The sequence below is a fragment of the Chryseobacterium sp. GW821-FHT04C04 genome (genome assembly GCF_059420365.1).
Map to the genome: position 1 here is coordinate 519045 of NZ_JBWKTO010000002.1, position 57671 is coordinate 576715.

The 57671-nt window shown below is 35.5% G+C and carries 45 protein-coding genes (2 of these 45 cut by a window edge); 29 read left to right on the forward strand and 16 right to left on the reverse strand.

Features of this window, described 5'->3' with window-relative positions:
• The 3 genes in view from AC07UM_RS08470 to AC07UM_RS08480 are tightly spaced (at most 1 nt apart) and all read left to right on the forward strand, a layout consistent with a single transcriptional unit that may run on beyond the window.
• On the forward strand, positions 1–2964 hold the 3' portion of the coding sequence (locus AC07UM_RS08470; protein ID WP_494682056.1) for a translocation/assembly module TamB domain-containing protein. The gene continues 2067 nt to the left of window position 1, outside the view; the window shows 2964 of its 5031 coding nt (coding positions 2068–5031); the start codon falls outside the window, past its left edge; it ends in the stop codon at positions 2962–2964.
• Positions 2964–5291 carry a translocation and assembly module lipoprotein TamL gene (tamL, locus tag AC07UM_RS08475; RefSeq protein WP_494682057.1) on the forward strand — a complete coding sequence of 776 codons (2328 nt, stop codon included), beginning with the start codon at positions 2964–2966 and terminating at the stop codon, positions 5289–5291. Before AC07UM_RS08470 ends, tamL begins: the two co-directional genes overlap by 1 nt.
• A gap of 1 nt (position 5292) precedes the next feature.
• The gene (locus AC07UM_RS08480) at positions 5293–6264 is read left to right on the forward strand and encodes a YihY/virulence factor BrkB family protein (RefSeq protein ID WP_494682058.1); all 972 of its coding nucleotides are present in this window, start codon (positions 5293–5295) and stop codon (positions 6262–6264) included.
• Positions 6265–6324: 60 nt separating this feature from the next.
• Here the strand turns inward: AC07UM_RS08480 and argS are convergent, their stop codons facing one another.
• The 6 genes from argS to AC07UM_RS08510 form a co-directional block, all read right to left on the reverse strand.
• Positions 6325–8085, reverse strand: a complete 1761-nt coding sequence (gene argS / locus AC07UM_RS08485; protein WP_494682059.1) for an arginine--tRNA ligase — start codon at positions 8083–8085, stop codon at positions 6325–6327.
• Positions 8086–8214: 129 nt separating this feature from the next.
• Positions 8215–8661 carry a lipocalin-like domain-containing protein gene (locus AC07UM_RS08490; protein WP_494682060.1) on the reverse strand — a complete coding sequence of 149 codons (447 nt, stop codon included), beginning with the start codon at positions 8659–8661 and terminating at the stop codon, positions 8215–8217.
• Between the two features lie 57 nt (positions 8662–8718).
• On the reverse strand, positions 8719–10179 hold the full coding sequence (locus AC07UM_RS08495) for a SusD/RagB family nutrient-binding outer membrane lipoprotein (RefSeq protein ID WP_494682061.1): 1461 nt from the start codon (positions 10177–10179) through the stop codon (positions 8719–8721).
• A 3-nt stretch (positions 10180–10182) separates the two neighbouring features.
• Positions 10183–13143: a SusC/RagA family TonB-linked outer membrane protein gene (locus AC07UM_RS08500; RefSeq protein ID WP_494682062.1), complete on the reverse strand. Its 2961-nt coding sequence runs from the start codon at positions 13141–13143 to the stop codon at positions 10183–10185.
• Positions 13144–13553: 410 nt separating this feature from the next.
• Positions 13554–15152: a SusD/RagB family nutrient-binding outer membrane lipoprotein gene (locus tag AC07UM_RS08505; RefSeq protein ID WP_494682063.1), complete on the reverse strand. Its 1599-nt coding sequence runs from the start codon at positions 15150–15152 to the stop codon at positions 13554–13556.
• Between the two features lie 15 nt (positions 15153–15167).
• Positions 15168–18203: a SusC/RagA family TonB-linked outer membrane protein gene (locus tag AC07UM_RS08510; protein WP_494682064.1), complete on the reverse strand. Its 3036-nt coding sequence runs from the start codon at positions 18201–18203 to the stop codon at positions 15168–15170.
• 506 nt (positions 18204–18709) lie between these two features.
• Here AC07UM_RS08510 and rnhB point away from each other — a divergent pair.
• Entirely contained in the window at positions 18710–19294 is a 585-nt protein-coding gene (gene rnhB, locus AC07UM_RS08515; protein ID WP_494682065.1) for a ribonuclease HII, read from the forward strand.
• A 132-nt stretch (positions 19295–19426) separates the two neighbouring features.
• Here rnhB and yidC read toward each other — a convergent pair whose 3' ends face one another.
• Both yidC and pyrG read right to left on the reverse strand, forming a co-directional pair.
• Positions 19427–21226 carry a membrane protein insertase YidC gene (gene yidC, locus AC07UM_RS08520; protein WP_124534955.1) on the reverse strand — a complete coding sequence of 600 codons (1800 nt, stop codon included), beginning with the start codon at positions 21224–21226 and terminating at the stop codon, positions 19427–19429.
• Between the two features lie 204 nt (positions 21227–21430).
• Positions 21431–23038 carry a CTP synthase gene (pyrG, locus tag AC07UM_RS08525; RefSeq protein ID WP_124534953.1) on the reverse strand — a complete coding sequence of 536 codons (1608 nt, stop codon included), beginning with the start codon at positions 23036–23038 and terminating at the stop codon, positions 21431–21433.
• Positions 23039–23191: 153 nt separating this feature from the next.
• Between pyrG and AC07UM_RS08530 the strand changes: the two genes are divergently transcribed.
• The 3 genes from AC07UM_RS08530 to AC07UM_RS08540 are packed head-to-tail and all read left to right on the forward strand — an operon-like array spanning position 23192 to position 25623.
• Positions 23192–23794: a CDP-alcohol phosphatidyltransferase family protein gene (locus AC07UM_RS08530; protein ID WP_494682066.1), complete on the forward strand. Its 603-nt coding sequence runs from the start codon at positions 23192–23194 to the stop codon at positions 23792–23794.
• The gene (locus tag AC07UM_RS08535) at positions 23784–24587 is read left to right on the forward strand and encodes a phosphatidate cytidylyltransferase (RefSeq protein ID WP_494682067.1); all 804 of its coding nucleotides are present in this window, start codon (positions 23784–23786) and stop codon (positions 24585–24587) included. The genes AC07UM_RS08530 and AC07UM_RS08535 overlap by 11 nt, the downstream gene beginning before the upstream one ends.
• Positions 24588–24591: 4 nt before the next feature.
• Positions 24592–25623, forward strand: coding sequence for a patatin-like phospholipase family protein (locus tag AC07UM_RS08540; RefSeq protein WP_494682068.1), 1032 nt, complete (start codon positions 24592–24594; stop codon positions 25621–25623).
• Between the two features lie 98 nt (positions 25624–25721).
• Here AC07UM_RS08540 and AC07UM_RS08545 read toward each other — a convergent pair whose 3' ends face one another.
• Positions 25722–27347 carry a right-handed parallel beta-helix repeat-containing protein gene (locus AC07UM_RS08545; RefSeq protein WP_494682069.1) on the reverse strand — a complete coding sequence of 542 codons (1626 nt, stop codon included), beginning with the start codon at positions 27345–27347 and terminating at the stop codon, positions 25722–25724.
• A gap of 273 nt (positions 27348–27620) precedes the next feature.
• Here AC07UM_RS08545 and AC07UM_RS08550 point away from each other — a divergent pair, with 273 nt between their 5' ends.
• From AC07UM_RS08550 to AC07UM_RS08560, 3 genes are read left to right on the forward strand one after another with little or no spacing between them, the layout of a single operon-like run.
• A complete protein-coding gene (locus tag AC07UM_RS08550) occupies positions 27621–28376 on the forward strand; it encodes an SDR family NAD(P)-dependent oxidoreductase (protein ID WP_494682070.1) in 756 nt (251 codons plus the stop codon).
• Positions 28289–29659 carry a phosphatase PAP2 family protein gene (locus AC07UM_RS08555; protein WP_494682071.1) on the forward strand — a complete coding sequence of 457 codons (1371 nt, stop codon included), beginning with the start codon at positions 28289–28291 and terminating at the stop codon, positions 29657–29659. The genes AC07UM_RS08550 and AC07UM_RS08555 overlap by 88 nt, the downstream gene beginning before the upstream one ends.
• A 3-nt stretch (positions 29660–29662) precedes the next feature.
• The gene (locus tag AC07UM_RS08560; protein WP_494682072.1) at positions 29663–31357 is read left to right on the forward strand and encodes a bifunctional alpha/beta hydrolase/class I SAM-dependent methyltransferase; all 1695 of its coding nucleotides are present in this window, start codon (positions 29663–29665) and stop codon (positions 31355–31357) included.
• Positions 31358–31456: 99 nt separating this feature from the next.
• Here AC07UM_RS08560 and AC07UM_RS08565 read toward each other — a convergent pair whose 3' ends face one another.
• Complete coding sequence (locus AC07UM_RS08565) at positions 31457–32026, reverse strand: YceI family protein (protein ID WP_494682073.1); 570 nt, start codon at positions 32024–32026, stop codon at positions 31457–31459.
• Positions 32027–32163: 137 nt separating this feature from the next.
• Between AC07UM_RS08565 and radA the strand changes: the two genes are divergently transcribed.
• Both radA and AC07UM_RS08575 read left to right on the forward strand, forming a co-directional pair.
• Positions 32164–33513, forward strand: a complete 1350-nt coding sequence (radA, locus tag AC07UM_RS08570) for a DNA repair protein RadA (RefSeq protein ID WP_124534937.1) — start codon at positions 32164–32166, stop codon at positions 33511–33513.
• Between the two features lie 142 nt (positions 33514–33655).
• Positions 33656–34249 (forward strand): acyl carrier protein phosphodiesterase, encoded by a 594-nt coding sequence (locus AC07UM_RS08575; protein WP_494682074.1) that lies wholly within the window; start codon positions 33656–33658, stop codon positions 34247–34249.
• Between the two features lie 5 nt (positions 34250–34254).
• On the opposite strand, the gene AC07UM_RS08580 is transcribed toward AC07UM_RS08575, so the two are convergent.
• Both AC07UM_RS08580 and AC07UM_RS08585 read right to left on the reverse strand, forming a co-directional pair.
• The gene (locus AC07UM_RS08580) at positions 34255–34770 is read right to left on the reverse strand and encodes a DUF6702 family protein (protein WP_494682075.1); all 516 of its coding nucleotides are present in this window, start codon (positions 34768–34770) and stop codon (positions 34255–34257) included.
• 82 nt (positions 34771–34852) lie between these two features.
• On the reverse strand, positions 34853–38068 hold the full coding sequence (locus AC07UM_RS08585; RefSeq protein ID WP_494682076.1) for a S8/S53 family peptidase: 3216 nt from the start codon (positions 38066–38068) through the stop codon (positions 34853–34855).
• A gap of 151 nt (positions 38069–38219) precedes the next feature.
• On the opposite strand from AC07UM_RS08585, the gene AC07UM_RS08590 reads away from it, so the two are divergent.
• The 4 genes from AC07UM_RS08590 (at position 38220) to AC07UM_RS08605 (ending at position 42225) form a co-directional block, all read left to right on the forward strand.
• Entirely contained in the window at positions 38220–38798 is a 579-nt protein-coding gene (locus AC07UM_RS08590) for a HupE/UreJ family protein (protein ID WP_494682077.1), read from the forward strand.
• 67 nt (positions 38799–38865) lie between these two features.
• On the forward strand, positions 38866–41256 hold the full coding sequence (locus tag AC07UM_RS08595) for a M1 family metallopeptidase (RefSeq protein ID WP_494682078.1): 2391 nt from the start codon (positions 38866–38868) through the stop codon (positions 41254–41256).
• Positions 41257–41413: 157 nt separating this feature from the next.
• Entirely contained in the window at positions 41414–41830 is a 417-nt protein-coding gene (locus tag AC07UM_RS08600) for an ester cyclase (protein WP_494682079.1), read from the forward strand.
• Positions 41831–42084: 254 nt separating this feature from the next.
• Positions 42085–42225 carry a hypothetical protein gene (locus tag AC07UM_RS08605; RefSeq protein WP_494682080.1) on the forward strand — a complete coding sequence of 47 codons (141 nt, stop codon included), beginning with the start codon at positions 42085–42087 and terminating at the stop codon, positions 42223–42225.
• A 55-nt stretch (positions 42226–42280) separates the two neighbouring features.
• On the opposite strand, the gene AC07UM_RS08610 is transcribed toward AC07UM_RS08605, so the two are convergent.
• Both AC07UM_RS08610 and AC07UM_RS08615 read right to left on the reverse strand, forming a co-directional pair.
• Positions 42281–42979 carry a LytR/AlgR family response regulator transcription factor gene (locus AC07UM_RS08610; RefSeq protein WP_494682081.1) on the reverse strand — a complete coding sequence of 233 codons (699 nt, stop codon included), beginning with the start codon at positions 42977–42979 and terminating at the stop codon, positions 42281–42283.
• Positions 42972–44084 carry a sensor histidine kinase gene (locus AC07UM_RS08615; protein WP_494682082.1) on the reverse strand — a complete coding sequence of 371 codons (1113 nt, stop codon included), beginning with the start codon at positions 44082–44084 and terminating at the stop codon, positions 42972–42974. The genes AC07UM_RS08610 and AC07UM_RS08615 overlap by 8 nt, the downstream gene beginning before the upstream one ends.
• A 151-nt stretch (positions 44085–44235) precedes the next feature.
• Between AC07UM_RS08615 and AC07UM_RS08620 the strand changes: the two genes are divergently transcribed.
• The 9 genes from AC07UM_RS08620 (at position 44236) to AC07UM_RS08660 (ending at position 53570) form a co-directional block, all read left to right on the forward strand.
• On the forward strand, positions 44236–44928 hold the full coding sequence (locus AC07UM_RS08620; RefSeq protein WP_494682083.1) for a DUF2490 domain-containing protein: 693 nt from the start codon (positions 44236–44238) through the stop codon (positions 44926–44928).
• A 25-nt stretch (positions 44929–44953) separates the two neighbouring features.
• Positions 44954–46240, forward strand: coding sequence for a CitMHS family transporter (locus tag AC07UM_RS08625; protein ID WP_494682084.1), 1287 nt, complete (start codon positions 44954–44956; stop codon positions 46238–46240).
• Positions 46241–46279: 39 nt separating this feature from the next.
• On the forward strand, positions 46280–47488 hold the full coding sequence (locus AC07UM_RS08630) for a dicarboxylate/amino acid:cation symporter (RefSeq protein WP_494682085.1): 1209 nt from the start codon (positions 46280–46282) through the stop codon (positions 47486–47488).
• A gap of 81 nt (positions 47489–47569) precedes the next feature.
• Positions 47570–48292 carry a DUF3108 domain-containing protein gene (locus AC07UM_RS08635; protein ID WP_494682086.1) on the forward strand — a complete coding sequence of 241 codons (723 nt, stop codon included), beginning with the start codon at positions 47570–47572 and terminating at the stop codon, positions 48290–48292.
• A gap of 177 nt (positions 48293–48469) precedes the next feature.
• A complete protein-coding gene (locus AC07UM_RS08640; protein WP_262484685.1) occupies positions 48470–48604 on the forward strand; it encodes a hypothetical protein in 135 nt (44 codons plus the stop codon).
• Between the two features lie 166 nt (positions 48605–48770).
• Positions 48771–49049: a co-chaperone GroES gene (locus AC07UM_RS08645; protein WP_034696138.1), complete on the forward strand. Its 279-nt coding sequence runs from the start codon at positions 48771–48773 to the stop codon at positions 49047–49049.
• Between the two features lie 104 nt (positions 49050–49153).
• Positions 49154–50779, forward strand: a complete 1626-nt coding sequence (groL, locus tag AC07UM_RS08650; RefSeq protein ID WP_103232534.1) for a chaperonin GroEL — start codon at positions 49154–49156, stop codon at positions 50777–50779.
• Positions 50780–52047: 1268 nt separating this feature from the next.
• On the forward strand, positions 52048–52821 hold the full coding sequence (locus AC07UM_RS08655; RefSeq protein ID WP_494682087.1) for a hypothetical protein: 774 nt from the start codon (positions 52048–52050) through the stop codon (positions 52819–52821).
• Between the two features lie 80 nt (positions 52822–52901).
• Positions 52902–53570 (forward strand): hypothetical protein, encoded by a 669-nt coding sequence (locus tag AC07UM_RS08660; protein ID WP_494682088.1) that lies wholly within the window; start codon positions 52902–52904, stop codon positions 53568–53570.
• Between the two features lie 136 nt (positions 53571–53706).
• On the opposite strand, the gene AC07UM_RS08665 is transcribed toward AC07UM_RS08660, so the two are convergent.
• Entirely contained in the window at positions 53707–53931 is a 225-nt protein-coding gene (locus tag AC07UM_RS08665; protein WP_068944690.1) for a helix-turn-helix domain-containing protein, read from the reverse strand.
• Positions 53932–54451: 520 nt separating this feature from the next.
• Here AC07UM_RS08665 and AC07UM_RS08670 point away from each other — a divergent pair.
• A complete protein-coding gene (locus AC07UM_RS08670) occupies positions 54452–54976 on the forward strand; it encodes a hypothetical protein (protein WP_494682089.1) in 525 nt (174 codons plus the stop codon).
• 108 nt (positions 54977–55084) lie between these two features.
• Positions 55085–55627 (forward strand): hypothetical protein, encoded by a 543-nt coding sequence (locus AC07UM_RS08675; RefSeq protein WP_494682090.1) that lies wholly within the window; start codon positions 55085–55087, stop codon positions 55625–55627.
• Between the two features lie 113 nt (positions 55628–55740).
• On the opposite strand, the gene AC07UM_RS08680 is transcribed toward AC07UM_RS08675, so the two are convergent.
• The gene (locus AC07UM_RS08680) at positions 55741–56088 is read right to left on the reverse strand and encodes a winged helix-turn-helix transcriptional regulator (protein WP_494682091.1); all 348 of its coding nucleotides are present in this window, start codon (positions 56086–56088) and stop codon (positions 55741–55743) included.
• An 81-nt stretch (positions 56089–56169) separates the two neighbouring features.
• Here AC07UM_RS08680 and AC07UM_RS08685 point away from each other — a divergent pair, with 81 nt between their 5' ends.
• Entirely contained in the window at positions 56170–56679 is a 510-nt protein-coding gene (locus AC07UM_RS08685) for a dihydrofolate reductase family protein (RefSeq protein WP_494682092.1), read from the forward strand.
• Positions 56680–56877: 198 nt separating this feature from the next.
• Positions 56878–57671 carry the 5' portion of a Kelch repeat-containing protein gene (locus AC07UM_RS08690; protein WP_494682093.1) on the forward strand. Its footprint extends 382 nt past the window's final position, so 794 of the gene's 1176 nt are visible here — the first part of the coding sequence; the start codon lies at positions 56878–56880; its stop codon lies beyond the right edge, outside the window.

Consider the following 57671-nt stretch of genomic DNA (forward strand, 5'->3'; position numbering starts at 1 on the left):
TATGATGAAAAAAATCCTACGGTAAAAGTGAATGGAGAAGTCATCAAGCTGGATGTCAATAAACTTGGCTTCTATGAAAAACCGATGATCATTGCCGGAAAAATTGATGGAGATTTCACCAGTCTGGATCCAAATAATCTTAATGGATATTTAAACCTTAAAGATTTTGCCTTCTCGGATACCAAAGAAGTGTATCCTGTACAGGAAGTTAATCTGAAAGCATCATCCACAAAGGATTCTACACAGATTATTTTCAATTCTCAGATCGCGGATGTAGAATTGAAAGGTAAATATAAACTGACTCAGATTTTTGGTGCTTTAACGAAAACCATAAATCAGTATTATCAATTCCAGAAACCGGATAAAAGCCAAAAAATTGATCCGGGGCAGCATTTTACTTTTACAGCGAAAATTAAAAATGATGACCTGATCAGAAAATTTGTTCCGGATCTGAAAGATTTTGAAACCATCAATCTTGTAGGAAATTATGATGCAGATTCTCAGAAAATTGAGATTGACGGACAGATTCCAAGATTATTATATGGTGAAAATACCATTGAAAAAGGAGCTTTAAAAGTTACTAATGAAAATCAGGCATTGCAGTACAGTCTGAATGTTGCTGCTTTAAAAAGCTCAAGTTTTTCTTTAAACAAAATAAACATTGACGGAGATGTTGCCGACAATACGATCCGATACAATGTTACTACAAAAGATGAGAAAGATGCTACCCAATTCCTGATTGCAGGAAATGCAAAATCGCTGAATGACATTACAGAAATATCTTTAAATCCAAACGGATTGAAGCTTAATTACACAGATTGGAATGTTGCGGAAAACAACAAAATACAGATCAGCAATAAAGGAATTTTGGCAGATAATTTCATTCTATCTAATGGAAACAGTGAAATTGCTGTTCAGTCTGAAAGCAGTAATCCAAGCAGTCCTTTAAACATTTCGTTGAAAGATTTTAAGATAGAAACCATTACAGAACTTATTAAAAAAGATACAGTTCTGGCAAGAGGAACCATTAACGGAACGGCACAGCTTAGAGATATCACCAAAAAATTGACATTCACTTCCGACCTTAATATTTCTGATTTGATCGTCTATGGAAGTCCTGTTGGAAATCTTGCCGTAAAAGTGAACAATGCTTCACCGAATGTTTTAAATGCTGATATTGCCCTTTCCGGAAATAACAATGATGTCAAAATACTGGGTGATTATAATACTTCTTCCAGTACCTTCGATCTGAATATGGCCATCAACCAGCTTCAGATGAAGAGTATTCAAGGGTTTTCCATGAATGCCATTACGAATACGGAAGGATATCTTTCTGGGAATTTAAAAATTACAGGAACTGCTGACAAACCGAATATTTTAGGAAAAGTAAAATTCAATGATGCAGGGTTAGAAATCGCAAAAACCGGAAGTGACTTCAGACATCTGAGTGATGAAATAGATTTTACGAGCCGAGGGATTGAGTTTGATAAATTCAAGATCAAAGACAAAGACGGCAATGCTCTTGTTGTGGACGGACAGGTTCTGACCCAGACTTACAGGGATTTTGCTTTTAATCTGAATGTGAATGCGAAAGATTTCAAAGTTGTCAATTCAGAAAAGTCTAATGATGCGATCATGTATGGTGTTCTGGCGATTGATGCCGGGCTTCATATCCGCGGAAACCTTGATCTTCCAAAAGTAGACGGAAAACTGAATGTAGCGGACAACACAGACTTTACATTTGTTCTTCCTCAATCTTCCCCATCTTTACAGGAAAGAGACGGTATTGTAGAGTTTATAGATCAGGATCAGGTAGTTTTAAATAAAACCATCAAAACAGATTCTCTCGACTCCAAAAGCCGTATCAAAGGAATGGATGTGAGTGTCAACATTGAAGTCAGCAAAGAAGCCAAACTCTCTATTATTATTGATAAAGTAAACGGTGATTTTGTAAAACTTCAGGGAGAAGCAGAATTGACAGGTGGAATTGACCCTTCCGGAAAAATGACATTAGTAGGAGTTTATGAAGTGGAAAAAGGAAGTTATGATCTTTCTGTGAGCTTGCTTAAACGTAAATTTGATATTCAGAAAGGCAGCACAATCACCTGGACAGGTGAACCTACAATGGCTCAAATGGATATTACGGCGGTCTATAAAACAGAAGCTGCCCCTATTGATCTTGTCGAACAACAGGTAAGTGGCGAAGGAAATGCTTCACTTATGAATCAGTTTAAACAAAGAATTCCTTTCAATGCATTATTGAAAATGAAGGGAGAATTATTAAAGCCTCTGCTTACTTTTGATATTACTACTGATGAAAAAAATAACTCTGTATCAACAAATGTAAAAGACATTGTTGATCAGAAACTTGCTCAGTTGAGAACTCAGGAATCTGAAATGAATAAACAGGTTTTTGCTTTATTGCTTCTGAACCGTTTCATCGGGGAAAATCCGTTTGAAAGCGGAGCTGGAATGTCTGCCGAAACCATGGCAAGACAGAGTGTGAGTAAAATTCTTTCTCAACAGCTAAACAATCTAGCATCCGGTCTGATCAAAGGTGTAGACCTTAATTTCGGGCTTGATTCTACAGAAGACTATTCCAGCGGACAAAAAAATACCAGAACCGACCTGAATGTAGACATCAGTAAAAAATTACTGAATGACCGACTGAAAGTAACGGTAGGAAGTAATTTCGGACTGGAAGGTCAGGCCCGTCAGAACGAAAATATGACCAATATTGCGGGTAACGTCTCCGTAGATTACAGCCTTTCTAAAGATGGAAGATATATGCTGCGTGCTTATCGTAAAGATGAATATCAGGTGGCTCTTCAAGGGCAGATTATAGAAACCGGAGTTGGATTCATTATTACATTGGATTATGACAAATTCCGCGAGATCTTCCAGAAATCTAAAGAGAAGAAGCCAAAAAAGAATCAAAATAACCAAGTGGTAGAATTTAAATAATGAGTAAAAAGTTCCATATATATTGTAAGTATCTGTTGGTTTCCGGAATGGCATCCACAGTATTCTCGTGCAGTAATACAAGGTTTTTGAAAGAAGGTCAGATGCTCTACACAGGAGCCAAGGTAAAGATTGAAAACGATACGATTTCAAAAAAAGAAAAAAAAGAACTTCAGGCTGCACTGGAAGCGAACCTTACCCCAAAACCTAATTCTACATTTTTGGGGATGCGTCCCAAGCTGTATTTTTATAATATCGCCAAAGAGCCGAAAAAGGATAAAGGGTTTAATTACTGGCTTAAATATAAAATAGGTGAAAAGCCTGTATTATTAGGTGATGTAGACCGTGAGTTCAATAAAGATATCATTGTCAATTATTCTGAAAACAAAGGATATTTCAATGCTAAAGCTTCTTATGACACGGTTTCAAAGAACAAAAAAGCTCAGGTTATTTATACGGTAAGACCGGGTTCAAGATACTTGATTGACGGGGTAAAGTTTCAGAAAGATTCTACTCTTGTTAATCAGGAGATTCAGAATTTAACAAAAAAAACATTTCTTAAAAACGGAAATCCATTTGACCTGGATGTTATCAAAGCGGAAAGGGAAAGAATTGATAATCGGTTAAAAGAAAGAGGTTTTTATTATTTCCATCCTGATAATATTATTGTACAGGCAGACAGTACTGTAAGCAAAAATCATAAGGTTGAGCTTAACGTAAAACTGAAAGACAATACGCCTGATTTAGCGACTCAGCAATTCAGTATTAATAATGTTATTGTATTCCCTAATTACAACATTCAGGATGTAAAAGAAGGGAAATACAGCATTCCAATGAATAAAGATTCTCTTTCCAAATATGCTTTTGATGATATTTACGTCATTGATCCTCAGCATAAATTCAAGCCGAAGATTTTTGACAGAGCACTGTATTTCAAAAAAGGAGATCTTTATAATCGCTCCAATCATAATCTTACGCTGAACCGTTTGATCAGTTTGGGCGTTTTCAAATTTGTAAAGAATGAGTTCGTGGTTTCGGATTCACTGAGTCATAAATTTGATGCTTATTATTTATTAACCCCAAGACAAATTCAATCGCTTCGTCTGGAAGCGTTAGGAAGAACCAATTCTGCCAACTATGCAGGTAGTGAACTCAACCTGAACTGGACCCACCGAAATTTCTTCAGAGGTGCAGAACAATTTAAAGCGGCGATCTTCGGAGCTTTTGATTTCCAGATGGGAGGAGCTCAGGATGCCAATAATATTTTCCGTGCAGGAGCCAATGCACAGCTTTCAATCCCTAGAATTGTGGCGCCATTCCGTTTTCATTCTTCCAGTGAATTTGTTCCGAGAACGAATATCACATTAGGATATGAATTCCAGAACAGAACAAAATATTATACCTTAAATAACTTCACCGGATCATTTGGGTATCTGTGGAAAGAAAATGCCAGAAAAGAACATGAACTGAAGGTGATTGACATTACATTGGTTTCACCAGCAAATGTTACGGATGAATATAATAGAATATCTGCAAAAAATCCTGCAATGCAAAGAATTGTAGATAAACAGTTAATTTTCGGACCTACCTACTCTTTCACGTACACCAATACCATGCTGCCGAGAACCAATACGGTTTATTATAAAGGTACCCTTGATCTGGCAGGAAATATTACAGGGTTAGCTACAGGAGCTGATGTGAAAAAAGATAAGGAAAAGAAAATATTCGGAATTCCTTTCAGTCAGTATGTAAAGATTGAAAATGACTTCAGATTCTATCACAAATTCACTGAAAAGTCTTCACTGGCAACGAGATTCATTGGAGGAATTGCCTATCCCTACGGAAACTCAGAATTTATTCCTTTCTCCAAACAGTTTTTCTCAGGAGGTAGCAACAGTATCAGAGCATTCCGAGCAAGAACATTAGGACCCGGAAGTTTTGATCCCAGAACTATTGATGAAGGGGCTTATTTTGATCAGTCTGGAGATATCAAACTGGAATTAAATGCGGAGTACCGCGCCAATCTTTATAAATTTTTAAATGCTGCCGTTTTTGTAGATGCCGGAAATATCTGGCTTCTTCATGACGACGATAAGAGACCTGGTGCTAAATTTTCAAAAGACTTTTTAAATGAAATTGCGGTGGGTGCCGGAGTGGGTCTAAGACTTGATTTTTCTATCCTGATTCTAAGACTAGACCTTGCCATGCCACTGAGAGTTCCTTACTATCAGAAAGGAGACAGATGGGCCTTCGATAAAATTAATTTCGGAGACTCAAGCTGGAGAAAAGATAATCTTGTTTTAAATATTGCTATCGGATATCCATTTTAATATGATCAATACTGCTAAATTTTTCTGGGAGGTTCTGAAAGACACGTTTACAGAGTGGAACAATTCTACTGCATCAAAAGATTCAGCAAGTTTGGCCTATTATGCCATATTTTCTATTCCTGGATTATTGATTATTATTATCTGGGTACTTGGAAATTTCTTTGGGGAAGAAGCAATCCGTGGCCAAATCAGTACGCAAATCAGCGGTATTATGGGACCCGATGTAGCCAAAAGTATTGAGAGTATGCTGGCAGGTGCCCTTATTGACAAAAAGAATATTTTCATGAAAGCTGTGGGAGTCGGATCATTGGTTTTCGGTTCTACCACCTTATTTTTTCAGCTTCAGCATTCATTGAATACACTTTGGGATGTAGAGGCAGCTCCTAAAAAAGCACTCATCAAATTTTTACTGGACAGAGCCAATTCATTGGGAATGATCCTGATTTTGGGATTTCTTCTGATGACCACCATGATTTTATCTTCTCTGATCAGTCTGTTTAATAAAATAATTACTCAGTATTTTGGTTTTGAAACCTATATGCTGGTTGAGTTTGTGAATTTTGCGGTAGGTTTTGGAATTGTCATGTTCTTATTTGCTTTGATGTTTAAAGTACTGCCTGATGTTCTGATCAGCTGGAAACCGGTGTGGAAAGGGGCATTTCTGACTACTGTTTTATTCACCCTTGGAAAGTTTTTATTAAGCCTTTATTTTAACCAGATAAAACCTACTTCAGCCTTTGGTGCTGCCGGAACTGTCATCCTGATTATGATGTGGATCAACTATTCCTGTATGCTGATTTTCTTTGGCGCAGAATTTACCAAAGTTTATACTTATAAAAAAGGATATAAAGTTGTTCTGTCCAAACATGCACGATGGACCCCTGCAAAATTATATGCAGATAGTCTGAAACAGATGAGTGCACCACAAGAAGAGAATATTCCCCCGGAAGCTTCAGAAGCAAAGCAATCTTAAAGTATCAACTTTATTTACATACAAAAAAAGCCTCCTGAAAATTCAGGAGGCTTTCTATTTTTACATTCTGTTTACTGTTCCGATTCCCAGCAATTCTAACGATTTTTTTATCGTTTTTGCTGTTAGATCTGAAATATTCAAACGGAATTGTTTTACATTTTCATCTTCCTGATTCAGAATTGGGTTATTCTGATAGAAAGAGTTGTATGCTTTTACAAGATCATAGACATAATTCGCCACTAATGCCGGGCTTAAAGTTTCCGCTGACTTGGCAACTACAGTTTTAAAGTTGGTCAGCTGCATAATCAATTCTTTTTCAGATTGATTTAATTCAATATCAGCAGTTTCTGTGTTCAAAGTACCTGCTTTAGACAGCAATGACTGAATACGCGCATACGTATATTGAATGAACGGACCTGTATTTCCGTTGAAATCGATACTTTCTGCCGGGTTGAAAAGCATTTTTTTCTTAGGATCTACTTTAAGCATAAAATACTTCAATGCTCCTAACCCTACCGTTTCATAAGAGGTTTCTTTATCCTCTTCAGAAAGGCTTTCGAGCTTTCCTAATTCCTGTGCCTTAGATTTTGCTGTCTCATACATTTCCTGCATCAGATCATCCGCATCTACAACAGTTCCTTCACGGGATTTCATTTTCCCTTCAGGCAATTCAACCATTCCGTAAGAAAGGTGGAACAATTGATCTGCCCATTCATATCCTAATTTTTTCAGGATTTTAAATAAAACCTGGAAGTGATAATCCTGCTCGTTTCCTACCGTATAGATGAGCTTCTGAATGTTATTTTGTTTAAAACGTTCAACTGCTGTTCCAAGATCCTGAGTCATGTATACGGATGTACCATCTGAACGTAACAACAGCTTCTGATCAAGTCCTTCATCTGTAAGGTCACACCAAACAGAACCATCTTCTTTCTGATAGAGTACTCCATTATCCAGACCTGCCTGAATAAGATCTTTTCCTAAAATATAAGTGTTGCTTTCATATTGAACCTGATCAAAGTCTACCCCTAATCTTTTATAAGTCTCATTGAATCCTTTGTAAACCCATGAATTCATCTCAGCCCAAAGTGCTCTTACTTTCTCATCTCCATTTTCCCAATCCAAAAGCATTTTCTGTGCTTCTTTCATCAATGGAGCTTCTTTTTTAGCCTGCTCTTCTCCTATCCCCTGACCTACTAAATCGGCAATTTCTTTTTTGTAGTTTTTGTCAAATTCTACGTAATAGTTTCCTACAAATTTATCTCCTTTGGTATTAGTAGCTTCAGGAGTTTCTCCATGTCCGAATTTCTCCCAAGCCAACATTGATTTGCAGATATGAATTCCTCTATCGTTGATGATCTGACTTTTGATTACATCATATCCGGCCTCTTTTAAAATCTGAGCTACAGAGAATCCTAATAAGTTATTTCTGATGTGTCCTAAGTGTAACGGTTTATTGGTATTCGGTGAAGAGTATTCTACCATTACCATAGAATTTTTCTTTTCTATGGTAGAAAAGTTCTTGCTTACAGATCTGAAATTATCTACAAACAATTGATTTTTCACTTTTACATTAAGGAAACCTTTTACGACATTAAAGCTTTCGAAAATTTCCGTCTGCTCTGTCAAAGCTTCACCTAATTCAACCCCGATGCTTTCAGGATTTTTTTTCAATTGTTTTACCAACGGGAAAGTAACGATTGTAAAATCCCCTTCAAATTCCGTTTTATTTTCCTGAACTTCCAGTTTGATATCTTTTAACTGATATACGTTTAAAATGACTTCTGAAAGTTTTTTTTCTATAATATCTTTAATATTCATTTTTCTAAATTCTCTTTTAAGTCTATCGTTGAGATATTTTTACAATTTGTCTCAGCTCAAAATATAAGGTACAAATATACGGAAATAAAAAAACCGCCCGAAGGCGGTTTTATAGGTAAATAAGAATATTTATTCTTTTCTGAAAACTAAGGTTGCATCATCATTGCCTGGGTTATTATCCAGATTCTTATTATTATCCCGAATTCTCAGTTCAGTATCAGAATATGACTGTACTTCTTTTTTCATGGTTTTAGTAAGTCCGGCTTCTGTATAAGTAATTGTAAGAGTATTATACAAACTATCATAAGCCCATTTCCCTACAAAAGAGTCCAATAAATTACAATTCCCTGAAACTCCTGCTTCATATCTGTCATAAGCTCCCGAGAAATCGGCGTTGATCATTATTATACCTTTGTCTTCACAATCATTCAATGTTATATTTTTACCTCTGAATTCATATTTAATTGGACGCCAAGTTCCATTGATGGTTACATTATTTACCATTACATTATTATCATCATCACTAGAACATGAAACAATTCCCATTAATAAAAGAATTCCAATAAAATATTTCATAATTAAGTATTTTCTACATCCGGATATGCAATAACACTCACCGGATTATTGTTCAAATTAAAACTTATCCCAGAAGATCTTCGTTGAAACTTTATCTCCTCCAATTTTTGCTGCAGCTGCATTTACATTAGTAGCATTCAAAAGATATTCCTGATCGGAATAACGCATTCTAATTGGAACAGCTTCTACTCTGGAGTTTGAAGGGTTTACAAATACCGGGAAATCCAATCTTCTTGCAAAGTTCCATGCCTGGAAACCTTTATTAAACATAGCTACCCATGATTGCTCTCCGATAGATTTTTTCCAATTGGCTGCGTCATATGGATTAGCGGCAGCGTATGTGCCAGCATCTGCATCACTCACCCCATATTCTTTCATAGAAGCCTTAATTGCATCTGAATACAAAGTGGCGGCGGTACCTCCAACGCTGAATCCTCTCTGTGCAGCTTCAGCTCTTAAAAACATAATTTCTGTATAATCTAATAGGAATCCCTGAGCATTTTCTCCTGAGATAGCATCTGTAAAATGAGAATATTGTCCAAAAACGTTTTGTTTCGCATATTTTCCTCCAATATAAGCTCCTCCTACTTGGGTAAACCAGACAGCTCTTCTTGGATCATTTTTACCATTCATAAAATTAACCAAAAGGTCTGAAGGTAAAAAGTCATTTCTACCAGATTGAATTACATCCTGATATACTGGATTAGATAATAACCCGGAAGGGAAAGTTTGTAAACCAAAGTTATCTAATTTATCTGTAAATAAACCTCCACTATATGCTGCTTCTGCATAGGTTTTAGCGAGTGCAGGCTCTACATCTGCTAAAGAAACAGCCATTCTGAATTTCAATGAATTACCCATTTTCACCCATTTAGACATATCCCCTTTATAAATCAGATCTTTATCATATCCTTTTTGTGATGTATTGATCATCGCAAGAGCTGCATCAATTCTTTTAATAAGATCCAGATAGATCGTTTTTGCATCATCATAAGGAATTTCAGAATTCCCTGGATTCTCTGCTGTTGCTTTCAAAGCTCCAAAATAAGGAATATCACCATAAGTATCTACTAAGTTGGCCCATGCATAAACATTTACCAATTCAATCATGGCAATATTGTTATTTTTTTTAACAGCATCTACCCCTTCTGTTTCAAGAAATCTTCTTGCATCTCTTAATGCAGATAATACTCCCGGAGAGTTAATGGTTGCGGATGCAGAAGACATCATACGATTGTAATGATTTCTAGGGATTGGTCTTGAAACCATATCATATCTAGACTCATCAATATAGGTTGTCTCAGACCACTGCTGAGTAAAAAACTTAGTAATATTACGGTTAACATTAACGTTCAATATCTGATCTAGCAATGCCTGTTCAGCACTTGCGAAAAGTACTCCTGAAGGTACTTCCGTTGGATGCTTAGGGTCTTCATTCAATGAAGTAATCTCTCTTTCACAAGACGTAAAAGTTAACGATAATGAAGCTAAGCCTATAATTAAAAATATTTTTTTCATTTTTTAGAATTTTAAAGTTACATCTATTCCAATATCACGAGTCGTAGGCAATACCCCAATAGACTGTCCTTTTGCAGCTAATCCGTTACCTGTACCTGCTTCCGGATCTGCGTATGGTAAATTTTTATGAATGATCCATAAATTTCTACCTACAATAGATATTTTTGCATCCCGAATAGAAGTATTCGCTAAAATAGATTTTGGCAATGAATATCCTATACTCGCTTCTCTTAGTTTTACATAAGAAGCATCATATACGAATCTCTTATTTGGCATAACTCCGTATCCATCTACACTACCTGCACTTGTTGGATCTCCGGCAACTGTAGTATTTTGATTCCCATTTGGATTAACTCCCGGATTGATCACCCCACTCTCTCTGTAATAAGCTGTTTCTTCATATAAACCAGTTGATATTCCATAGGCCATATCCGGAGAATATACGTCGCCTCCCTGTTTTACATCAATAAGAAAACTTAAAGAGAAATCTTTATAACGGAAACTGTTTCTTATACCTCCTACCCAATCTGGTGTAATATTTCCGATTACCTGATTATTATTTCTAAGATAATTTCCGCTCACCGGATCTACAATTTTGTTACCATTAGCATCATATTGGTAATCTGATCCTACCAATGCTCCAAAAGCTTCACCTACACGGGCATTCAAAGAAACTCCGTTCTGATAAGTAGCCATTAGATAATTCTGTGAATTACCATTAAGTGCAATAACTTTATTTTCGTTCTTAGACCAGTTTACATTAACATCCCACGTAAAGTTATCAGATTTAAATGGAGTACCATTCAACTGAACTTCGATACCTTTATTATCAATTTGTCCGGCATTTACTAAGAATGTTCGGTATCCTGTAGCTGAAGATACTGGTAAATTGATAATCTGATCAATAGTTTTTGTTTTATAAATAGCAACATCAAATCCTAATCGATTTTTGAAGAACTGAGCCTCCATACCAAATTCTGTTTCTTTAGATCTTTGAGGTTTCAAATCAGGATTCGCAAGGAAATAAGGCTGATCAAACAATCCTTCTCCTCTTGCTTTAAATGTATTGGCTAACCTGTAGTTCGATGTTGAAGATCCTACTTCTGCATAGTTTCCTCTTACCTTCCAGAAGCTAAGCCATGGCTGCTTTACAAATTCTGACAAGATAAGGGATCCTGTTACTGATGGATAGGAGTAACTGTTATTTCCTTTTGGTAAATTAGAAGATTGGTCAACACGGAATGTCCCATCTACAAATAAAAAGTTCTTATAGCCAAAAGATGCTGTTGCATATAAACTTGAAGTCAAAAATTTCGCATAATTTTCATCAGGAGGAAGAATTGTTCTTACTGAGTTGGATATAGCAAAAAGTCCTGGTTTAGATAAACCGCCTTCTGTACTCATATATACATTATCAATCAAATTTCTTCTAACATTTCCTCCGGCAATCCCACTAACATTCAAATCAGGAGTGATATTAAATTTATAGTTCGCAAACAAATCAAAATTCATTTCCGAATTTTTAACATTCGTTCTTGCATATCCTGAACCAACGTTAAGGCCAGAAGCTCCAAATACCTGAGGCAATGATCCATTCATCAGCCTTTCTTCTACAACCATCTGTAGATCATCATAGGATAATTTTCCGGTAATACCAAAGTTCTTGGAAATGTCATATTTTAATTGTGCATAACTAAAAACTCTTGTTCTATCATCTGATTGGTAACTCTGATATCTTTGGAAATAAGGGTTATTCCAATACTGAGGAGTTCCATCAGCTGCTGAAGTTCTGTTCCAGCTAAAATTACTATTTCCATTGTTTTGATAGGCATTTCTTAGTGCAGCCACATCCACATTGGTTTGCCACCACTGTCTGAATCCTGAAACAATATTGTCAGAATATCCTGTTTCATTTCTCCCTCTTGTACCCTGTAAGGTTAATGTAGTAAAGACTGAAGCGTGTAGTTTATCTGTAAAATCATGGCTAAATTTAGCAGAAATAGTATTTTTTCTTAATTCCGAATTAGGCATCAGACCATTGGAAAGCATATTGGAATATGACAAGGAAAGATTTGAAGTTTTATTTCCTTTTTCAATGGTAAGTGTATTAACGTATGTGACTGGTGTTTCAAAGAATTTAATGGGTCCGTTTTTAGCGGCTACCCAAGGTGTTGCTTTACCATAATTAGGAGAGGATGGGTCAAATGAATCCCATTGATAAACTAATGAATTAGGATTAAATGCGGGTCCATAAGATGCATCATCTCCAAAGTTAGCATAATTATATCCTCCCGGCCCAGGATCTTCATTCCAGGATTCGCCTCCATATCCAGCTCCATACTTTGTCTGATATTTAGGGAACGTAGATTTATCAATAAATCCAGCCGTAATCCCTGAAGTTAAGGTAACTCCCCAACTGCCATCATTATTCCCTCTACCGCTTTTGGTCACAATAAGAATAACCCCATCACTTCCTCTTTCTCCGTATAAAGCAGACGCTGCAGCTCCTTTTAGTACGTTAATTGATTCAATGTCTTCCTGGTTGATATCTGATAAGAAATTACCATAATCGAAAGGAGCTCCTGTTGTTACTGTTGTATTATTAACTGGGGAACCATCAATTACAATAAGTGGAGAACCACCATTTAAAGATTTGTATCCTCTGATCAAAAGGTTGGCAGAACCGCCAAAGTTGTTGTTTGTGTTTACCTGTAGTCCGGCTACCTTACCTGAAAGAAGAGATGCTACGTTACCAGTATTGGTTGTTCCGCCTGTTAACTCTGCTGCTTTTACTTCTTCAGAAGCATAACCAAGAGATTTTTTCTCTCTTTTAATCCCGAGTGCGGTTACAACCACCCCCTCTATTTCTTTTGTTTTAATAGTATCATTCTTCTGCTGGGCGTTCGCAACAGCAATGGAAGAAGACATTACTAAAACAAGAAGACTTGCTGTTAGTTTCTTCATATCAAATTAATTTTTGTGACTTTACAAATTTGTAAAACTTTCTTAATATCACAAAGCAAAATCTAAAAAAAATACATTTATTTCAATATTTTAAAAAAATAACAATAAAATAAGTATTAAAATAAGTTAAAAACAAAATATTTAACAAAAACAATCCATTTAAATCTTAATTTTTTTTAAGAAATAATAACAATCATTTAAATTGATATTATCTATAATAAATTGCAGCACACTAACACTAAAACAAATTGAATATCAATAACTTGAAAAAAATGAGAAAGAGAAAAAATAGCTATAAATACTCAATATACTATGCTAGACATATTTTTATATTATAAAAAGAATTCCCTCTTTAAACGAAAAAAACCGCCCGAAGGCGGTAAAATATATTAAAATTGTAATTATAAAAATTAGTTTCTAGCCCAGAAAGGGGTGTACTGATTTTTGCTAAATACATCTGCATTACTAATAGCAGGTACATTACTCGCATTACCAATATACTCAGAAAGAGGATAAATCAACCTGTTCGGCTTTGGATTAGATGCAATTGTAGCTAATGGTGTCACAGGGAAACCAGTTCTTGTATAATCAAAGAATGACTGTTCCGGATTAACACCTGTTAAAGCAATCCATTTCTGAGTCATAATTGCTTCTAATTTGTTAGCATCAGTTCCTGTCCAGCCTAAACCAGCAACATTTTGTATTGCAGCAAGATAAGCCGGAGCTCCTGTAGCTCCAAAGAAGCTGTAAGAAGCAGTAACAGCAGCAGTGAAGTTACCTGCTCCGTCAGAGAATAAACCTGGATATCTCAAAGCAGCCTCTGCTTGTAAGAATTTCGATTCAGCTCTACTCATAATACAACCAGGTTTAGCTGATGCTTTAGCAACATAATCTGCAATATCTACATCACCACTTGGCAATAATTTAGGAGAACCTTGGCCAATTGTAATACCATAACTAAATCTTGAAATAGCTGCAGGTACTCCTGGCTGACCTGGTAAATTCCCTTGTCTGATACCTGATACTTTACCTCCTACAAGACCAAACATTCTTGCGCTTCTACCATCTACAATTCCGTTAAATTTCTGATAAACCGGACGAGCATCTCCACCAGGGTTACCATTTAAAATAATAGCAGCATGTTCAGAAGCTACATTGATAGAATAGTTTGCAGCTCTTGTTCCAGAGCTCAGATATACAAAGAAATTGGTAAATGGATTTTGTTGTGCATCGTTAGCTGCAGAGTATCCTGGGTTTTCTAAAACATCTTCATCAATAAAATCGGCTCCACTAAGTGCTGCTAATTTTTGATCTCTATAAGCAGCCATGTCACCTGTTACATTAGACATTCTTAGCAGAAATCTTAATTTTAATGTATTACCAAAAGCGATCCATTTATCAGTATCTCCCCTAAAAACAATATCACTACTTGGACTATTTCCTGAACCTGATTCTAATGATTTAATAGCATCATCTATATCTGTAATAGAAGCCTTATAAATATCTTCCCCTTTATCATATTTAGGAGTTAAATTATCTTGTCCTTTAAAAGCTTGAGAATAAGGCATATCACCATATAAATCAGTTAAAATCTGAACATAATTGGCTTTCATGATTTTAGCCATAGCTTTATGCTGAACATACTGATTACCTGGATCATTATAAGTAATGATTTTGTCAAAATTAGCGACCCCTTTGAAAAGATTATCCCAAACATCATTATAAAACGTGTTGGAAACATTGGGTTTATAATCATCAATAAACGGAGCTCCATATACCAATGAGTTTCCAGCCGTTGAATTCATTACTACACTAGCAAATCTATTTAACGTCTGGGATTGTTTTGCATACGTTAATGTTATTCCAACTGGAAGCAATTCATTAGGAGTAACTTTATCGATTGAAATATTGTTAGGATCTTCATTGATATCAAGGTACTTGTCACATGACACTGAAGCAAATAACATGGCTATAGATAAAACCGCTGTCGTTATTTTTATATTTTTCATAATTTTTTTAATATTTTAGAATGTCGCTTTTAGGTTAATTCCAAAAGATCTTTGAGATGGATATTGCTCAGCAAGTGCAATACCTGCCCCATTTCCACTTGTATAAGAAGTTTCAGGATCTGCATAGTTTCTGTTTTCTTTTGAATATACAAAGAATGGATTTCTAGCAAATAAACCTACAGTAATACCCGTTACAAAAGTTGATGATAATACTGATTTCGGAACATCATAAGATAAAGCAATTTCTCTTACTTTGAACGCAGTAGCATCTAACACCATCGGCTCACCCAATCTTTGTAAAGATTGTGAACTGAAATACCCAGCTACACCATCATAGTCTGCTGTTCCTCCAACAGGTGTATTGTTCTGAACATATTGTCCGCCCACCATCTGAACTGAATTAGGAATCACATATCCTTTACTTCTATCAAAACCAGCAGTTTCTTCACTAGCTCCGGTAAACGTCAAGAGACTTTTACTAAATGAAGCAAATTTACCTCCCTTACGATAATCCATTGTAGCGGAAAGCGTAAAGCCTTTAAATTTAAGAGAAGTATTAAATCCAAGTGTATAATCCGGAGTTACTCTACCCATACTGCTTAATGTAGTATTTTGCAACGGAACTCCATCAGCTCCTACAATAACTCTTCCCTGATCATCTCTCTGGAAAGTTGTTGCTTTGATAACCTGAAGATCAGAACCTTTAACGGCAAATACTCCAATTCCAACAGTCGTAAATGGTACTGCAAGAGCAACTTCATCCAATCCGTTTGGTAAATCGAGCACAGTAGATCTTGATTTAGCAAAAGAAGCTCTTACATTCCAGGTAAAGTTTTGAGATTTAAATGGAGTAATCCCTAGGTCAATTTCAAATCCTCTCATTCTGGTTTTACCAAAATTATCTTTCAGGTTACTTATTCCCGAAGCATTTGAAACATTTGCATTAGTAATCAAATCTTTAGTATCTGACTGATAAATTGACCCCTCTAGTGTAATACGATCATTTAAGAAACCTAACTGAACATTCAAGTCATATGTAGAAATAAACTCAGGTCTAATTGTTCTATTGGTTTGCGTAGCATCTATTCCATATCCCGGTAGACTTGGGAAAGGATAGCCTGCAGGGGCAATACCTACATTAGAAGTATCATAAGGCAATACACCAGATGTATTTCCTACCTTGGTATATCCTGGCGCGATTTTGATATAATTGATAATATTATTACCCTTCAAAGCTTCAAAAGCTTTTGTAGGAATAAATGAAAGACCTACAGAGTAATAAGGATATGACTTATTATGAACTTGTCCATTATAATAGGTAGACAATACAGAACTTTCTTCAATTCTGAAAGTAGAGTTCAAGAATAAGTAATCTTTGTAAGATAAATCTAAATTGGCAAACCCAGCAATAGTTCTCTGTCTTGTTGTTGTATTCTCAAAAAGAATGTTATCCAACACAGTTGCACCTGCTGAGTTTCCTGGCTGAATAAGGTTAGTAACATTTCTGATATCATACCATCCCGGAACCACTAAGTTTGTTCCTCCCATTGATCTGGCAGTTCTGTAGCTATCCTGAATGTTGTTACCAATGTTTAACTTCAAATTAATATTATCCGTAAGGTCATAATTAAAGTTTAACATTAAATCACCATAATAACTTCTTGTACTAACAGTACGATTGATATAGTATGAATCAAAGTTAGAGTTCCCTGTATAATCCTGTAGTGTTCCATCATCTAATACAAGCCCACTTCCGGTATAAACCTGAGTAGCCTTGAAACCATCATCATGATTATCAGATCTGGAATTATTTAAATATAAATTTCCAGTATATGTTAAATTAATATTTTTATTAAAGTCATACTGCAATGATAAGATTCCTGATAGATAATCATTAACCGTATTCTGTCTTGTATGTTCTAATTGATAATAAGGGTTCTTTGTAAAAGCAGACAACCCTCCTGCAACGCCAGAATATCTGTATTTTCTAATATCATTCATTGAAGGCATTTGAAGGATATCACTATATAAATCAGAGCTAGATTGGTTAGTAATCTTACTAATATAGTTAACAGTCCCATCTATTCTTAATTTATCCAGCTTTTTCCCAGCTTTCAATAAGAAACTATTTTGTCTTAACTGATCACCTTCAACAACAAAGTCATTTTCTAATCTGTTAATGGACAACATTGCATAAGAATCTGACCCTCCAGAATTAACAGTAACTCCATTTTGTAAAATCACTCCATTTTTGAAAAACTTCGAGAAATGATTGTCTACAGGAGCATATTTTTCAAAGATAAAACTACCATCTGCCTGTGGTAACCCTGATGGAACCATTTGTCCTCCAATATTTGGATCATTGTAAGCAGGTCCCCATGACATATTTTCAAAAGGAACGTAAGTCGTTCCATTATAATCCGGATCCCCGGCACTAAAAGCTGGCTCATGAGGATACCCCTTACCATATTGCTTTTGTATTATAGGAAATTTGAAAGCTTGGCTCATCTGGATTGAAGATGTCAGCGTAAACTGCATCTTTTCACCCTTTGCTCCTTTTTTAGTTGTTACTATAATAACACCATTCACCCCTTGCTGTCCGTAAAGAGCAGCTCCTTGAAGTCCTTTAATTACGTTTACGTTTTCAATCACCTCAGGTGGTAACTGAGCTAAAACAGAAGCAGAAGAAATTACATTATCAATTACAACTAGAGCTTCATTTCCCCCTGAAATTGATTTATTTCCTCTGATTACAATCCTACTTGATGCTCCTACACTGTTATCCGTCTGCGTAATCTGCAAACCAGACACTTTACCTGTTAGAGCCTGAACTGCATTCGGAGCAGAGGCCTGGTTTAATTCCTTAGTACCTACTACTTGTTGTGCATTGGTAATGGCGTCAACCTTTTTCTTAATACCTAAGGCACCAGTAACTACAACTTCTTCAATAGTCTTAGTTTTTATTGTATCCCCCCCTTTTTCTTGGGCATTTGCAATAAAAAAAGATGAAGAGAGTGCTACAATAAGTACACTAGTTGTTAATTTCTTCATGTTATTTCAATTATTTTTTACAGGCTACAAATTTGTAAAACTTTCTTAAAAACACAAAACAATTTCTTAAAAAAATATAAAATTTTAAACTATTACTAATAAAAACATATAATAAAATACTAATATTTGTTAAAAAAGAATGTTTTAACAAATATTTAAAATAAAAACAATCAATAATTTTACAATACATCAACATTATCTATTTAATACTTTTTTAACAATACTATATAAAAAAAACACAACAAAACATCCACCATACATACATTTAAGCAACAAAACAAAAAGAAATCATTACAAAACCGTAAAACACATACTATAAGCTTTAATTTCTTTTCCCTCACAAAGTGGGAAAAAAAGCACAAATCTTAACTAAAACAACAATATTATCAATAAAAATCATCATAAAATAGTAAATTCATAATCCCGTTTTACTTACGAAAAAACATTCATTATGCAATTAATACATTGGTTTTTCATAATTTTACATATCTTTTTCTAAATAAAATATGGAGCTAATAAAAAACTGGTCGAACCTTTACATCGAAGCGGGATGTGATGAAGTGGGAAGAGGATGTTTAAGCGGGCCAGTAGTGGCGGCAGCGGTAATTTTAGACGATGATTTCAAACAAAATCTGGTTAATGATTCTAAAAAGCTAACGTTCAAAACCCGTATGGAGCTGGATAGTTATATCAAAGACAATGTGAAAAACTATGCTATTGCAGAGCTTCCACCTTCGTTTATTGATGAACATAATATTCTCAACGCAAGCATTCATGCTATGCATCGTGCCTTGGATAAACTGACAATAACTCCGGAACTTATTTTGGTGGATGGGAACAAATTTCATCCCTATAATTACATTCCACATCAATGTATTATTAAAGGAGATTCTAAGGTTCTATCCATTGCTGCTGCATCAATTCTTGCCAAAAATTACAGAGATCGATTAATGATCCAACTTCATGAAGAATATCCTGAATACGGATGGGATACCAATTTCGGATATGCAACAAAAAAACATCAGGAAGCTCTTATCAAGCATGGCCCGACCTTACATCATAGACAATCCTTCAGATTGAAATATGATTAAAAACAATTGATTTTCATTTATGAAATTCTCGCACATTGATTATAAATTTAAAATTATTCTAAATAGTACGCATAAAAAAAAGAGAAGCAATTGTTCAATTGCTTCTCTTTTTTTACGTTATAATAAAGGAAATTATTTCTTTTTATTTTTTTGCTGCCCCTGAACCTGTTGCTGCTCCTGAGCTTTTTCCATCATTTCTCTCATTCTCTTCTGGAACTTACCTTCTGCTTTTGGTTTTTCCTTATTAGATTGGATCTGAGCATGAATTTTCTTCTCATCCAGAATCACGTATTTAATAACAAGGATAATTAAGATGTTAATCGCATTCGATACAAAATAATACCATGAAAGACCTGAAGCTGAAGTATTCAGGAAGAATAAGAATGTAATCGGGAAGATGTACATTAATACTTTCATATTAGGCATACCTTCCTGTTGAGGCTGCTGCATATTCCCTGAAGTCATTACTGTATAGATCAAAATAACAACCGTACAAGCCAATGCAAAAATACTCAAGTGATCTCCAAGGAAAGGAACTTTAAATGGAAGTTTGATCAAATCATCATACGCTGTCAAATCTTTTGCAAACCAGAACCCTTGTCCTCTAAGATCAATAAAGTTCGGGAAGAAACGGAACAACGCATAAAAGATTGGAATCTGAACCAACGCAGGCAAACATCCCGCCATCTGATTCACTCCTGCTTTTCTGTAGATCTCCATGGTAGCCTGTTGCTTTTTCATTGGGTCTGCATCCTTAAACTTAGCATTCGCTTCATCAATTTCAGGACGGATCACTTTCATCATTGCACTCAATTTGTGCTGCTTATACATAATGGGTGATAGGATCAGCTTCACAATGATTGTCATTACAAAAATTACCCAACCTGCAGATAATCCCCAAGCAGCAATAATACCATATAACCACATGAAGAAGTAACGGTTCATCGCTCCAATAAATGACCATCCTAATGGAAGAATTTCATCAAAGTTTTTATCATAAGATTTAAGCAATGGTAAATCCAACGGCATGAAGTACCAAGTGAAATCCTGGTTCAGCTCACTTCCGGTCATCTGAACAAAACCTTCATAGTTTAATTTCTTCAGATATTCTCCTTCTTCAACATTCTCCTGATTTCCTTTGCTGTGAGTAAATCCGTTTTTAGCTTCAATCACTGAAGTGAAAAACTGCTGCTTTACACCAATCCAGTTAAGGGTTTCCTTATCCTCCTCCATTGTCGTTCTTCCATCATAATCATAGTCTTTATAATTATTGAAAGCATAAGAGAATTCTGAGTGAGACTGCTCCTGAGCCCTACCTTTCTCTAAGTTTCTTACATTATAATCCCAGATGAAATCTGCTTTGTTGTCTGAAGTAATTTTTGAAAGCCCCTGAGTTCTCACTTTAAAATCAAGAGTGTATTTAGGAAGTAGTGTGTAAATAAACTGAATTACAGCACCATTGTAATCTGCAGTTAAGGTTACTGCATTTCCATTAACAGTAGGTGAGAAAACTAAATCTTTAGTATTGATAACCTTTCCTGTTTTATCTTTAAACTGAAAACCGTAGTTTGAGTTATTTTTATTAATCAGATAAAGTGGCTGATCTGCATTGTCTGTTTTGTGGTTGTAAGCTTTATACTTTAAAAGCTCTACTTTGGAAACCTGTCCTCCTAAGCTTGAAAATTCAAGTTTCAACTCATTATTTCCAAGGCTTGCCGTCTGGATTGCGTTAGGAGTTACATTTGGATTGATATTGTTTGCCTGAGTTTGTTTTACGGCATTTTTTACCTGTTCCGTTTTCTGCTCCTGAGCTTTTAACTCAGCTTCTTTCGTTTGTTTGTTCTGGAAATAGAACATAAAACCGAAGAGAACAAGGCATAAAACCGCGAAACTAATCATTTGCTTCTTATCGATTCCGTTGTTTTGTTGCATTTTATTTTTGTTATAATTAAAATTTCCTATTCTTACATTACCACAGAACTATAAGAAAACTGATAAATCTGTAGTAAATTTCAGCTGACAAAAATACTGTTTTTTTATCAAAACTCTATACTATAATACATTAGTATATAATAAACTCAGGCTGAGAAAAATCAACCTGAGTTTATGATTAGACGTTTATGATAAAATTTTACCTTATTTCTTTTCGCAAGCCTTAATGAAAGCTCTGAATAAAGGATGCGGCGTCGCTACCGTACTCTTATATTCAGGGTGATACTGAACCCCTACATAGAACGGGTGATCAGGAAGTTCCAATGCTTCTACCAAACCTGTTTCCGGGTTGGTACCTGTAGCAAGGAAACCATTCTTTTCAAATTCCTGAAGGTAATCACTATTAAATTCATAACGGTGACGGTGTCTTTCAGAGATATTTTTGCTTCCGTAGGTCTCATATAGCTTAGATCCGTTTTTCAAAGCACATTTCCAAGCTCCAAGACGCATCGTTCCTCCTTTATCTACTACATTTTTCTGTTCTTCCATTAATGAAATTACAGGATCCGGAGTTGCTGTATCAAATTCTACTGAATTCGCTTTTGTATGTCCTAAAACATTTCTTGCAAATTCAATCGTCATGATCTGCATTCCTAAACAGATTCCCAACATTGGAATTTTATTTTCTCTTGCATATTTTGCTGTAAGAACTTTTCCTTCAATTCCTCTGTCTCCAAAACCTGGAGCCACAAGAATACCATTCACTCCTTTCAGAGTTTCTTTAATGTTTTCCTCAGTAATATCTCCACTGTATACCCATCTTACTTTTACTTCAGTTTCAAGGTCAGCTCCTGCATGTTTGAATGCTTCAGCAATTGAAATATAGGAATCCTGAAGGGAAATATATTTTCCAACCAATGCGATTTCTACTGTTTTCTTAGGGTTCTGGAATTTCTTCAAGAAGTTCTTCCAATCTTTAAGATCAGCTGTTTTATCACTTTTCAGATCCAGTTCTTTTAAAACTACATCGTCAAAATTCTGCTTCTGAAGATACATTGGAACTTCATATATCGTTTCCAAATCTTTACATTCAATAACGTTTTCCAAAGCAACATTACAGAACTGAGCCAGTTTTGCTCTCTGATCTTTAGGAATTTTATGCTCTGTTCTGCAAACTAACACATCAGCCATAATTCCACTCTCCATCAATTGACGAACAGAATGCTGAGATGGTTTTGTTTTTAATTCTCCACTTGAAGCCAGATAGGGCAATAATGTTAAGTGAATCACCATAGAATTATTATCTCCCAATTCCCATTTCAGCTGACGAACAGTTTCAATGTATGGTAAAGATTCTATATCCCCTACAGTTCCTCCGATCTCAGTAATGATGATATCGTAGTTCTGTTTTGAAAGGATTTTAATTCTACGTTTGATTTCGTTAGTAATATGAGGAATTACCTGAACTGTTTTTCCAAGGAAATCTCCTTTTCTTTCTTTTTCAATTACAGTTTGGTAGATTTTTCCTGTAGTAACGTTGTTGTTTTGGGATGTAGGAGCATCAAGGTAACGCTCATAGTGGCCTAAATCCAGATCCGTCTCCGCACCATCTTCGGTCACATAGCATTCTCCATGCTCATAAGGATTCAAAGTTCCCGGGTCAATATTGATATAAGGATCAAGTTTTTGGATGGTTACGTTAAAACCGCGTGATTTTAGCAATAGCCCCAGAGAAGCAGACACGATTCCTTTTCCCAAAGATGAAGTTACACCTCCTGTCACAAAGATGTACTTTGTATTCTTTTTACTCATTAGATTAGGTTTGTGCAAAGTTATGGGAAAAAGAAATACAAAGCAATTATTTACATTTTGAAAATAGAAAAACACCACTCAAACAATTATAAAACCTGATAAAAAAAATTATCTATATTTGATATAAGCAAATGACACAAAGCAATAACCATCATGATTTCCGTCTATAAACTCAAACCAAAATTTCAGCAGCTGCTCACTCCTGTTTTATTATTTTTACATAAGAACAGCATCACAGCCAATCAGATTACGATCAGCTCTATCCTATTATCTATGGTGATCGGAGCATTATTCTGGAATGCAGATCTTTCGAAATGGTTCTTTCTAAGCCTGCCAATCGGATTGCTTTTGAGAATGGCTTTAAATGCTCTTGATGGAATGATGGCAAGAAAATTTAATCAGACAAGTAAGCTTGGTGAAGTTTTAAATGAAGTGGGTGATATTGTTTCTGATGTGATTATTTTTTTCCCTCTTCTTAAATTCCAACCGGAAAGCTTATATCTTATTGTCATCTTTATTGTTCTGAGTGTCATTAATGAGTTTGCCGGATTGATTGGGAAAATTGTAGGAAAAGAACGCCGTTACGATGGTCCCATGGGAAAAAGCGACCGTGCACTTATCTTGGGATTATATGGGTTACTGATATTTTTCGGAATCAGTATCGCTTCTATTTCCCAGTATATTTTTGGAATTACCATTGCTTTACTCATCATCAGTACTTATACACGACTTAAGAAATCTTTGAATGAAGCCTGAAGAAAATAAATTCGCAGATGTTCCCTTAAGGGTAAAAACATGGATCTATATTATTATTGTTTTTGCATTGGGTATTTTACATCCTCTTGCTATGGCACTTTTTGTTTCGTGGATAGGGCTTCAATCATTTCTCGAATTTTCAAAAATGTTTAAAGTCCCCGTGAATCCTGTTATTTCATCAATATTCGTAGGAATCTCTCAGTTCTATTTATTGTTTTATTTCAACATTGAAAATTATCTTTTATACTCTTCCCTTTTAGGAATATTTGTTTTTCTTTATTTTTTATTATTAAAAGCTTCAGCAAAACAACTATATGGGGTTTCCATAGCCTTATTGGTGTGTCTTTTTTCTTTCCCCCATTTATTATGGATAAGAAATAGCACCAATGGTATCAGTGCCATTATCTTTATAGTGGTAGTAACGGAACTGAATGACGTTTTTCAATATTTGATGGGGAAATTTTTCGGAAAACATAAAATAACCCCTCAAATAAGTCCCAACAAAACATTAGAAGGCCTCATTGGCGGGGTTTTTCTCACCATTATCTTAAGTAATATTTTAGGGTATTTTCTACTTAAAACCGGTATTTTAACCAACAGTATTTTAGGACTTATTTTGGGGATCTCAGGATTTTTCGGAGATATTTTTATGTCTTATCTAAAAAGAAAAACCGATGTAAAAGACACAGGAAACCTTCTTCCCGGACATGGTGGTCTTCTGGACAGAGTGGACAGTCTTATCTTCAATGCTCCATTATTCTTCTGGGCACTTCCTCTTCTGATAAAAAATTAAAGCAATGGGTGAAAAATTTAAAAGAGCAGTTATCTTTTCAGGAGGCGGAACAAGATTGATGATTTATCTTGGGATCTTTGCAGCTCTGGAAGAACTGGATCTCAAACCGGATGTCCTTATTGCTTCCTGTGGAGGTTCATTTGCCGCAACCGTTATCAATGCTTTTCCTGATCATCTGTCCCGTAGAGAATATCTGAAGTCGGAGGAATATTTTAAATTTGTGTCCGGCACGATATTAACAAAGCAAAAGAAGCTTTCAAGAATAGGACTTTTCTCATTGAAAAAGCTATTTGACAAAAGAAATGCACCTTTTATTGAAGATATTTTCAACCGTTATCTTGTTGATCTGCCCCAGGATTTGTCTGATTGTTTTCCAACCCTAAAAAACGTAACATTTTCAAAAGAAATCCCGACCCTAATGATTGGTTCAGAACTTCTTTTTACTCCAAAAGAGTGTGGAAAGAAAAGAAATGAAAGAAAATTATATCAAAAAGTAATTTTCACTGATCCTGAAACGGCAAAGAGAATTCATCCTGAACAGATTATCAGCAATTCTGAAAGTTTTAAAAATAGTGCTATTGAAGAATCGCTCAAAGTCATCACCAATTTTTCCTTACTTGAAAGCACCCGGGCTTCTGTTTCTGATATGTTTTATGTAGAACCGGCATTTTTTCATGGAAAACATTTTGCCGGCGGCGCCATAGACCTTGTTCCTGCTGAACTGGCTCAACATCTGGCTCAGGAAATCATCACCGAAAAAAAGCAATCTTACAATCCGGTGGAGGAAGCACTCGTTCGTTCTGTTTTTGGTTTTAGCGGAAATAAAAGACTTGCTGAAACAGAAAAACTTTTATCTGATTTTCAGATTGATACCACCAACATCAAACAGGAACTGAAAGGACATTATCTAAAAAAAGGAATCAACTGGAAAAAGTTTGAGATTGGTTTTTCATTCCCAAAAAGTTATCAACAATTTGTGAAAGATATGGAAATACAGTGGCAGTATGGGTTTAATCAGACAATGAAAAACTTGTAAAATCAATTATATTACCCAGCTTAATGATAATAACTCTTACTTCTCAATTGCAATAAAGAGTGCCTCAATTTTGAAACACTCTTTTATTTAGTACAACTTTATTGAAATTCCCCTCCAGGAGAGTTTTGTATATTTTTATAATTATTTCTCAAAATCCTAAGCTTTTTAGTATTGTCAATAAATCTGTAGTCGGTGTATCGGGGATTTAATACTATGTTATTTTCAATTTCATGGGTAGACTGACCAGCTCCTCCTTCCGAAAAGATTCCCCAAGTCATATCATTATTTGCTCTTATTTTGTTATGTTTTATAGAAATTTCAAAATTCTGAGTTTCTACCAATTTTATCCCTGATATCCTATCCTCGTTACTTATATTTTTAGTTCCAGGACTTTCAAGAATGTTAAAACAGACATTTAAAAGATTGTTATTTGATTCTATGAGTATCCCATTTTCTTTCGTCATCTTAATAATATTGTGGGAAACATCCGTTTCTTTTGCATAAGCAATATAAATACCTGCATATTCTATATTATTTATCATATTGTTAGAAATGACACCTCCTTCAATATGTCTGACATTAATTCCATGCTGTCCCGCATTTCTCACTATATTTCCAGTAACTACTACATTTTTTGCAACAAGTAAAAAAGGGGCTGTAGAATTAGTATTATTGATCGTAATACCATCTCCTGCCGCAGGAATATACCCCGGTATAACCGTATCTTCATCTATTATAGTACCTGTATTTTCTACGATATTATTCGAGATAACAATATTATGACAGGTATAATGAGGATACTTTTTCTGATCATAATTTTGCAATTTTATCCCTATACCTCTTGTATTTCTCACTCTGTTTCCCAGTACGGTAAGATTTGAAATACCTGCGTCCAAATACATTCCATGTTCCAGAATTGTATTATTAATATCATTGTCTGAAATTGTTACAAATTCAGAGTTTTCTGCAATAAGAATACCTTGCGATGAATTTTGGAAATAGTTTTGAAAAATGACAATGTTTTTTCCTCCTACAGCAATTCCTGCATTATCTTTTTTTCCAGGAGCTATTTTTGCCCAATCTTCAGTAAAACAATTTTCCACCCTATTAAATTTAAATCCAAAATGATCAACGTCTCTCAATCCTGCTACCGCAGCAAAGGTAAAATCTGTAAACACATTCTTTTCGATTACAAGTTTTTTAGCTCCATAACAAAAAATTCCAACTGATCTGGAATTGGATGCTTTTTCATAATCATAGTCAGTCCCCAAACCTTGCAAACTAAAACCTATTACTGACACATTCACTTTCCCCTCACAATTAAAGATCTCCGTATCTGTTTTTGTCTGTTTTATTGTGGATTGATTTGACAATATCTTTTGGTTACTCTGAAGGTAGAGTACTCCAGAAATATCAATGGAAACATTATCAAAAAAAGTATTATATCCTAGTTTTAATATTGTATTAATACGTTCTGTTGCCAACTGTGTAGAAATACCTTCAATCCCCCACCACGCAACATTAACATAACCCGTCCATTGTCTTTTATAAAAATCGTTCCCTTTTTTTCTATAGATCGCACCATCCCCATTACCACTAGCCGGTAGTCCCACAGTAGTTTTTGTATATATTACAGTTTCATAAGTATAACTATCTATCAATTGTACCTTATCATCATTTGGATAAACGCTACCCTGAGCGAAAAAATCTTCTGTGTAAATCATAATTATTTTGTTTAAAGGTTAATTTAAAAAGTGATTCCTAAAAGAATCTGAAACAAAAATACAGGGACCTCACGCCAAAACTTGACGTATTTTTTTATTGTATAAAATATTCATTTTCCCTTTGAATTTACACTTCAGCATATGCTCCCCTGTATTAAAAATTTTATATTATGTTGTAAATATTCTTTTTAAGACTGCAATAAATAGGTTTGGTAATCCTGTTCTCACTTTTAAAATCTATTTTTACATAAAATTGAAAACCACCAAACACTCATGAACGTTTTTATCGCAGGCGGAACTTCAGGAATTGGCTATGCTCTGGCCAGGCATTATCTTTCCAAAGGATATTGTATAGGAGTCTGTGGAAGAGATCTGACCAAAATCCCGGAAAACCATCATAAAAACTTAAAAGCTTTCCAGGCAGATGTCTGTGATATGAATGCTCTGTTATTCACATTGCAGTCTTTTCTTGTGGATAAAAACGGGCTTGATATTTTCATCAATTGTGCAGGAAGCTACGCAGAAGATGTTGCAGGAAGAATTTCATACGAAGAAGCAGAGGAAATGCTCCAAACGAATATTCTGGGAACGGTCAACTGTTTCGAAGTTGCAAGAAAAATAATGAGAAACCAGAAAAAAGGAAGTATTGCTGTGATTGCTTCCGTTTCAGGGATATTAGAGTATGAAAACTCTAGTCTTTATACAAAGACAAAGCGATCTGTAATCCAGATTGCCGATGCGTATCACCGTGCCTTGAAGCCTTTTGGAATTTCCGTTACAACGATTGCCCCCGGATATATAGATACTGAAAAATTAAGACAGCTTAATCAGGATGATTTAAGCAAAAAACCATTCCTTACAGATGTGGAAACTGCGGCATCTATGATTTCTGAAGCTATTCAAAAACAGGAAAAACTTATTATTTTCCCTTCAAAAATGAAGTGGATGATGAAATCTTTATCTCTACTTCCTTCTTCATTATTAAATATCATCATGTTCAGAAAAGCCAGATGGATGAAAAACGACTGACAGTACAACAGAAAGTATACGCCCTGACTTTGTGTGCCATTGTATTCATGATGGTGTACAATTTTGCAGCATGGTATCTTTCAACATTAACTGAAATTCCGTCTTTTGTTTTTGGATTTGAAAAATATATCCCGTTCATGCCATGGAGTATTATTCCTTATATGACGAGCGGCATCTTTTTCTGTGTGGTATTTTTCTGTTGTCAGAATAAAGAACAGCTCAAAGTTTTAACAAAAAGGATGCTCTTTGTTACCATTGTTGCAGGAATTTGTTTCTTATTTTTTCCACTAAAGTTTTCTCTGCCCAAACCTGAAGTCAGCAGTTCTTTTCTTGGATATTCTTTTCAGTTTTTAAAAGTATTTGACTCTCCTTTTAACCAGGCTCCTTCATTACATATTGCCTATGCCTTCATTTTCTGGTCTGTTTTCAGGAATTTTAAAAAAGGAAGGACATTATTAATGCTTTGGCTTATTTTGCTGGGAATTTCTACCTTGACAACTTATCAACATCATTTGATTGATATTATTACCGGAAGTATTCTTGCCAACCTTAGTTTTATCCTCTTTCCTTATAGAAAAAATGATTTTCTGTACAGAAATTTTCATGTAGCCAATAGGTATTTTTTATCAGCATGGATCTTCATTTTACTGGCACTTTGGACAGATAAATTCGTTGGACATACAGGATTGGTTTTACTGTGGCTGGCTCTCATGAATATGCTGATCGGATATCAGTATCAGAAAAACAACATCTTCTTTTTAAAAAATAAAACCGGAGATATTCCGTGGGTAAAAAAGATTTTCTATTTCCCTTATTTACTGACATACCGGATATTTTGGAAGTTTTTCCGGAAAAACAGAATTCCTGCTGAAACTCTTCCTAATTTGTACATTTCATCAAGACCCGGCAATGAAGCTGTCAAAAATTTTGAACTTACCCCAACTACATTTGTATATGATGTATCGGCAGAAATAGAAGAACTTCCTGTCATAAAAAATACAGCCAACTATCATTCCGTTCCTTTTTTGGATATTGGAACATTTGATATTCATGAGACTCAAAAACTGGTTGCAAAAATCACGGAAAATTACAAACAACTTCCTCCTGATGGGAAAATCTTAATCCACTGCACCATGGGATTCACCAGAAGTTCGGTGATCGGAATTTTAGTAATCAAAAATACTTTATCTTTACCTCTAGCAGAAGCAATAACCATAATGAAAACCCACAATAAGCATGCTGTGATTCATACTTATCTGAAGGATTTTCTCAAAAAATTTTAATCTATGAACAGCGGACATTTTAAGAGTTTTGACAACAGTGAAATTTTTTATCGTGAGTGGAATTACCAGCCTCATCAGAAAAGTATCATCATTATCCATCGTGGGCATGAGCATTCTGAAAGGCTGAATGATATTGCACAATCTCCTCAGTTTTCAAAATACAACATCTTCGCATTCGATCTGCGCGGGCACGGTTATACGAAAACCCAGACCTCATCTGTTTTTATGGACTATGTAAGAGATCTTGATGCATTTTCTAAGTTTATTTGCTCACAATACAATGTGAAAATCTCAGACATTTTCGTTGTTGCCAACAGTATTGGTGGAGTCGTTGCCTCTGCATGGGCCCATGACTTTGCTCCATCTATAGCTGGAATGGCACTTTTGGCTCCTGCTTTTAGAATCAACCTCATCGTTCCACTGGCTAATGAAATGATTACTTTAGGAACAAAACTCAAGAAAGGTCTGATTATTAAAAGCTATGTGAAATCCAAAATGCTGACTCATGATCCTGAACAGCAAAAAGCATATGACACCGATCCTCTTATCTCAAGATCGATAGATGCAGAACTTCTCATTGATCTTGCAAAAGCCGGAAAACGTCTCGTGGAAGATGCCGAAGCTATAGATACTCCAACTTTAATTCTGGCCGCTGAAAAAGATCATGTGGTTTTCAATAAAGATCAGAAAATATTCCATGAAAAACTGGATACGGATTTGAAATACTATGAAGTTCTTCCAGATTTTTTCCACGGAATTTTATTCGATACCGGAAAGGAAAAAGTATATGATAAAATTGTGGGTTTTGCTGAAAAATGCTTCAACAGAAATGTAAAACAAGCTTCTCTTTCTCCTGATCCTTTTTCTGTAAAAGAGTATAAAGATCTGCAAAATAATGTCGGCAATACCCTGAATTTTAAAATGCAGAAATTGTCTTTAGGAAAGATCGGAAAAATAAGCAATGGAATGGCCATCGGCTTGAAATATGGGTTTGATTCCGGAGCTTCATTGGATTATGTTTACCAGAATCAGCCGAAAGGGAAGTTCGGTTTTGGAAAAATGATGGATAAAAATTACCTTAATGCTATCGGTTGGAAGGGAATCCGCATCAGAAAACAGCATTTGCTTCAGCTGTTAGAACAAAATATACACACTCTGCAGCAGCAGGGAAGACCGATTAAAATACTGGATATTGCAGGAGGAACCGGAAATTATTTGTTTGACATCAAAGAAAAATATCCGGATGCAGAAATCGTTATCAATGAATTTGTCACATCCAATATTGAAATTGGGAAAAAAGTTATCCAAGAGAAGAATTATCAGAAAATCCATTTTACCAATTTTGACTGCTTTGATCCACAGACCTATCAAAAACTGAATTTCGAACCTAATATCACCATTGTATCCGGAATCCTTGAGCTTTTTGGGGATAACGAAATGGCCAGTAAAGCGATTCAGGGAGTGAATTCTATTTCGGAAAAGAATGCTTATATCGTTTATACAGGACAGCCATGGCATCCACAATTGAAAATGATCGCCTATGTTCTGAACAATCATCAGAAAAAGGATTGGATTATGAGAAGGCGTTCACAGAAAGAACTGGACAGAGTTATGGCTTTTAATTCCGTTCAGAAGGAAAATATGCTGATCGATGATTTTGGAATCTTTACTGTTTCTTCGGGAAAAGTGAATGTTTAGAGTAACAGTAAATCTGAGATTTTTTTAATCAACTTTTATAAATAAAAAAAGGTTTTCCATTTGATTGGAAAACCTTTTTTGTATGTTATATTTTAAATATTACTGCTTCACCAGTTCAAAATAAGCCGTTACTTCAACATCTTTCGCAATACCTGCTCCGGACGGATCATATTTGATTCCATAATCCAGGCGGTTCACTGTAAATTTTGTCTGAATCCCCATTATTTCTTTTCCATCTTTATTTTTTGTAACTCCTCCAAATGTCACAGGAACACTGATTTCTTTTTCTACCCCTCTCATCGTCAGTTTTCCTTTCAGGATATAGTTATTGTTTTTATCTTTTGTGATGGAAGAGCTTTTAAATTCAATCGCAGGAAATTTGGCAGCATCGAAAAATTCTTCACTTACAAGATGTCTGTCTCTCATATCCACTCCGGTATTTATGGTACGAACACTTACAGCAAAGCTTATATCTGCATTATCAAGATTAGCACCGCTATTGACCACTCTTCCGTCAAATTTATCGAACCTCCCCTGTACAAAACTAATTCCCATATGCTTAATATTAAAGTTGATGGAAGAATGCATGGTGTCTGCTTCCCATGTACCTTGTGCAAATGCAACAATACTTAAAAGCACAAATACGAAAGATAAAAATACTTTTTTCATTGTAATTATATTTTACATTACTATTTTAATTGAATGAAGCTAAGATATGAAAGATATTTCTACCATAGAGGGATTAGTTTTTAATATTAAATCCATTTAGATTCTGTAGAAAAAATGCTTTTTTATAACTTCGCAGTATGGCAAAACTGAAAACAGCATATTTCTGTCAAAACTGCGGAACCCAATATCCTCAGTGGCTGGGACAATGCAAAAGCTGCGGAGAATGGAATACTTTAGTAGAGGAAGTGGTTGAAAAAACGTCTCATAAAACTCCTCCTTTCTCAAAAACCAAGCAACATGTTATCAATATTGTTGAAGTGGAAACCAGCGAAGAACCGAGAATAAAAACTCCTTCTGAAGAACTGAACCGTGTCTTGGGAGGTGGGATTGTTTTAGGCTCTGTCACGCTGATTGGTGGTGAGCCCGGAATCGGAAAATCTACCCTCCTGCTTCAGCTTGCCTTGAAAATGAAGAAAAAAGTCTTCTATGTTTCAGGGGAAGAAAGTGCTTCTCAGATCAAAATGAGAGCAGACAGGCTTACCGATATTCAAAATCCGAACTGCTTTCTTTACACGGAAACGTCATTGGAAAAAATCCTTCATGAGGCTAAGAAACTGGAACCGGATTTCATGATTATCGATTCTATTCAGACCCTCCAGTCTCAGCTGATAGAAAGCTCTCCGGGAACGGTTTCCCAGATCAGAGAGTGTTCCAATGAGATCATCAAATATGCTAAAGAAAACAATACTCCGGTATTCCTCGTAGGACACATCACCAAAGATGGCCAGATTGCCGGACCAAAGGTGCTGGAACATATGGTAGATGTAGTTCTGAACTTCGACGGAGACAGAAATCACCTTTTCAGATTGTTAAGAGCCAATAAAAACCGTTTTGGATCGACTTCCGAAATTGGAATTTACGAGATGGTCTCACAAGGACTAAAGGAGATTAAAAATCCTTCTGAAATTCTGATCACCAAAAAATTTGAGGAACTGTCTGGAAATTCAGTGGCTGTAACGCTGGAGGGAAACCGTCCTATGCTTCTTGAAATTCAGGCATTGGTGAGTACAGCAGTGTATGGTACTCCTCAGAGAAGCTGCACAGGTTTTGATTCTAAAAGACTGAATATGCTTTTGGCTGTTCTGGAAAAAAGAGCAGGTTTCCAACTTGGAGCGAAAGACGTTTTCCTGAATATTACGGGAGGGATAAAAACAGACGACCCCGCACTGGATCTGGCTGTTATTGCTTCTGTTCTTTCATCTAATGAAGATATTGCGATCTCAGAACACTACTGCTTCGCAGGAGAAATCGGATTAAGTGGAGAAATACGTCCTATAGCACAGGTAGAACAAAGAATTACCGAGGCTGAAAAACTGGGGTATGAAAAGATATTCGTTTCCAATCTTAATAAAATTCCGAAAAGAAAATTTGGAATTAAGATCGAAGAAGTGAGTAAGATTGAAGATTTTCATGAGAGACTTTTCTAATTGTGAATAGTCAATTTTGCTTCGCAAGTCAAAGGTCAATTCTAATGTGGATAAAAAATTTACCAGCGAAGCGGATTCACTTTTTACTTTTCACCATTCATTATTGTATCTGCGATCCACATTTAATTCATACCTTTAAGTTATGAATTACCTGGCTCATTCTTTTCTATCTTTTACCGACGGACAGATCGTGGGGCAATTTCTAGAAGATTTTATCCGCAACAGAGATCGTTTTTCTTTCCCGAAAGATATTCAGGACGGGATTACCCTTCACAGGGCTATTGATACATTTACAGACTCCCACCCTGCCATTCATGAAGCTAAAAAGGTTTTTGCGCCTTTGGTAAGATTGTATGCAGGTGCCTTTGTAGATGTTTCCATGGATCACTTTGTAGCCAGAGATCTTTCACTCAATTCTCTGGCAGAGTGGAAAGCCCATTCTCTTAGGGTTTACAAAGCTTTGAATACCAATGAGCAGTGGCTGCCTGAAAATTTCAAAAAAATGCTTGTCAAAATGGAGCATGACGACTGGCTTTATAATTACCGTGAAGATTGGGGAATTAAATTCAGTATTCAGAATGTGCTGAATAAAGCAAAATATCTGGATAAAAACATTCCTGTTTTTGAAGCTTTTTTAAAGAATAAAGATCATCTTCAGCAATGTTATGATGATTTTTTTCCTGATCTGCTCGCCCATGCAAAAGGGATCAATACGCTGCTTCAGCTGGAGAACTAATATTCTTAAAATTGTTTATAAAGATAACGGTTGGGATAGGTGAGTTTTTCACTGCTTCTTTGTCCGTTCACAATGATATGAACGATATTGATCTGATCATCAAAAAGGTTATAGAGAAAGCTTACTGCTGTTTCTACTTTTTTAGGGCTGCTGATTACTTCAGATTCAAGGAAGACATTCACCGATTCCTGGTCTTCTTCATATCCGATATAATTTACTTTCAGGAACTTGCTATCAGCCTTTAATTTGAAATATTCTGCGCAATATTTCTGTAAGGCTTCATTCAATTTTGCCTTGTATTTTTCATCGTTAAAATGAAAAGCTCCTCCATATTTTTTTCCTAACCCATTTTCCATATCATCGAGGAAAAATCTTCCTGTCACTTCAAATGTTCTGGATTTTGCATTATAATTAATTTCCACAGAGCCTACATGATAAGGATGCACAGCATCATCACTCACAAAACTCTGAAATACGATTGTTAATAATAAAAGAAAACTCCAAAAAAATTTACCCGACATGAATTTTATTTTACAGCAAATATAAAAAAAGCAACAGTTATAGAAACTGTTGCTTTTATATTATCATTTGACTGATAAGGATCTATTGTTTAATTACTTTTTTGGTAATTTTTGTATTATCATCCAGTGCAATCGTAAACAGGTATGTTCCTCTTACCAGTTCAGAAATATCAATTTTCCCTGAATTTGTGTTCACATGTACAGTTTTAATCAATTTTCCTGAAACATCATAAATGGTAACTGCTGCTTTAGAATGTCTTCCTAATACTACATTGACAAAATCTTTCGCCGGATTCGGAGTGATATTCACTTCTGAATTGATCTTAACATCTGCCGTACCCAACGTTGTCCCTGTTTTAACAAAATATCCGCCAAAACCTGTTGTCTGGAAGCTTACTTCCCAATATTGATAGGTATCATTCCAGATAATATCAGCAATATCAGGAGTAATAATGGCTGCTGTTCCTCCAAAAGAAGCGGTAGTACCTGTAGTACTTGTTCCTGTATATTTTTCAATAAGAAGATTGGCTTTATTGGCAACATCAGTAGGTGAAGTAGGTAATTTCACTCCACTTGTAAGATTATAAGCATCAAAATCAGCCTGTTTGAAGTATAAAGTCACTTTTCCGGTTGCCGTGGTAGTGTTTGCATCTGAATTAATTTCATATCTTCTTGCTACATAGTTGGGCTGTGCATTGTCCACCCATACTTTTGAAGTTACATTTCCGGTTACTGTACTCGCCGTTTCTTTTTCAACTCTTGAGATCAGCTGGCAGTTATTGGTAAAGTAGTTATATCCATTGGCTGCTGCGCTTGTTTTAGTTTGATTGGAATTGGCTAAGTTTTTCACTTCAGCAACATTTTCATAGACAATGGCTCTCATTTTAAGATCAAAAGTTCTTGAAGTCCATGAAGTACCATCTGTGGAAGTTTTGGATCTGTTGTTCACCACTGCATTTTCAGCTTTCATAGCAATCCTTCCTCCTAAGCCATTTACCACGATATAAAATTCTTTTCCGGTTACCATTTGTACGTTCAGATCGGAAAGATTCACATAGTTCCACGTAAATTTCTGAGTGTTATTAAGCCATGAAGTAATAGTTTTAGTGGCAATAATATCTCCAGGATTCCCGTTTGCATTCACTTTTCTGATTTGAATATCTACCGGAATATCTGAAGGGATTGAAGATCCTGTCAAAAATGAGAAACCTCCCAATTTCCCTGTCAATGTTGGTGTATATCTTACCGCAAGGGCTATATTATCAAAGTAGTAATTAGCTTCCGTACTGGCAACAATGTAAGGTTCATCATAACCAACTGTCTCAAAATTGGATTTTACACATCCTAACTCATCGGTAACTGCTTTATAAATATCTAATTTACCATATCCCCATCTCATATTCGGAACAGTACCGGTTGCACCGTCCATTCTTGCATTAGCGGTAAGACGTGCTTTCACCTGTGCTGCCGTTAATGCCGGATTTGCCTGAAGCAATAATCCTACTGCTCCCGCTACTCCCGGTGATGACATACTTGTCCCCTGGTTTTTCACATAATATGTAGTTCCTCCAATAATATCTGTTGCCGCCGGAGCAGAGTTACTAGACCTTGATGAAATCACATTTTGACCCGAACCTGCAATTTCAGGTTTTTGAATTCCATCTACTCTTGGTCCCTGTGAACTGAATGAAGAGATAGACTCCTGCGGAGTTGTGGTAGAATAAGCACCCGTACTATACCAGCTTGGTCTTCCCATGTAAGAAGCTACTGTAATAGCATTGGAGGCGTTCCCCGGAGACCCTACAATATACTCATTATCGCCATTTTGTAAAGTGGTTGCCACTCCCTGGCTATACAGCCAGCCATGGGTTGTGATCTGCTGTGCTCCGTTGTTGGTAATTTCTAATGTATAATTTCCCTGAACATTCGTAGTTCCTGAAGTTCTGGTTACTATCAGCTGAATATATCGTTTGTTGTTATCATTCCCCCAATAGTTATACATCGTCGCTGTAAGACCCCCTCCCAGTATACTGTGGGCAGTAGTCGTACTTATATTTTGGGTATACACCTGCCCATCAGGAGTAGTTAGCTTTGCTGTAACAGGAGTATTGTCATTGGCATACATAATGAATGAAAATACCGATGCCACGGAAGTATTACTTGCTACTGTAAAATTATAAGTCTGAGAGGCATTAGCTTCGATATCAACTTTTCTGTGAAGATTGGCTCCATAATCATTACCTGCAGAAATAACGACTACTCTTCCTGCTCCTGAAGTGGTAAAATTGTTAACAGCCACTTCATGGCTTGAAGTTCCGTCATGGGCAGTTCCCTGTCCGCCAATACTCATATTGACAACGATAGGTTTATTGAGAGCCGTCGCTACATTTTTGAAATATGTTAAAGCATTAATGGTATTGGTTGTAGGAAAAGATCCGTTACCTCCTTTTACAAAAACAATATCTGCATCAGATGAGAATCCTTTATGTCTTTTATCCGTAAAAGCAGCTCCGTTTCCAGCAGCCGTACCCGAAACGTGAGTTCCATGTCCGTTGGTATCATTTTCACGAACGAAATTTGTTGGCGTTCCGTCCAGTTCATCTTCAATCTGTGCTCTTGTATATTCTACACCTGTTGCAAACCCTACTGGAGCGACTTCTCCCGCTTGTGCAGTTAATGTCTGATCCCAGATGGATACAATTCTACTTTTGGTCTGGTCATCAGCTTTTCTGAAGTCCGGATGTTTCCAGTCTATTCCGCTGTCATAAATTCCCACCAAAATACCGGTACCATTATAAGCTGTATTATTAAAAACTCCATCCTGTAAAAGACTTGCTCCGGACTGAGCTCTGCTCGTATCGTTATGAAGTTCATCAAATGCAGGCCCCATTACAGAGGTTACATAGGGAAGTTTCGTCAGTCTTTCAAGGTCTTCAATAGAAGCTAAAGCTGTAGAAAAAGTAGGTAACTGGCTTTGAACAAGAAATCCATCAGCTTTCAGTTTTTCGGGTTCTTTCGTATAAATAATACATGAATACATCGTTTGTGCCCCCTTAGAAGTCACCACCAAATGCTGATCAAGTTTCATATCAGGGCGTTCCAGTTCTTTTACAGATCTTCCATTGGCGATACTCTCTTTATTTTTCAATAAAATATCAAACCGGGAATCCAATTTCTGTACCTGCCCATAAAAAGCATAGGAATATAATCCCAAAAAGGCTGCTGTAGCATTTCGTAGAAGCTTCGCTCCTCCATGTGAAATGTGTACTTTTGTAAAAAATAATTTTTTAATATCCATTTTCATTTTTTTATCAATGCAATTATACAATTTTTATCCGACATGGAAATAACCTACATTATTGATAGTTATTTAACATAAAATACAATAAAAGCCATAAAATTAAGTTTGTTTTTATAGAATATTCAAAACCTAACAATTTATCATTATAATGCAGGATTTTCTTTTTTATTTAAACCTTGGATGGGAACATATTATCTCTTTGGACGCCTTAGATCACCAGCTCTTTGTTCTGGCTTTGATCGCCGTGTATTCATACAGTGACTGGAAGAAAATATTGATACTTGTCACCGCATTTACAATCGGGCATTCCATTACATTAGCATTGAGTATATTGGATGTTTTCAGGGTTCCCTCAGATTGGGTTGAGTTTTTAATTCCCTTGACTATCGTTGTGACTTCTTTGGATAATATTATCATGAAGAACCAGAAGCAAACCTTGATGCGCGCCAATTACTATCTGGCATTGATTTTTGGTCTTGTCCATGGAATGGGATTCGCTAATACAGCCAGAATAATGATTGCGAAAAGCCAGAGCATTGCTCTCCCTCTTCTTGGATTCAATATCGGGCTGGAACTAGGACAGATTGTAATTGTTCTTGGTATTCTAGTCACTTTATTTATTCTGCTGAACGTTTTTAAGGTAAATAAAAAAGACTGGATTCTGTTTGTCTCTTCCGGAGTATTTGCTTTATCCTTAAAAATGACTTTGGAAAGAATTCCTTTTTAAAAGTTAAATATTTTTATTATTTCAGCAGCTAATTATTATCTTTGATCATTAATAAATCATTTCGGTTATGAAACTAAAAGTTGCTATATTTTCACTTTCTGTATTCGCATATACAGGTTTCACCGCACAAAATATTCAGAATAACCCAGGCAGCAACCACGGCAATAAATTTGAGCAGCTGGGAACTATTCTTCCTACACCCAACATTTACAGAACAGCTTCCGGAGCTCCCGGACACGGATACTGGCAAAACAGAGCCGATTACAACATTTCCGCTTATCTGGATGAGGATAAAAGAAATTTGAAAGGTTCAGAAACAGTAACCTATTACAACAATTCTCCTGATGACCTGGATTATATATGGTTGCAGCTTGATGAAAACGAGCATTCAAGTATCAGAAATGCCGGATATGATAATTCATCTGTTCTGCGCCCTTCAACGACTGATCAACAGCTCAAAGTTTCTGAGCTGCCGGTAAAAGATAATGGTTATGGAGTCAGTCTTGAAAAAGTAACAGATGCTTCTGGTAATCCTCTGAAATATACCGTCAACAAAACCATGATGCGTATTGATCTTCCTAAAGTTCTGAAAAAGGGAGAAAAGTTCGTTTTCAAAGTAGACTGGAACTACAATATCTCCAACAGGATGAAAATGGGAGGCCGTGGAGGATATGAGAACTTCCCGGAAGATGGTAATGATCTGTATACTATGGCACAATGGTATCCAAGAATGTGTGTATACAGCGACTTTCAGGGATGGCAGAACCATCAGTTTACCGGAAGAGGTGAATTTGCCTTAGTATTTGGAGATTTTAAGGTAACCATGAATGTACCATCCGACCATATTGTGGGCGGAACCGGAGAATGTAAAAATTATGATCAGGTATTAACATCTGATCAATTATCAAGATATAGAAAAGCTGAGAATGCCTCTGAGCCCATCGAAATTGTAACATTGGATGAAGCTAAAAAAGCAGAAAAAAATCATTCAAAGCAAAGAAAAACCTGGGTTTTTGAAGCGAAAGATGTTCGTGACTTTGCATGGACTTCTTCCAGAAAATTTGTCTGGGACGGAATGCGCGTAACGATTCCTGAAAACAATAATAAAGTAATGGCAATGAGCTTCTATCCAAAGGAGTCTTATGGTCTTTACAGAAAGTTTTCCACAAAAGCAGTTGCCCATACCGTTAAAACCTATTCAGAATTTACAATTCCTTATCCCTATCCGGTGGCTCAGTCTGTAGAGGCTGCCAATGGAATGGAATATCCAATGATCTGCTTCAATTTCGGAAGAACTGAAAAAGACGGAACGTATTCTGAAGGAACCAAAAATGGAATGCTCGGCGTGATTATTCATGAAGTGGGACACAACTTCTTCCCGATGATCATCAATTCTGATGAAAGACAGTGGGCCTGGATGGATGAAGGTCTGAATACCTTTACAGAATACCTTACAGAAGAAAAATGGGATAATAAATTCCCTTCGAAAAGAGGACCGGCATGGACGATCGTAGATTATATGAAACTTCCGAAAGACCAGCTGGAACCTATCATGAGTAACTCTGAAAATATTGTTCAGTATGGACCCAATGCTTATTCAAAACCTGCCACAGGGCTAAATATTCTTCGTGAAACGATCATGGGAAGGGAACTTTTCGACAAAGCATTTAAAACCTATGCTAAAAGATGGGCTTTTAAACATCCTGAACCTGCCGATTTATTCCGTACAATGGAAGATGCCAGCGGTGAAGATCTTGACTGGTTCTGGAGAGGCTGGTTCTATGGTACAGATCCTGTAGATATTGCCATTGATAAAGTAACAGTAGCGGTTCCTAATCTGGAAACGGATCCAAAAGCTGCTGCAGAAGTAAAATATCAGGTTGAAAAACCTTTGGTAAACAGTTTTGAAGACCTTTCGAAGATCAGAAACAGAGAAGACAAGAATATCAAATTCTATGTGGACGGAGACAAAGATGCCCAGGATTTCTATTACAGATATGACAGAGGGCAGGAAAAGGTTGACAATAATAAGGAATACGCTATTAAAACAGAAGCAGGTCTTCCTTTGGATGCTAAGGATAAAAGTCAATTTAAAAATATTACAGCCTATCAAATTGACTTTGTGAACAAAGGCGGACTGGTAATGCCTATTATCCTTGAGTTTACTTTTGAAGATGGTTCAAAATTATATGACAAATCCGCAGCTCAGATCTGGAGGCTGAATGAACAAAAGGTTTCCAAAACGTATTATTTTGATAAGAAACTGAAATCAATTCAGCTTGATCCAATGCGAGAAACCGCGGATATTGATACTACAAATAATTTCTGGAGCAGTGCCGGATCCGGTACGGAAACTTCAAAATTCCAGCTTTTTAAACAAAAACAGGAAGCAGGTTCTGTAAGAGGCGGCGCCAACGGCAAAGTAAATCCGATGCAGGCTGCAGGTAAGAAATCATAACATAAAAAAAACTGTCTACGGGCAGTTTTTTATGTTTAAATAGTATCCCCATTACAATAGATTATGAGCTTCAAACTCAATAACACCCCAAAATCTCCATCCATTATAAACACTATAAATTGATTGATATCACTTTACAAAACCCAAAAATAGACCTATGAACAGTTTAGAAAAAAATAAAGAAACCGTGAGACGCTTCAACAAAGAAGTCATTGAGCAATGTAATTTAGACTCGTTCAGACAACTTTTGGATGATGATTTTATTAACAGGACAGCACCACCTGACAGCAACGATGGTAATGGAATGTGGAATACATTTTTCAATATTTTAAAACCTGCATTTCCCGACCTGGCCGTAGAGATCTATGATCAGATTGCCGAAGAGGATAAGGTAACAACAAGAAAAGCAATCATTGGAACCCATACAGGAGTTCTTATGGGAATAAAGCCTACAGGCAAGCAGGTTAAAATTGATGTGATAGATATTGTACGTCTAAAAAATGGAAAATATGTGGAACATTGGGGAATTAATACACTCCCGAGTATTTTATCGGAACTCAGAAAAACAGAATAATACTTTCTCCAATTTAAATTTTCCCACCCGGGATTTCTAATTATTATTCGATCCTATCCATTGTGTTATTCTTCATTCCTGAAAAAGATTGGATAACAATAAAATCTATCCCAATACCAATATCCGCATTTCATCTACACAAAACACAACAAGCTGATATAAAAAGTATTATCTTTAAAAAACCATAAACACCAAATGTCAAAAACCTGATTGACTTTAAATGTTCAGGCTTTATAAAAATCAAAATATTACTTATGAAAAATGCCAAATTACTGAGCAGAAATGCTCAAAAAGCGGTCAAAGGTGGAATTGTCTCTGCCAGACTTGTGTGCTGCGAACGTGATGATAACGGAAAATGTACTTTATGGATCGGGCCGGGACAACATTGTCCTTAGTATGATCATCTCATAACAATGCAGAATAGAGCCGGAAATTTCCGGCTTTTTTATTTTAACTTAAATGTTCTCTTACATTCTTTTTATAGGTTCTTCCCAGCGGAAGATGCTCTCCATTTTTCAGATACACATTCCCGGAATCATAGGAATTGATATGGTCTGATAACACAATATAGGATTTATGAATTCTGATAAATCCAAAATGCTGAAATTTTTCTTCAAAATTGGACATTCTTTCAAGGATCATATACTTTTTCAATGGAGTCATCAGCACAATATACTCTCCGAATCCTTGTATCCACAGAATATCTTTGAGAAACACCTTATTCATCACATAGTTCGATTTGAACATAATATAGTCTTCCTGATGACGGTTATTCGCTGGGTTTTTAAATTGAAAAAAATCCTTTGCCTTATTGACAGCTTTTTTAAAGGTATCAAAATCTACTGGTTTTATAAGATAATGAACAACATCCAATTCAAATGCTTTCACTGCATATTTTGATTCCAGGGTAAGGAAAATACACAGTGGTGGATCGGGAAGCTGTTGTAAAAGCTCTACTCCATTTATTTTAGGCATATTGATATCAAAAACAACCAGATCAACTTTGTTTGCTTTAAGAAAAATCAAGGCTTCTTCCGGATCCTGAAATGATCCCAGCAGCTCTACATCTTCCAGCTGGGCACAATATTGCTTGACAAGCTGTAAAGCAGGGTATTCATCATCAACATTTACTACAGTCAGATTAGCCATTTATTTTAATTTTTAAAACAATTTTATAGTGATTATTTTCTTCCGGTCCTGAAAGGAATTCAAATTTGCCGGCATACCATTTTTCTAATATATGAAGAACTGCATCATTTCCCAATCCGTGGTAACCTGTTTCTACCTGACGAGCCTGATAAGCAGCTATAGAGTTGGTGATTTCAAACCACAATTCTGAACCTTCTATGGTACAGGACAGATTGATAAAACTTCTCTCCTCTTCTCCTATAGCAGAATGTTTCAAAGCATTTTCAAACAATGTAAGGAGTATAGAAGGCGGAATTTCTGCAATATCAAACTCTTCCTGATCCTGAAGGTTTAAAGTGATAGTAAGCAGGTTATTGTATTTTAACTGATAGAGATCTGCAAGCGCTTTTAACGAAGAAAGCTCCTGAGCAACACTTATTTTTTCTTTTCCGCTGTCATAGATAATATATTGTAATAGCTTACTCAGCTGCAAAATAGAATCGGACGTCTTTTCAGTATGCGTAAAGCTGTTGGCATACATATTATTAAGGGTATTGAGTAAAAAATGTGGATTCAGTTTGGATTTCAATAAATCCAGATAAAGCTGTTCTTTTTCTTCTCCAAGATTGATCACATCCTGCTCTATAAGAAATTTATCTTTTGTAATTCCTAAAAACGAGGCAACAAGAATCACAATTCCCTGAGAGATATACACATTATACAGGAAACCTACGTAATACCCTTCTTTAGTAAAATTCATGCTAAAAACTGCCGGTTCCCAAAGAATCCTGAAAAGGCTGGAAACCAAAAAGGCAATCAATGCATACAGGATAAACTCCGGATATTTGTTGGATAGATAGAAATAAGGTACAAAATAGTAGTATACCAGATAATAGATCCCGACATTCAAAAATACGTTCAAAATAATACTCCAGATTAATTCAAAACCATTCAGGAAGTAGTTTTCGGTGAAATAAGTAATCAGAATGAAGATAAAAAAGAAAAAAATATGCTGAAACCTCAATAAAAATTTCCAGCGGTACTTCATAAGGCTTTCCAGAATCTTACCACTAAATAAAACCCTTATAATCAATAATATAATAATAAAATTTATGATTAAAAACATACTTCGAGCCTTATTTTCAGCTTTACCAAATATAATATCTTTTTATCTCAAAATGCAGTTCGTTGAGAAAAACGGTCATTGATTGAAAAAATCCAGGTCTGCTCTTCCTAATAAATATATTTGAGAAACTGCAATGTTAATCAAATATTACATGAAACTTAATATAAAATCAACACTTCTTTTATCATTACTCTTATTGAATGGACTTTTATATAGTCAGAGTAAGGATAATTATAATATGTGGTTTCAGTACCTGATGTCGGCAAAGATTACCGATAAAAGTACCTTAACCGCACTTACACAGTACCGTTCTTTTGATCTGGCTTATGACACCAGGCTTTTTCTTGTCAATGCCTATGTAGACTATGAAGTGGCAGAAAATATAAGACCTGCTGCAGGGGCGATGTTTCTGGTCCTTGAGTCATACAATGCGGATGATTCTAAAAAAATACGATATGAGAAAAGACCCTTTCAGCAAGTAACAGCCGAGTATTTTATCGGCAGAACGTCAATATCTAACCGTCTGAGAGTAGAAGAGCGTTTTCTCAGCAATCCGGATGAATTCCAGGTTAGGCTCCGGTATCTGATCTCGGTCAGAATTCCTTTCAACAAAAAAGGGGAAAAAGAAAAACTCTATGGCATTCTTAAAAATGAAATAAGAATGAATATTGAAAAAGAAGAACCTTTCGACAGCAACCGTATCACTGCCGGTCTTGGGATCAAAACCGGAAAAAATTCGGCACTGGAAATCGCTTTTATCAATCAGTTGGAAACCCGAAAGACCAGTAACTATGGATTCATAGGTTTCAGAAACACTTTTGACTGGAGAAAAAAACAAAAATAATCATATCATTAACAGATAACATACTATGCTTACATTTCTTGGCTTTTTAATGATTTTTATATTCATGGTGCTCATCATGAATAAAAAAATGACTCCTCTTACCGCCCTTGTGCTCGTTCCTGTCCTCATTGCTGCAATAGCAGGTTTTGGACCGGAACTGGGGAAAATGATGAAAGATGGAGTAAAAGAAATTGCTCTTACGGGAGTCATGCTGATCTTTGCCATCCTTTATTTCAGCTTAATGATTGATACCGGACTTTTTGAACCGCTTGTGAACGCCATTTTAAAAGCCGTTGGAGATGATCCGGTAAAAACAACGATCGGAACTGCACTCCTTACCACGTTGGTTTCGTTAGATGGTGATGGGTCTTCTACTTATATTATTGTGGTAGCAGCCATGCTGCCTCTTTATAAAAAACAAGGAATGAATCCCCTGGTCCTTACCTGCATCATCATGCTTGCCGGAGGAATTATGAATATTTTACCTTGGGGTGGTCCTACGGCCCGGGTAATGAGTTCACTGAAACTTGGACATACTGAAATATTTGTCCCGATGATTCCGGTTATGCTGATCGGTATTGTATGGGTATTTATAGTGGCTTATATCCTTGGGGTAAAAGAGAGAAAAAGAATCAGTAAGCACGGAAAATACACAAAATACAGCCAACAGGATATTGTAGGAGAAAATGATCCGGCATTGCGCCGACCGAAGCTGCTTATTGTCAATCTGATCCTTACTGTTGTGCTTCTCTGTGTGATGATACTTGACATTATTCCTCTTGGAATTGCTTTTATGATTGCGTTTTGTATTGCTTCCGTCATCAATTATCCAAAACTTAAAGATCAGCAGAAAATTATTGCAAAACATTCCGGGAATGCGCTGTCTGTAGCGGGAATGATCTTTGGTGCGGGGATTTTCACCGGAATTCTTAACGGAACAGGAATTATGAATTCTATGGGAAACAGCATCATTGGTATTGTTCCGAAAGACTGGGGAAGCTATCTTAATGTCATCACGGCTATATTCAGTGTGCCTCTCACCTTTTTCTTAACTAATGATGCTTATTATTTCGGAATATTACCCGTGATCACCGCTACAGGTCATCAGATGGGTATTCCTCCCGATATTTTGGGACGGGCCAGCCTTGTGGGTCAGGCTTCCCATTTGTTAAGTCCATTGGTTCCCTCTACCTATTTACTGGTCTCTTTAGCCGGAGTTGAATTTTCAGATCATTTAAAGTTTACCCTGAAATGGGCGATAGGATCTTCTATTGTTATGTTACTGGCAGCGTTGGTACTTCACATTATATAAGATTATATTTATAAATTCGTATTCTCATCTTAATCTATAATGACAGCTCAATCCAGGCAAAAAACATTTACAGACTCCTATTTGAGAAATCTTAGTCTCTATGTATTCACAGCAATTATCTGTGGAGCATTGGCAGGCTATTACTTTCCTGAAATCGGGCGGCCGCTGGAAAAAGTGAGTCATTATTTTTTTATGCTTCTTGAGGTCCTTATTGTTCCGGTGATCTTCATCGCTGTGACGTATGGGGTAAGCTATATTTTCAGTATTGAAAATGCTTTTAAAATTACGTTACAGATGATTATTTATTTCCTGATCATCACTTCGGTAAGCATTGCATTGGGAATTGGATTTGGTCTTCTTTTAAAACCGGGAGTGAATACGGAAATATCTCTTTCAATGGTTAATAAAAGTTTACCGAAACGTTTTTTAAGCTATTCAACCAATCCGCTTTATCTCAGTAATTATGTACTTTTTCTTTTATTATCCATCTCTGCCGGGATAGCTATAGGCCTGTCTAAAGGAAAAAATAAACTGCTCCGCATTTTAGATGAGGGTAAAGACCTGTTCTTTAAACTGATAAAGTATGTATACATTTTCCTTCCCATCGTTATCTTCTGTAATATCGCTTACGGAATCTCAGTGTATGGAATTAATACTTTGCTGCCATTAAGCAAAGTGGTAGCCACAGTGTATCTTGCCTGTCTTGTTTTTATTTTTGGAATTCTGGGACCTGTAACACACTTGTTCAAAATCAATCTCTGGGATTTTTTAATCAGCATTAAAGAAGAGATTATCCTTGTGGTAGCTACTTCTTCTTCCAAAACAGCTTTCCCCATGATCTTTGAAAAAATGGAATCTCAGGGATATGATCTGAAAATTCTGCGGTTTGTCATCCCGCTCGGGTATAATTTTAATCTGGCAGGAGCCTGTATTTATCTTTCTATTTCATGTATTTTCCTGGTTCAGTTGTATAATATTCCTCTTACAACACAGGATTATTTCTGGCTTTTCATCATTATTTCACTAGCTTCAAAAACGGCATCCGGTGTTCCGGGATCAGGTTTTCTGGCACTCATGTTTACCCTAAGCAGATTCGGAAAAATTCCGGTTACAGATCTGGCATTATTGTATAGTGTAGACCGTTTTATGAATGAGGCGAGATCAGTAACCAATTTCATAGGCATTTCGGTTTCGGCTGCTATTATTTCAAAACTGAATCAGCAGCAGAAAGACAAAACTCAATCTTAAGGATTCTTTTTATTTTCAAAAAAACCTTCATAGTTTTCCTGTAACTTTTTGAAAACCAATAGTACTTATTGGGTAAAAACTATGAGAATATTTATTTTTCTTTTACTGATAAGCAGTACCCATTTATTTTCCCAGAAACTTCTTACCCCGGCCCATTCCGGTATTGATTCAAAACTGATAAAAGATGAAACTTCCGAAGCAATATGGTATGTTGAAAATGCAGGTTCAAAAACAGAAATCGGAAGCATTATTACGGAGCTTAAAAAGCTAAACAAAACAGACCTTCTTATCAAAACTACTGTAAAAATGAAGCAAGCTCCGGACGCTAAATGGATAGATTCAGCCATTGTAAAAAAGGCTGATTTTTCTCCACACTATCATTCTTCCTACAATTCTATGAGAGATATGGTTCTTAGATTCGGGAAAAATAAGGTAACCGGATATTACCTGGATAAAAAGTCTCAGAAAAAAGATCTAATTGAAACAGATGCGGCGAATTATTTTGACAGCAGCAGCTATCCCATGCTGATAAGATTTTTGCCTTTACAAGAAAACTATTCTTCTGAAATTTATATTTTCGATTATAATCCAAAAGCCAGCAAAAATGGAGTCATCAAAGCTTACGTACTGGATGTTAAAAAAACGGAATACAATGGGAAACCAGTTTGGACAGTAAAAACAACTGATGATATCAGTAACAAGACCACAACCACCATATATTTTATTGATCCTGAAACCAGAAAAATCGTAAAACAGGAAATGGATATGGCGGGAAGAAAAATGTCACTGGAATTTATTAAATAAGCCCAACACCTTTATCAACTGAAAATCAAAATATTATTCAAAAAAATAAGATTGAAATATATCACATATTAAGGAAAAATATTTATCTTTGTTTGATATAACACACAAAACACCAATGTCAAAAAACCTGATTGACTATAAAATATTCAGGAATCGTACACACAAAAAATTATTACTATGAAAAATGCTAAATTATTAAGCAGAGATGCTCAAAAATCTATCAATGGAGGAGCAGCTGGGCGCTTTTGTTGTGAATACAATTACAAAGGGCAATGTATCCTTTGGATCGGACCGGGACAGTATTGCCCATAGTTCAATCCTCTCATAACAATCATAAAAGTCGGAAAGTTTCCGGCTTTTTCTTTTTTCTGCCAAATTTTCACATTCAGATACAAAAGTCTGCCATTTCAGCCATCTCCCTCTCATGGCATACATTTAGAGAAATATTAAGCAGAAATAATTAATAAATAAACATATTATGTCAGTAAACTTTAAACCATTAGCAGACAGAGTTCTAGTAGAACCTATCGCTGCAGAAACTAAAACAGCTTCAGGTATTATCATCCCGGACACTGCAAAGGAAAAGCCGCAAGAAGGTACTGTAGTGGCAGTAGGTCCTGGTAAAAAAGATGAGCCTACAACTGTTCAGGTAGGGGACAAAGTTCTTTATGGAAAATATTCAGGTGCTGAATTGAAGCTGGAAGGTAAAGATTATTTAATCGTAAGAGAAGCTGATTTATTAGGAATTATTGGCTAAGATTTAAGATCACAGACATCAGATTTAAGATTAAAAAAATCAAATTAAAAAACTTTTGTTAGTTGTCTAATATCTGACATCTAACATCTAATATCTAATCAAAAATGGCAAAAGAAATAAAATTCGATATTGAATCAAGAGACGCTCTAAAGAGAGGAGTAGATGCATTGGCTAATGCAGTAAAAGTAACTTTAGGTCCTAAAGGAAGAAACGTAGTTATCGAAAAATCTTTCGGTGCTCCTCATGTAACTAAGGACGGTGTTTCTGTTGCAAAAGAAATCGAACTTGAAGACAGAGTAGAAAATATGGGAGCGCAGATGGTAAAAGAAGTGGCTTCCAAAACTAATGATATCGCAGGAGACGGTACTACTACCGCTACTGTTTTGGCTCAGGCTATCGTAAGAGAAGGTCTTAAGAATGTAGCTGCTGGTGCTAACCCAATGGACTTAAAAAGAGGAATCGACAAAGCAGTAACTGCAGTTGTTGAAAACCTTAAAGCACAGTCTCAAACTGTTGGAGATTCTACAGAAATGGTAAAGCAAGTGGCTTCCGTATCTGCTAACAATGACGAAACGATCGGTGCTTTGATCGCTGAAGCTTTCGGAAAAGTAGGTAAAGAAGGAGTAATCACTGTAGAAGAAGCTAAAGGTATCGATACAACAGTAGACGTTGTAGAAGGTATGCAGTTCGACAGAGGATACCAGTCACCTTACTTCGTGACTAACCCTGAGAAAATGTTAACTGAACTAGAAAATCCATATATCCTTTTAGTAGAGAAAAAAATCTCTTCAATGAAAGAATTATTACCCGTTCTTGAGCCAATCGCACAAGGTGGTAAGTCTTTATTGATTATCTCTGAAGAAGTTGAAGGAGAAGCTTTAGCTACTTTGGTGGTGAACAAACTAAGAGGTTCTCTTAAAATTGCTGCTGTAAAAGCTCCAGGATTCGGAGACAGAAGAAAAGCAATGTTAGAAGATATCGCGATCCTTACAGGCGGACAAGTGATCTCTGAAGAGCAAGGTTTCACTATGGAAAACATCTCTTTAGATATGCTTGGTACTGCTGAGAAAGTAACGATCGACAAAGACAACACAACGGTTGTAAACGGTGGTGGTGACGAAGCTAAAATCAAAGGAAGAGTAGCGCAGATCAAAGCTCAGATGGAAACATCTACTTCTGATTATGATAAAGAAAAACTTCAGGAAAGATTAGCTAAGTTAGCTGGTGGTGTTGCTGTACTTTATGTAGGTGCTGCTTCTGAAGTTGAAATGAAAGAGAAAAAAGACAGAGTTGACGATGCACTTCACGCTACAAGAGCAGCAGTTGAAGAAGGTATCGTAGCTGGTGGAGGTGTTGCTTTAGTAAGAGCAATCTCTGCTTTGGAAAACCTTACAGGAATCAATTCTGACGAAACTACAGGGATCAAAATCGTAAAAAGAGCGATCGAAGAGCCATTAAGACAAATCGTTGCTAACGCAGGTGGTGAAGGTTCTGTAATCGTTGCTAAAGTAGCAGAAGGTTCAGGAGACTTCGGATACAACGCGAAAACTGACGAGTATGTACACATGCTTGAAGCAGGAATCATTGACCCAACTAAAGTAACAAGAGTTGCCCTTGAAAATGCAGCTTCTGTATCTGGAATGCTTCTTACCACTGAATGTGTTATCACTGAAGTAAAGAGCGCTGAACCAGCTATGCCAATGGGTGGTGGAATGCCAGGAATGATGTAGTAGCAAATTGCTAAGACAAATTTAATATATAAACCGCTCTGCTTTTGTAGAGCGGTTTTTTATTTTGTAGATAACTCCTTTGTTTATCATTTATTATTTACTATTGCGTTTATCCAAAAACAACTAAAAATAAACCGCTGTTTAACAAGCAATTGTACAATACACATATGAAATAAGCTCAATAATATATATGTGATATTTGCGCAATACGTATATTTGGACGTTAGCTGCAACCCTATTTGAAAATTCTGCATTAAATGAATAATTGTAAAACAATAAAAATTTTGTACTTAATTGCTTTCAATTTTGTTTTGTTCTATTGCTTTTACAAACTTATTGATTCACCAAAAATTTGTGTAATTATATTGAATCTTTTTTTATCATTATCGTGTTTAAATTTTGCAATTATTACTTCCAACAAACTCAAAATATTTGAAAGAAAACAAATTTGGTATATAATATCGGAATGGTTTTTAGGATTTTTGATAATATCATTCTTTACAAAATTCTTTTTTTTAAGGATTTCGGAAGATCAATTCACATATTGGATGTCAATATTTTGTGCCTTTTTGTTAGGTGGCTTTTTAACAATATTAAATTATAACAAAACATTTAAATGCAAAACTGACTTAAAAAAAAATTCAATCTATTTAAGTCTACTCTTTTTCTTGTATCCTTTGATTGATTTTTCTTATTACAATTTTGCGTACGACAAAATGTTATATGAATTTTCCGATTTTGCTACAATAATACCACATATAATCATAGTCTTGACTTGGCAAATTTTTATATCACTAAATCTAAAAAAGGGCTGCAGCTAACAAGGGTTTTGCGATAGTGGGGCGAAACTGCAAAGTTCAACGGTATTTCTTCGATTGAACTTTTGTACAAAATCTAACATTTGTACTTCTATTTCTCCACTCCAAAAAGTTTTTCGACTTTGCCAAACAAAACAAGAAATCCAAAGTCAGGAAACTTCGGATAATAGAACCGTAACAAGAATTACCCTTGAAAACTTGAAAACGCAGCTTCTGTATCCGGAATGCTTTTAACAACTGAATGTGTAATCACTGAAGTGAAAAAAGACGAAACAGCTATGCCAATGGGTGGTGGAATGCCAGGAATGATGTAGTAGCGTAAGCTAAGACAATTTAATATATAAACCGTTTTGCTTTTGTGGAACGGTTTTTTTGTGGTTTCCCGTAATAGAATTTTATGATAATATTTTAAATTAGCTAAATCTATTATGATATTGTCTTCATTATAAAATGTCAAAAAAAATAAATTCATTATTCGTTCCTCTTAGAGTAAATTTCAGGAAACATGGATCTGAAATTGCTGAAGATGTTTTTTACAGGTTTCATCCAGCAACATTAAATGTAGGTTCAGAGATTTGTGTCTTTTGTAAGGTACAAAAGAAATTAACAAAAGAACATGTTCTCCCAAAATGGTTATTTCAAAATAAAACAAATATTGGATTCGAAATAAAAGTAAATCAGCAATCAATTTCTTATATAAAAAGCGTCATACCTGCATGTGAAAATTGCAACAATTCAATTTTAGCAGAGATCGAAAAAAAAATTATATATATATTAGAAAATCTTGAAAAAAATGAATATTATGACAATAATGATTTAGCAAATATTATCCGATGGCTTGAGATTTTGGAGTATAAACTTCAAGTGTTTTCTACTAGATTAAAATATATAAAATATGCCAATGGACCATTCTCTGATTTTGGAACACTTCCGGTTTCTTGGATGAATCACTTTTGGGAAATGAATCCTTTTAAAGCATTGAGTAATATTAAGTTTACCCAACGTAACATCAGTATTAAAGATAAATCATCAAGATTGAATTCTTTAGTAATCTTCAGTACTAAAGAGCCTCATTTTGAATTCTTCCATTTACCCACTCAATATATTTTTATTAGTTTTCCAATGTACAGTAATGCATTATTCTATTTTTTTAGAAAAAGATTTGAGAATTTTGAGGAGCCACGTGCAGAAGCAATTGAAATTATGAAAAAAATTCTTGACTGATTTATAATTAATTCAGAGACACAATTAACATGTTTTGTATATTTGAGAGTTATGCAAGATTCTAAATAATATAAATTTTAATGCCAATAATTAAAAAAGGGGAGGTTATTGATATTGAATATATAATTCAACTATCACATAATAAATTTTTTGATGATTTTACACCAAACACGATACCTTCAAAAAGATTTGAAGCAATTAAAATTTCTACAGATAAATTATCCATCAAACTTATTGACAAAAACCAACAAGACTTACTTTCAGTTATTCACGGAAATTTCAAATTATATCATGATATTGAATATTTTGAAATTAAAGGAACATATTCTAAATTACAGAAACATGGTTTTTTAACATACCTTTTTCAGATTTTGGTATATGAATTAGGATATAAAATTTTATCAGACAGTCAACACTCAAGTCCAGGGTCAAAAGAGTTTTGGCAAGCTCTTATAAGAAAATATAACTTTAGTATTTATCGTATAGATATAAAAACAAATTATAAAAGGAGGGCTAGTAGATTTAAAGAAAATGAAATATGGTATGAGGCTACAAATAATAATTTCAATACCTTTTTAGATAATTTCGAATATTATATTGAAGATAATACATTTATTGAAAATGACATTGAAGATTCATATGAGACAGATGATCAGTTAGATGAAATTACTGAAATATTACCTACAGAAATAGAAACCACAAGCTTTTCGATGGAAAATATTAGACTAATAGCAGAAAAGATTTCTTGATTAAATATTATTACGTAAAGTTTCCACCTTTGGAGCTAATAAAAAACTCCCCCTCCCAGCTCCGCAAAGTCTTTGAGCCAATAAAGCCAATTAAAAAACTAAGCTCCGAAATCTTCAGACTTCAGAGCTTTATTTTTTATTCTATTTTAAAATCAAATAATTCTTGAGGATGAACTTCTAAACCTTTAGCTAATTCTTGTATTGTTGAAATCCTTAAATCAACTTCTCCTTTTTCAATTTTACTGATATTACTATGGTCAACATCACATTTCTGAGCTAACTCTCGATAGCTTAATCCCATCTTCTTTCTAAATTTTTCAACTCTTTTCCCAAAAGCGATTCGAAATTCAATTCTATCCATTGCAATACCATTATCAAAGCAATTTGGAAAGTTTACAATAAAAAAATGTAGTTGAATTAACCTACATTTCAAAAATTATATTATATTTGTACAATAAGCTACAATAAATGTAGCTTTGCGATACTTCAAAGAAATATAGAAGCTATTGCTTAGGATCTCGATCTGAAAACTGGTACTTTAAAGCAACGAGATGATAAGCAGGAAGCTCACGACCTAGGCGTGGGCTCTCTTATCTGTTGCAGGGTATACCAGTACCTCAGATCGGATATTGTAGAGTCTCATGCCGTTTTTATTTTCATGCTGTTCTGCTTTTCTACAATCATCTTTTTCTAAGCCTGCTTTACTACATAAAGTATCATGATACGGTACAATGGGGTGTACAATCCATTGCGGCTTTCGGGCTTTTAGAAAAACACAAATTTTATCCTATTCATTCGGCTTGTATAGACAGGAAGCTCAGGCATTGCAGGGCTTACTTCTTTGCTGCCGGGTAAAATCGTACAACAAAAAATACACACTCATGCAAAAAAACAGAACAGACTTTCAAACCCGGCTTGGGAAAGGCCGGAAGAAGCATTACGAGTTACAGCAGATGGAAACATTTTTTCAGCTCAATGACCTGACAGCATCCAAAGAGCTTTTAAACACCATTATGAGCTATGCCCTTAAAAGAAATAGCTGGATAAAAGAAGATCCGTCCGTCATTTATCATTTTCATCAGGCAATGCGGTCATTTGTCCGTGCAGGCTACTTCATCATGCTGAAGGAAAAGAAATATACAGCCAATACTCAGTTGGAAGATGTTTCACCGTTGGCTCTTGGCTTACTTACGGAGAAAGAATACCAAAATCCTCTGTTGGTCTTTAAAAAAGCTTTCAAAGAATACAGCGTTAAGGAATTTGATTATTTTATTTCCGGAATGGTTTATTTCTCAATGGGCATCTATGACAAGCTACCGGAAAGGAATATGGTAAACCCATACATTCATCTTATCAAAATGCTGGATGCAGCGTATCTCCTTCTCGAAAGGAGAAGGAAGAAATAAAAGTGGAAATTCCGGGCTCAAATCAACATTATCATTATAGTATATACTTTATATCGGTACAATATGTAAATTTGGGCCTTACTAAACACTCAACATACTGTTATCAAAATGAAATTAAACATTAAACTTTTTTCAATCTTCATTCTTTTTCTGGTTTCCTCCTCTTCATTTGCCCAAAAGAAGACTCCTTTTCAAATCAATGGAGAGTTATTTGAAATTCCGGGAAAATGGGAATATAAAAATCAACTGAAACAATCCGGACAATTTCACTTAAGCAATAAAGACGAAAAGATAAATTTGCTGATTTCAGTAAGAAAACCTGAAAAATTTGAATTTTATAAAGAAGGTATAACGGAAAAAGAATTGCTGAATGCATTTTACCAATGGGAATATGATTACTGGGCCTCTTCAACCGGAGTGAAAGCTGAAGTTTCCGAAGTAAAGCGAAACGAAGAAAAAAATTATATTATCTGGAAAATTATCCTAAAAGATAAATCTCAGGATGTTAGTAAGGACAAGACTTCATATTTACTATATGCCGTTAGAAACAACAATCTGATTTCATTCAATCTAACCAATAATACAGATAAGAAGAATCCATTAACTGAAACGGAATCCGTTGAACTTCTTGAACAAACTTATTTGAAATAAAAAAATAGACAACCGCTAAGCGTCGTCGCTACCGCACGATTATATCATGTGCCTCTGGCTTTTAGATTACATTATTAGAATTTATAATACTATTACCTCTTAATTATATACAATTACTTCTCCTTTATCTTCCTTCTATGCTTCAAACCAAAATTAATTAAGGCATTGACAACATCTTCAGTTTCTTTGGCATGCGTGGTAAGCGCATACGAAACGGTAACAGGTTTGGTGTTATTAACCGTTCGGGTGATCAGTAAATTATCTTCCAGTTCCTGCAGCTCTTTGGACAGAACTTTTGGACTTATTCCCAAAGCTGTTTCCTGCAGATCTTTAAACCGCATTGTTTTGTGATTATACAAATTATGAAGAATACAGAATTTCCACTTGCCGCCCAATAATTCAATGGCATCTTTAAGAGCCAATATTTGTTCTTTACTGATGTCATTTTTTTTAGTACTCATGCAATAGTTACTTTCCAAAAGGTAAGGGATAGTAAAGGTAAAGTTTCTTTCAGATAATTTTATACTGTAAAAAAAATTAAAATGAAAGTAACAGTAATTGCAAACATTTCAGCTAATGGTAAAGTATTATTATCCGATCATCCACATCATCAGCTGCCCCCGGAAGCGATGGGGTTTTATTTAGCATTCGCAAAAAAGATGGGGAACCTTGTCATAGGCTTGAAAACCTTTGAAAATTTTTTAGCCTTCCCACAGGAAGTCAAAGACCATTTCAGTGGAATAGAAATCGTAATACTCTCTGAAAAACCTTACGTATCAAAAGACTATAAGACTGTTAAAAGCCCCGAAGAAGCTATTGAATATATGTCAGAAAAAGGCTTGCACGAAGTGGCAATTGGTGGTGGAACAGGTGCTTTTAATGCCTTTATAGACAAAGATTTGGTAACGGACATTTATTTTAATATTCATCCACTCATCACAGGAGTTGGCGGTGTTTTGGGAAACAGCAGTGAACTGAATTCAAAATTTAAACATAAAGAATATAACCTTAAAGACGGTTTCATTCAACTGCATCTAACCAAAGAAGACTGAATAGCAATGATCTAAAAAAGGTGGATATAGTTTTGGATATATTCTGGACGAAAAAAATATCCTTATATGAACCGAAAGAACCTCTTCAACTTTTTCCTATCTTTAAACCACGATTATTATCTTGAAGTCCGGTATAAAAAAATAAACCTGAATCACTGAAAGAAAATCAAATAAAAATAAACACTAATACTAACATCCTTGAAAACAAAATTATTAATCCTTTCATTTTTGGGTTCACTGCTAGCCCATGCACAAACCCTTCAATTTAAAAACCTCGCCAATATGTCTATAGGCAGAGGCGCCACAAACAGTGTCATCGTGGATGATAATATCTATGTGAGTAATGGATATCAGGACAAGGGCGGTAATGCCAATTATATTGAGAAATATAATATTACGGATAACAAATGGAGTGTTCTCAATTCTACTCTACTGACCAAGAAATTTGCTAATTCAGAGACTTACAATAATAAAATGTATATTTTTAACGGTTGGGGAAATAGCCATCTTGAAATTGTAGACCTTGCCACCAATACCATAACGAAAGGAGCTGTTAATCGTTCCTATACAGGAAATGCAGGCTCTGCCATCTATAACGGCAAAATATATGTGTTCGGCGGCAGTGGATTAAACGGAGCCAAAAGCACTTTATTTTCTAATAGATTCCAGTATTATGATATTGCTTCCGATACATGGCATCCGTTACCCGATATGCCCACAGCCAGAGAAGCGAAGGGCAAAATTGTGAATGATAAGCTTTATGTCATTGGTGGTTTTAACGGTACCTCATCCCGCCTGATCAATGTTTACGACCTCAATACGAATCTCTGGACCGATCAATATACGATGCCTTCCGGTATATCCGGACACTCATTAGCCGTATCCGGTAATAAGATCTTTATTGCAGGGGGCTATAATAATCAAACTTTTCTGGCCTATTTTGATACAACCACCAATAAATTCCATCCGTTATCCTCCAACATGATTCCCAG

Bases quoted from the DNA above. Each gene is read 5' to 3' on its own strand.
- tamL (WP_494682057.1), top strand. From the start codon at position 2,964: ATGAGTAAAAAGTTCCATATATATTGTAAGTATCTGTTGGTTTCCGGA.
- AC07UM_RS08480 (WP_494682058.1), top strand. From the start codon at position 5,293: ATGATCAATACTGCTAAATTTTTCTGGGAGGTTCTGAAAGACACGTTT.
- argS (WP_494682059.1), bottom strand. From the start codon at position 8,085: ATGAATATTAAAGATATTATAGAAAAAAAACTTTCAGAAGTCATTTTA.
- AC07UM_RS08490 (WP_494682060.1), bottom strand. From the start codon at position 8,661: ATGAAATATTTTATTGGAATTCTTTTATTAATGGGAATTGTTTCATGT.
- AC07UM_RS08495 (WP_494682061.1), bottom strand. From the start codon at position 10,179: ATGAAAAAAATATTTTTAATTATAGGCTTAGCTTCATTATCGTTAACT.
- AC07UM_RS08500 (WP_494682062.1), bottom strand. From the start codon at position 13,143: ATGAAGAAACTAACAGCAAGTCTTCTTGTTTTAGTAATGTCTTCTTCC.
- AC07UM_RS08505 (WP_494682063.1), bottom strand. From the start codon at position 15,152: ATGAAAAATATAAAAATAACGACAGCGGTTTTATCTATAGCCATGTTA.
- AC07UM_RS08510 (WP_494682064.1), bottom strand. From the start codon at position 18,203: ATGAAGAAATTAACAACTAGTGTACTTATTGTAGCACTCTCTTCATCT.
- rnhB (WP_494682065.1), top strand. From the start codon at position 18,710: ATGGAGCTAATAAAAAACTGGTCGAACCTTTACATCGAAGCGGGATGT.
- yidC (WP_124534955.1), bottom strand. From the start codon at position 21,226: ATGCAACAAAACAACGGAATCGATAAGAAGCAAATGATTAGTTTCGCG.
- pyrG (WP_124534953.1), bottom strand. From the start codon at position 23,038: ATGAGTAAAAAGAATACAAAGTACATCTTTGTGACAGGAGGTGTAACT.
- AC07UM_RS08530 (WP_494682066.1), top strand. From the start codon at position 23,192: ATGATTTCCGTCTATAAACTCAAACCAAAATTTCAGCAGCTGCTCACT.
- AC07UM_RS08535 (WP_494682067.1), top strand. From the start codon at position 23,784: ATGAAGCCTGAAGAAAATAAATTCGCAGATGTTCCCTTAAGGGTAAAA.
- AC07UM_RS08540 (WP_494682068.1), top strand. From the start codon at position 24,592: ATGGGTGAAAAATTTAAAAGAGCAGTTATCTTTTCAGGAGGCGGAACA.
- AC07UM_RS08545 (WP_494682069.1), bottom strand. From the start codon at position 27,347: ATGATTTACACAGAAGATTTTTTCGCTCAGGGTAGCGTTTATCCAAAT.
- AC07UM_RS08550 (WP_494682070.1), top strand. From the start codon at position 27,621: ATGAACGTTTTTATCGCAGGCGGAACTTCAGGAATTGGCTATGCTCTG.
- AC07UM_RS08560 (WP_494682072.1), top strand. From the start codon at position 29,663: ATGAACAGCGGACATTTTAAGAGTTTTGACAACAGTGAAATTTTTTAT.
- AC07UM_RS08565 (WP_494682073.1), bottom strand. From the start codon at position 32,026: ATGAAAAAAGTATTTTTATCTTTCGTATTTGTGCTTTTAAGTATTGTT.
- radA (WP_124534937.1), top strand. From the start codon at position 32,164: ATGGCAAAACTGAAAACAGCATATTTCTGTCAAAACTGCGGAACCCAA.
- AC07UM_RS08575 (WP_494682074.1), top strand. From the start codon at position 33,656: ATGAATTACCTGGCTCATTCTTTTCTATCTTTTACCGACGGACAGATC.
- AC07UM_RS08580 (WP_494682075.1), bottom strand. From the start codon at position 34,770: ATGTCGGGTAAATTTTTTTGGAGTTTTCTTTTATTATTAACAATCGTA.
- AC07UM_RS08585 (WP_494682076.1), bottom strand. From the start codon at position 38,068: ATGGATATTAAAAAATTATTTTTTACAAAAGTACACATTTCACATGGA.
- AC07UM_RS08590 (WP_494682077.1), top strand. From the start codon at position 38,220: ATGCAGGATTTTCTTTTTTATTTAAACCTTGGATGGGAACATATTATC.
- AC07UM_RS08595 (WP_494682078.1), top strand. From the start codon at position 38,866: ATGAAACTAAAAGTTGCTATATTTTCACTTTCTGTATTCGCATATACA.
- AC07UM_RS08600 (WP_494682079.1), top strand. From the start codon at position 41,414: ATGAACAGTTTAGAAAAAAATAAAGAAACCGTGAGACGCTTCAACAAA.
- AC07UM_RS08605 (WP_494682080.1), top strand. From the start codon at position 42,085: ATGAAAAATGCCAAATTACTGAGCAGAAATGCTCAAAAAGCGGTCAAA.
- AC07UM_RS08610 (WP_494682081.1), bottom strand. From the start codon at position 42,979: ATGGCTAATCTGACTGTAGTAAATGTTGATGATGAATACCCTGCTTTA.
- AC07UM_RS08615 (WP_494682082.1), bottom strand. From the start codon at position 44,084: ATGTTTTTAATCATAAATTTTATTATTATATTATTGATTATAAGGGTT.
- AC07UM_RS08620 (WP_494682083.1), top strand. From the start codon at position 44,236: ATGAAACTTAATATAAAATCAACACTTCTTTTATCATTACTCTTATTG.
- AC07UM_RS08625 (WP_494682084.1), top strand. From the start codon at position 44,954: ATGCTTACATTTCTTGGCTTTTTAATGATTTTTATATTCATGGTGCTC.
- AC07UM_RS08630 (WP_494682085.1), top strand. From the start codon at position 46,280: ATGACAGCTCAATCCAGGCAAAAAACATTTACAGACTCCTATTTGAGA.
- AC07UM_RS08635 (WP_494682086.1), top strand. From the start codon at position 47,570: ATGAGAATATTTATTTTTCTTTTACTGATAAGCAGTACCCATTTATTT.
- AC07UM_RS08640 (WP_262484685.1), top strand. From the start codon at position 48,470: ATGAAAAATGCTAAATTATTAAGCAGAGATGCTCAAAAATCTATCAAT.
- AC07UM_RS08645 (WP_034696138.1), top strand. From the start codon at position 48,771: ATGTCAGTAAACTTTAAACCATTAGCAGACAGAGTTCTAGTAGAACCT.
- groL (WP_103232534.1), top strand. From the start codon at position 49,154: ATGGCAAAAGAAATAAAATTCGATATTGAATCAAGAGACGCTCTAAAG.
- AC07UM_RS08655 (WP_494682087.1), top strand. From the start codon at position 52,048: ATGTCAAAAAAAATAAATTCATTATTCGTTCCTCTTAGAGTAAATTTC.
- AC07UM_RS08660 (WP_494682088.1), top strand. From the start codon at position 52,902: ATGCCAATAATTAAAAAAGGGGAGGTTATTGATATTGAATATATAATT.
- AC07UM_RS08665 (WP_068944690.1), bottom strand. From the start codon at position 53,931: ATGGATAGAATTGAATTTCGAATCGCTTTTGGGAAAAGAGTTGAAAAA.
- AC07UM_RS08670 (WP_494682089.1), top strand. From the start codon at position 54,452: ATGCAAAAAAACAGAACAGACTTTCAAACCCGGCTTGGGAAAGGCCGG.
- AC07UM_RS08675 (WP_494682090.1), top strand. From the start codon at position 55,085: ATGAAATTAAACATTAAACTTTTTTCAATCTTCATTCTTTTTCTGGTT.
- AC07UM_RS08680 (WP_494682091.1), bottom strand. From the start codon at position 56,088: ATGAGTACTAAAAAAAATGACATCAGTAAAGAACAAATATTGGCTCTT.
- AC07UM_RS08685 (WP_494682092.1), top strand. From the start codon at position 56,170: ATGAAAGTAACAGTAATTGCAAACATTTCAGCTAATGGTAAAGTATTA.